Raw genomic sequence first — 57,351 nt, 5'->3', positions numbered from 1 at the left:
TCAGCTATGGTGTCACTCGCGCCATGGTGACACAGCCGAGGTGGACTCCGAATGGTGCCCCCTCCATCGACGATCCTATCGCCCGGCTAGGGACGCGGGTTGTCCTGGGAGCAGGAGGCGATTGCCCGTATCGACAAGGGTATCGCCCGAAACGCGGTAAATCCCCAAATTCCGATCGACGTAATTGCTGATATAGACGTACTTCCCAGAAGGGCTGAATGCGACGCCCTGCGTGACGGCACCCGCCTCGGCCCAGGACGTGATGCAGACACCCTGTGTAGAAAGGGTCAGCAACGCAACCGCACCATTCTGTGTATACCCTGGACTTCGGTGTGATGCGCTCGAACCCCGCACGACCGAGACGGCGGCGTGCCGGCCGTCTGGCCCGATCACCAAGGCTTCCGGCGTATCACCTATTCCAAGATGATCGATGACGACCGGACGTCGACCATCAGCGCGAATGACGCTGACGGTGTCCGCGTGCCCATCGCTCGGCTGCTGTCCGGTATTTCCGGTGAGCGCGAGCGTTCCGTCGGGCGTGACATCGAGTCCATAGATCCCGGCGCCGACCGGCATGTCCTGTCCCGGTTCATAGCTCACCGAAGTACCCTCGATTGCCAGCACCCCGACCCGCGCCGCCTTGTTTTTAGCAACGAAAGCGCGTCTGCCGTTGGGAGCGATGGCAATAGCCGCGGCCTCATCGCCGACATCAATCGTTGCGACCGGCCGAACCTTCAGTCCGGTGATCGACAGCACGGTGACGCTGCGTCCCTCGCGGTTGGCGACGAGAGCGAGGTCGCCTCTATTCGAGATGGCGATGCCGGATGGTTGCCGTCCAACCTCGATCGTCTCGATCAGGCGAGGCGGCGTCGCGGTCAGATCAATGACATGCAGGCGATTGTCCGCGTGAGCGTACCACGCCGTACCCTCCTGCTGTATCAGGACAGAACTTGCGACCAAGCCGAGCCGTCCATCCGGCGTTATCCGCAGGTTTGTCGGTGGCCCGTACACGGAGTTGTCGAGTGGAAGGGTATGCACCAGCTGAGGCTGCGCCTCATTGGTAACGTCGATGATTCCGACGGCATCCTTCCCATTCGGGCCGTTGCGGCCGCCCTCCGGCTCAAAAAAGGTTTTTCCATCGAGGCCGACGAGGAGGAAGGCGGGTAAGTCTCCTGACGCGGAGGCGCTTAGTGGTTTGAAGACAATCAGGAGGGCGATCCCGAGCGCACGAAAAGCAGTGAATTTCATGTCTCGCACATAGGGCAGCGTGCCCTGAAGTCCCGTTCAGCGAGCCATCCTGTGTTTTCGGCTAACCTGAAGCGCAGGTTGGTACCCTACCGGAACAGACGTAGTCCGGCCCCGAGAAGACCGAGGCCGGCGATCAACAAGGTCCCACCAGCCCACTCCAGGGCGCTCCGACGCTGCGGCGACGCTTGAGCGGCGGCTGCGAAAGCAACGCCTGCCAGCAGGAAACTGGCACTTACCGTAAACATCAAAGACCGCCTCTATTCAGGTTCCGAGCGATCGCGGTCCTCATTGACCGATTGCCAGACTCTCCCAACGCCGGAGTTTTCTCTTTGTCTCCGAAATGCATTCAGAATGGCATACCCCATTTGGGGGATCGAATTGGCTTTCGAACACAAAAAGCTCCTGTTGCGAACCATGCGCCGATACAAATTTCAATTGAACAGTAGATATAGGTACCATCTAGCACTGAAAGGATAAACGCGAAGCATTGATGTGTTTGGGCCCCTCCCACGAAAGCAATATTTCCTGCCAATGCGCCCCGTTTTAAGCATCAGGAATTGGTGTTTGATGTTCGGGATTTCAAGAAATTCTAACTCGTATTTATCTCTGCTAATGACGATCCGTATTGCAGAGCGCCCTCACAGCGTCGCTCTGAACGGTGAGCAAGCTTAATGAATTCGTATCGTCGCCGAGTGCAACGCTTCGGTGTCCTGTCTCGTCCGGGAAGAGCATTTCATGAGTGAGCGGCGCGGTTGCACGACGCCAACCGTCCCGAAGGCCATCACGATGGCCGCGCTCCGGCCCTATTCCGATGCCTCGCTCGGTGTTCAGGCTGACGCCAATCAAGCGAGACAGGGCCTGCCAGCGCGTGCGCTAGCGGCAATCGGGCGTCCTCGCTTCAGATCTCGGTCACACGACGCGAACCGAAACGATCGCGCCTATCAGAGGCGACAATGCCGCGCCTTCAGCGGATGCCGGGCACGACGCGTGTAGCCGAACCGCTGAATCGAGAGGCTGTCAGATCGTCTCCGGGGCTGCGGGCCGAGAAGCGGGTGGCGACGCCGGCTTGCGGCATGACGATCGCAGTCGGTGATCCGTCGAGCTTTGTTTTCGCGTTGGCAAGCCGTACCGGTGCAGCACGGCTGACGGGTTCAACATTTGCGGCAGCCGCAACGAAGAGAGCATGCAACTGCGTGCGCGGATCGGCATCAGCCGATACGAGCGCTGCACGGGATGGCGTTGACGGCGAAAGATTGGCCATGCCGGCATTTCCGAGGCCAGCAAGCTGTACGGTGGGCCGTGGGGGCGGAAGGGGCATTGTCAGGGCAGCGGTCACCGCCGCAAATTCCGCCGGACGTCGGGGGGGCAGTGGCAGGGCTATCAAAGCGACTGCCTCGGAGACTGGCGTTACAGCCGCCGGCGTCTCGCTCGTCAGGAGGCTCTGGGCGTCACGGCCGTCCCGACGCCGGAAATTGGTTGTGAGGGTCTCATCTGTGGCAGGTGCCGCATAGGCAAGTGCTGCGCGAGTGCCGACGGAGTCCTCAGGATCAGCACTGGCGACGACGACGGCTGCCGCCTTCGTGCGCGCCTTCTCATACGCTTTCGTGGCGACCTGAACCTGCGATGCGGGGTCCTGTGTGCGGCCGCCACCGAAGAGACTGGCGAAGAAGCCCTTGATGCTTGGCCCATCGTCCTCGTCCATCTGCGCCACTTCCGTCACCCCAAAGACGGTACCGCCGCGCGCAAGGATCTCGGCACGCGCCATTTCGTATCCGGGTAGGGGACGATTGTCGGAGGGCAGGTGGACGGTCTTTCCGTCTGGAAAGAGGCGGGCCAACTGATCGTGCGTCATGCGCGGCCAAGACCGGACCGAGCCCACATCAAGGTGTACGAACGGAGACCCTGAACGCGGATACCAACCAACGCCGCCTCTCTGCATCCGCATACCGATGGCCCGAATCTGGTCAATCGACACGTCCGGCAGGTAGAAATCCATTGCCTTGCCGAGCATGTGCTGACTGTACTCGGCGACCATCTTGGATCGCCGGCGCAGCATCGCGTTGGTACCGGGCGAACGATAGGCTGAGACGACGTTGATCGGTTCCTGAGAGCCCACCGACCGGTAGGCTTCCCAGACCGTGTCGAACAGGCGAGGGTCCATCTTAATCGGCTCGTCGACACGCCAATCGCGCAGGAGCCAATTTAGCTGCTCCAGCGCTGCCCTGTCGTAACGACCGTCTCGTTTGAAGGTAACCGTCAGGCTTTCCTTCGTATGGGTATGATAGATCGAGAGGGTCCGCGTATCGCCGTTGGCGATGGCGTCCTGGGTCCCGCGGGTTCCGCCTAGCAGCGCCAGACCGAAGCATGCACCGACGACGGTCAAACGTCCGGTGCATTTCCAGAAGACGCGGCGATGGGTGGTCCGGCCGTTGCGCAGAAGCTTACCCACCGTGGTTTCACCCTCAACCCAATCGCGCGCGGGGCACGGATCATGGTGAACGCAAGGTTGCCGAAAACCGTAAATGTCCGGTTTACCGGATCCTCATCGCTTCGCCTCTCGATGCCCAACGGCTAAGTCTGAACCGTGGCAAAATCGTGCCACACTGTGCGCGGATGCACAGCGCGGACCTTTTTCCTAGGTCTTTCGGAAGGCATAGCGGTACGTGCGAGGGAACGGCGAAACGCTCCTGCTACGCCGCCTCATGTCTCCAATTAGACGTACAGGCGCACCAAATCTCCCGACTGACCATCGCGCTCCCGAAACGTAGATCTATGAAATGCTCCAGCTGCATCGAAGTGCCGACACCCACGCGCGAAGTTCTGCGCGTCAAGTCTCCGCTCCGAAGAGCTGAAATCCCATCCATAGCCGCCGGGACGAATAAACTGACCTGCGCCTCGGTGGTAGAAGACCCGCCCCACAACGTTGCCGATCAATACCTCAATGTATCCGTCGACCCAACCGGGAGCGGATAACATGCAACTCTAGCAGTGTGGGCACAGGAACTGTATGGAGCGGGTACCGGGAATCGAACCCGGGTATTCAGCTTGGAAGGCTGCTGCTCTACCATTGAGCTACACCCGCATCGCCGACCTTTGTAGCAGGTCACCGAAAATCGAGACAGCCCGAAGAATTCGGGGATCTCGGTAAAGGTTTGGTGGGGGAAGTAGGACTCGAACCTACGAAGCTTACGCAGCGGATTTACAGTCCGCCCCCTTTGCCGCTCGGGACATTCCCCCAAACCGACCACCTTTCGGCGGCGCGCCGTCCTTATGATGACCGCCTGAGCGGGAGTCAACCGCATCGATCAATCGAAATACGCGAGATCGCAGATGCGCATCTGGGCGCGTTCGGCGCCGCGCCATGTATCAACGGACAGCGTGCCGGCTACGTGCACTTCTCTGCCGATTCCGGAAAGGAGAGCTTGTCCCAGCGGACCCTGTGCCGACCGGAAGGCGATTGCGCCGATGGTCTGTCCGTCCCGACTTCGCAGGCGGGAGCGAACGTGGCCCTGACCAACGACCGCGGCGTCCACGATGCGGTGGCGCGGCAGGACGAAAGTCGGCTCCGGAGCCGCGGACCCGAACGGGCCGGCCCGGTGGATCATGCGCACGAGTTCGGCGGTCACACCGCCTGCACTCATCGATCCATCCACGAGTAGCGCTTCGACAGCCCGTGCCTCGGCTACGGTTGTAGCTAAGACCGACGTCAAGTGGTCGCGAAAACCGCCGACGTCCGATCCAGGCAGCGTTACGCCCGCAGCCATGGCGTGGCCGCCGCCCTTTAAAGCGAGGCCCGCCTCGACTGCCGAGCGGACTGCGCTTCCCAGGTCGGCGCCTACGATCGACCGACCCGAACCTGTCGCGGTTCCATCTGGCCGGAAGGCGAAGGCAAAAGCAGGGCGCCCAAACCGTTCCTTCAGGCGGGCCGCGATGAGTCCGACGACGCCGGGATGCCAGTCGGCGGACGCGGCCACCAGCACCGGACTCTCCGGATCGAGAGTGAGTGCGTGGTCCATCTCCGCCTCAGCCGCAGCGACGGCATCCGCTTCGATGACCTGTCGTTCGCGGTTGAGCCGGTCGAGCTCCGCCGCGATCCGCGCCGCTTCCGCCGGGTCGGCGGTGGTAAGCAGGGTTGCTCCAAGCGCCGCATTCCCGATCCGCCCCCCGGCATTGATGCGGGGACCGACGAGATAGCCGAGGTGCCAAGCCTCCGGCGACTCTGCCAAGGACGCAGCATCCAGCAGCGCCGCAAGGCCGATGCGACCGCGGGCGCGCATCACCTTCAGACCTTGCACGACCAATGCGCGGTTCAGGCCGACCAGTGGAACGACATCCGCTACGGTGGCTAGGGCGACGAGGTCGAGTTCCTGGGCGAGATCCGGGAGCCGATCCGCCAATCCGGATTTGCCGCGAAGGCGCCGATTCAGGGCGACGAGCGTGAGGAAGACGACGCCTGCAGCGCAGAGGTGTCCCAGGCCGGAAAGATCGTCGAGACGGTTCGGATTCACGAGCGCGCAGGCTGTGGGCAGGTGCTCCGGCGCGCCATGGTGGTCGAGGACGACGACATCGAGGCCGAGCGCGGCTGCAGCGTCGAGAGGCGCGTGCCCACTGGTACCGCAATCGACGGTGACTAGCAGCGTAGCGCCGGCCTCCCACAAGGCTTCGACGGCGGCGACGTTCGGACCATAGCCTTCGGTGATCCTGTCGGGGATGTGGATCTGAACCGTCAGGCCGAGGCGGCGCAAATAACCGGCGAGGAGGGCGGCACTGGCCGCACCATCGACATCATAGTCGCCGAACACCGCCACGCGCTCACCGGCCAGAACGGCACGGGCAAGCCGGTCGGTGGCTGCTCCCATATCGACCAGGCAATCGGGGTCTGGCATCAGGTGGCGCAGGCGTGGTTGGAGATACGCTTCTGCCTCGGCGGGACGGATACCGCGCCCCGCCAGAACTCGGGCGAGCAGCTCGGGAAGGGCGTGCGCCTGGACCATCGTCGCCGCGTAGGCCTGCAGGGCCGGATCGGCGCAGCGGTCGCGCCAGGGTCGGCCGAGGACAGAGTGGGAGACATCGAGGAACGCGCGTGGCGCGTCGAGGGCAATGGCAGCTGACACAGGACGATCATAGCGTCATGTGCGGCGCAGGACTGCATCCCAAACGACAAAGGGGCCGACGAATAAGCGCCGGCCCCCTCGAGTTAACGAATGGCGGGCCGTCGCCCGCGGACGCGTCAGAGGTTCTTGAGGATGCTGTCGACCACCTTCTTGGCGTCGCCGAACAACATCATCGTGTTGTCGCGGAAGAACACTTCGTTTTCGACGCCCGCGTAACCGGAGCCCATGCCGCGCTTGATGAACAGAACGGTCTTGGCTTTCTCCACGTCGAGGATTGGCATGCCGTAGATCGGCGAGGCCTTGTCCGTCTTCGCGGCGGGGTTGGTGACGTCGTTGGCGCCAATCACGAACGCCACGTCTGCCTGCGGGAACTCGCCGTTGATGTCCTCGAGTTCAAAGACCTCATCGTAGGGCACGTTCGCCTCGGCGAGCAGCACGTTCATGTGGCCGGGCATACGGCCGGCGACGGGGTGGATCGCGTACTTCACGTCCACACCCTCCTTCTTGAGCATGTCGACCATCTCGCGAAGGCTGTGCTGGGCCTGGGCGACCGCCATGCCGTAGCCCGGCACGATGATCACGCGCTCGGCGTTCTTCATGATGTAGGCGGCGTCGTCGGCCGAGCCCTGCTTGACCGGACGGGTCTCCACCGCGCCCCCGGCTGCCGCAGCGGTATCCCCGCCGAAGCCGCCGAGGATGACCGAGAAGAATGACCGGTTCATCGCCTTACACATGATGTAGGACAGAATGGCGCCCGAGGAGCCGACTAGGGCGCCCGTGATGATAAGCGCGAGGTTGCCCAGGGTGAAGCCGATGCCGGCCGCCGCCCAGCCCGAATAGGAGTTCAGCATCGAGACGACGACAGGCATGTCTGCGCCGCCGATCGGGATGATGAGCAGGCCGCCGAGCACGAAGGACAGCACGACGATGAGCCAGAAGATCGCCTTGCTCTCGCTGCCGATGAAGATGGCGATGAGCACCACCAGGGCGATGCCGAGGCCGATATTGATGAGGTGGCGCTGGGGCAGCATGATCGGCTTGCCGGACATGCGCCCGTCGAGCTTGGCGAATGCGATGACTGAACCTGTGAAGGTGATGGCGCCGATGGCGACCCCGAGTGCCATCTCGAACAGCGACTCCTTGTGGATGTGGCCGTTCTCGAGGATGCCCACTGCCTGCGGGGCATAGAGAGTCGCAGCCGCACCCATCACGGCGGCTAGGCCGACGAGGGAGTGGAAGGCGGCTACGAGTTGCGGCATCGCCGTCATCGGCACGCGCTTGGCGATGACGGCGCCGGCACCGCCGCCGATGGCGAGGCCCAGGATCACGATGATCCAGGCGCCGAGACCGGCCGGCGGATGGCCGACCAGGGTGGTCAGCATGGCGAGGCCCATGCCGATCATGCCGTACAGGTTGCCCTGCCGCGACGTGGTCGGGTGCGACAGCCCCCGCAGCGCCATGATGAACAAGACGCCGGAGACGATGTAGAGAAGGGATGAGACGTTCTGGGACATGTCTCAGGCCTTCTTCTTGTACATGCCGAGCATGCGCTGGGTGACGAGGAACCCGCCGAAGATGTTCACGCTGGCGAGGATGATACCGACGAACCCAAAGAAGCGAGCCCAGCCGGTTCCGTGCTCGACGTAAGGTACGCCGGCGGCAAGAAGGGCGCCGACGATGATAACGGACGAGATCGCATTCGTAACGGACATCAGGGGAGTGTGCAGGGCCGGTGTCACGGACCAGACCACGTAGTAACCGACGAAGATCGCCAGCACGAAGATCGCGAGCTGGAAGACCGTCGGGTCGACGGCGCCGTGCGTCACGGCGCTGAGGCCGTGGCCGAGACCGTCTGCATATTTCTGCGCCTGAAGCGCGTGCTGCTGCGCAATATCGGCAGCGGTTCGGGCCGCGGCAGCGGCGGCGCGCGCCTGCTCGGCGGCCTGATCGGGGGGAAGCGTAGCCATCGTGTCCTCCGGCGGGATCAGGATTTGGTCTGGAACGAGGGATGCGACACCTGACCGTCGCGGGTCAGGTTGGTCGCCTTAACAAGCTCATCGTCCCACTTGACCGCCAGGGTCTTCGCCTCCTTGTCGATCAGCGTCTCGACGAAAGCGTAGAGGTTGCGAGCGTAGAGGCTTGAGGCCGTAGCCGCGAGGCGGCCCGGCACGTTAAGGTGGCCGACGATCTTCACGCCCTTCTCGGTCGTGACGACCTCTCCAGCCTTGGCCCCTTCGACATTCCCACCACGCTCGACGGCCAAGTCAACGAGAACCGAGCCCGGCTTCATTGAAGCGACCATCGCCTCGGACACGAGTTGCGGGGCGGGCCGCCCTGGGATCAGTGCCGTCGTGATGACGATGTCCTGCTTGGCGATGTGGGTGGTAACGAGGTCGGCCTGCTTTTTCTTGTACTCCGCTGACATCTCCTTGGCGTAGCCACCGGAGGTTTCGGCCTGCTTGAACTCCTCGTCCTCGACAGCGACGAACTTCGCACCGAGCGATTCGACTTGCTCCTTGGTAGCGGGACGCACGTCGGTGGCGGTAACGACCGCGCCCATGCGGCGTGCCGTGGCGATGGCCTGGAGGCCGGCGACGCCGACGCCCATGACGAAGACGCGGGCGGCCGGAACGGTACCTGCGGCGGTCATCATCATCGGCATTGCACGGCCATACTCGGCCGCGCCGTCGACGACGGCGCGGTAGCCAGCGAGATTCGCCTGCGACGACAGCACATCCATGACCTGCGCGCGGGTGATGCGGGGCATCAACTCCATTGCAAAGGTGTCGAGTCCGGCTTCCGCCATCGCACCGAGCTCGGCCTCGTGCCCATAGGGATCCATGATCGCGATGACGCTGGCGCCGCGCTTGAAGAGGCCGATCTCGTCCGAGGACGGGCGCCGCACCTTCAGGATAAGATCGGCCGAGCCGGCCGCATCTGCAGCCGAACCGGCGATCGAAGCACCGGCGGCTTCATACTCGGAGTCCGGAACGCCGGCCTTAAGGCCTGCTCCGGATTCCACGGTCACATCGGCCCCGAGTCCGATGAATTTCTTGACCGTTTCTGGCACCGCCGCGACCCGCGGCTCCGCGGGATCAGTTTCCGATAATACAGCGATGCGCATGCAGGAATGCTCCTTAAAGGACGGCCCGAAGGCGACCCGCAAATCAGTCAAATTGTGGTTCTAGAGAAATCAGGCGAAGGCGAGATACAACGCCAACAGGATGCCGACGGCCAGGGGGGCCTTCCAGCCGATCGCAGGCGCGAGAGCTCCGACGGCACCGGCGATACCGGACAGGATCACGCCGAAGATCGCGGTCAGCCACGCCTCGCGGATACCGCCGACTGCCAGGGCCAGAACCCAGCACAGCACGACTCCGGTGCCGATTTCTACGAATCGAACGAAGCCGCGATAGGTCTGCTCGTGGGTCTTCTCATCCATTGCCGGGCTGTAATGCGCGCCGGACACGGTCTTGGTATCGGCCATCTTGTGGGCGTCCCCTTGGGCATCATCTTGATTTGTTCCAAGGGGATTTAGCGCAAGCCATGGTCGCTCGCAATCGACATGCACGCCGCGTATTCGCCTCGAACGGCTTTTTATGGCCACGCTTTCAAGCCGGCAACGCCAGTCCGACCGTCGTGAGTGCCGCGCCCTGCCGCGCTTCAAGATCGGAGAGGGAGAAGCGGTCGATCTCGGCCTCGAACAACCTATGATAGTTCAGCTCTGACCGGAGGTGCAGGAACACGGCACCGAGGCCCACGGCTGCCCGGTCCATGAACACGAATTCCTGCGGGATCGTGACAGGACCTCGTGCCTTGAGAGCCTGATGGACCTCGAAGGCTTGCCGCCGCCCATACTCACCCGGTTTGACCCCGTCGGCTACGGTTCGCGTACGGTCCTCTAGAATCGGCCCATAAATAAAGCGCGCCCAGATGTTCAGGATCTCGACGAGCTCCTTGTTCAGGTTCTTGAACCCCCAGGTTTCGTAGGCGTGGACGATGCGGGCATTGTCGTTGGTGAGTAGCCCCCGATAGAGGTCGACGACGCCACCGACGAAGCGCGGGTGAAAGATGCGGACGCAGCCGTAGTCGAGCAGGTTAATGCCCTGGGCTTCGCCTTCTTCCGAAAAGACCGTGTAGTTGCCGAGGTGCGGATCGCCGTGAATGACCGCGGCACGGCTGAAGGGATGCCACCAGGCCTTGAACATCGATTGGGCCAGCCGGTTTCGGATCTCGACCGGAGCCTCGGCGAAATCGAGGATCCGTTCGCCGTCGAGCCAGCCGAGGGTTAGAAGCCGCTTGGTCGAAAGATCCTTGTGGATGGTCGGGACCCGTACCGCGTCGACGTCGCGCAGGACGTTGCCGTAAAGCACGGCATGCTTGGCCTCGCGCTCGTAATCGAGTTCCTCCCGTACCCGGGCGCCGATCTCCTTGGCAATCTCGCGGGTGTCGAGCCATGACGACATTCGGCGATGCAGCGCGAAGGCGACCTCAAGCTGCTTGAGGTCCGCCTCTACCGCCGACTGCATGTCCGGGTACTGGAGCTTGCAGGCGAGGTATGTACCGTCCAGGGAGGTCGCGCGGTGAACCTGCCCAAGGGAGGCGGCCGCGGCTGGTTTCAAGTCAAAACTTTGGAAACAACGCTGCCAATCGGTCCCGAGCTCGGCCATCATGCGACGCTTCACGAAAGCAGCCCCCATCGGAGGCGCATCGGCCTGGAGCTTCTGAAGCTCGGTGGCGTATTCCGGCGGCAGCAGATCCGGAACCGTGGCGAGCAGCTGCGCCACCTTCATGATCGGCCCCTTAAGCCCGCCCAGTGCTTGCGCCAAGGCTGCAGCGTTGGTCGGCGCCTCCTTTCCGCCGAACAATTTCGCGCCGGCCATGCGTGCCGCCACCCCGCCGACATTCGCGCCAACGCGGGCGTAGCGGCTGGCGCGGGCGGAGAAGCGGTTGGCTTCACGATCGGTGTCGGCCATCGGGATCAATCAACTCGTCGAGGAAAGCTATCTCGGAAATAAGTGGAACGGGCCGCCCTGCCAGGGCAGCGGGCTCATGGGTCGCGGTTCGACAATCCCGCGTCCGTCCAATCGTCGCGGCAGCAGCGCGTCGGTCAGCCTTCACTGAACGGACCGGCGCCGAGGTCGCGGATCACCCCCACAGCTTCGGACGCCGCTTCTTCGAGTCTTGTGCGCGACGCCAAAGGGCGGATTTGCTAGACCAAGCCGCTGGGTGTGCGCGATTGATAAAGATTTGCCTTCCGTTGTCTGGAATTCACAACGGAAGGAATCTCTACTAGATCGCTCACATCACCGGGTGTTCACGCAGTCTCCATCGATTCCAGTTCGGCGATCATGCCCTCGATCATTGAGAGACCGATTTGCCAGAAGCTCGGGTCGCGAGCGTCGAGGCCGAACGGTGCGAGAAGTTCGCCGTAGGGCTTGGCACCACCAGCCGACAGGAGGGCGAAATAACGCTCGACGAACCCGTCTTCGGCCTTGGCGTAGACACCGTAGAGCGAGTTTACCAAACAGTCGCCGAACGCATAAGCGTAGACGTAGAACGGTGAATGGATGAAGTGCGGGATATAGGCCCAGAACGGCTCATAGCCCGCGTCGAGTGCGATCGCTGGACCGAGGCTTTCCGCTTGGACTGACATCCAGAGGCTATTGATCTGCTCTGCAGTCAGCTCACCCTGCGCCCGGGCGAGGTGGACCTTGCGCTCGAAGGCGTAGAACGCGATCTGGCGCACGACCGTGTTGATCATGTCCTCAACTTTCGCAGCCAGCATGGCGCGGCGCTGACTCGAGTTCGCGGTAGCGGCCAGGAGGCGGCGAAATGTCAGCATCTCGCCGAAGACGCTGGCGGTCTCGGCAAGCGTCAGCGGTGTCGGCGCCATCAGGGCCCCGTTCGGCCCGGCGAGGACCTGATGCACGCCGTGCCCAAGCTCGTGCGCGAGCGTCATCACGTCCCGGGGCTTGCCCTGGTAGTTGACCAGGACATAGGGGTGGACGGAGGGTACGGTCGGATGCGCAAAGGCGCCGGGCGCCTTACCCGGTCGGGTCGGGGCATCGATCCAGTTGCGGTCGAAGAACGTCCGGGCGATGTCCGCCATCCGGGGGGAGAACGCCTGGTAGGCATCCAGAACGGTATCGCGCGCTTCGCTCCAAGGGATGGTACGCTGATCGACCTTGGGGAGCGGAGCGTTTCGATCCCAGTAAGGAAGCCTCTCGACACCGAACCACTTAGCCTTCAGGCGGTAATAGCGGTGCGACAGCCGCGGATAGGCGGCCTGGACAGCTTCCACCATCGCGGCGACCACCTCGGGCTCGACGCGGTTCGACAAATGACGCGCATCCGCGACATCCTTGAAGCCGCGCCAGCGGTCAGAAATCTCCTTGTCCTTGGCAAGCGTGTTGGTGATTAGTGTGAAGGTGCGCAGATTCGCACGGAAGACTTCGCTGAGAGCTCCAGCAGCTTCCTTCCGAACGGCGCCATCCGGATCCTGCAGTTTGTTCAGAGTCGGCTCCAAGGTGAGTTGCTCGCCCTGCACAGGGAACCGAAGTGCTGCGATCGTTCCATCGAAGAGGCGATTCCAGGCCGCACGCCCAGTAACGGACTTCTCCAAGAATAACTTCTCGGCGCGGTCGTCGAGCTGAAACGGCTTCTCGCGCCGTAGATCTTCCAGCCAAGGCGCATAGTGGAGGAGCGGCCCATCCGCCATGGTCCGGTCCATCGCCACGTCCGGGATACGATTCAGTTCGAGGGCGAAGAACAGCAGGTGGCTGGAAGCGGTAGTCAAACGCTCCTGCGTGTCGCCATAAAATTTTTCCCTCAGTTCGTCTGTGGTGTCGCCGGAATAGACCAAGCCCGCGAACGACATCAGGCGGCCGAGCAGATCCTCGATACCTTCGTATGCCGCGATCGCCTCGGCCAGTTGAACCGAAGCATTCGGTGTAGTCGCCACCTCCGCGAGGTGACCGGCGTAGCGCTCGGAAAACCGGGCACAATCCATCTCGGCGCGGACTAGATCAGCCGAGAAGTCGGGAGAATCGATCCCGGCATACAGATCCGTGAGGTCCCATTCCGGCAGCGCCCCCAGATCGGCCGCGTGCGCGGCAGCTCTGGCCGCGCTGGCCCCTTCCGCATTCGCGACGATGCCCGAACGACTGGCAGTGGCGACGGATCGGCTCGGCATGATGGTCAGGTTCCCTATCGGCCCGGTGAGTGCCGTGCGCGGTGATATCGAGTGCAGACGCCCTTCGATCAATCCGACTTCATGAGAATCTTGAAGACCGAGACGGTTTGTCAGCGCGTGTGCGAAACGGGATGTCAGTTCCGGGATCCCTCGCTTTGGAAAAGTCGGATCGTCGTTAAGCGCGGCTTTACGCTCTTGGGGCACCCTACGGTTCGAAACGAAACACGCCGGCGACGATGGCGCCCGGACGACCCTCGCGTCGCCGGCTGCCGGTCGCTTGCGAACAGCGAGGCTGCTCCATGTCGACAACGGTCCTCATCGTCGACGATGATCCCGTGCAGCGCCGCCTCGCCGAAACCATGGTCCGGCGCCTGGGCTTCGAGGCGCGGGTGGCCGAAAACGGCGAGCAGGGCCTCGAAGCGTTGCGTGCCGGCGATGCGATCGACGTGGTACTCCTCGACCTCGTCATGCCCGGCGGCTTGGATGGACTCGGGGTCATGTCCGAGATGCGCAGGACCGGGCTGGATGTGCCGGTGATCGTGCAGACCTCCAACGGCTCGATCGACGCCGTCGTCACGGCGATGCGTGCCGGCGCTACGGATTTCGTGGTCAAGCCAGCCGGGGCCGAGCGTCTGCAGGTCTCGATTAAGAACGCCCTGAAGGTCGATCAGCTCGAGGAAGAGGTCCGCCGTATGCGCCGGCGCGCCTCGGGCGCGTTGACTTTCAAGGATCTGACATCACGCAGCCCAGATATGGAGCGGGTAATCCGCCTCGCCGAGCGCTCGGCCAGATCGAACATCCCGGTGCTTATCGAAGGGGAGTCCGGCGTCGGCAAGGAGGTGCTGGCCCGGGCGATTCAGGGGTCCGGAGATCGCCGCGGCAAGGCCTTCGTGACGGTCAATTGCGGCGCAATCCCCGACAATCTCGTCGAGTCCACTCTGTTCGGCCACGAGAAGGGCGCCTTTACGGGTGCCACGGAGCGACACGTCGGCAAGTTCGTTGAAGCCTCGGGGGGAACGCTCTTCCTCGACGAGATCGGCGAACTGCCCCTCGACGCACAGGTGAAGCTCCTGCGCGCCCTGCAGGAAGGCGAAGTCGATCCGGTCGGCGGTAAGCGCAGCGTGCGGGTGGACATCCGTCTGATCTCTGCGACCAATCGGTCGCTCCTCGACCTCGTGAAGCAGGGCCGCTTCCGCGAGGACCTGTATTATCGGCTTAACGTTTTTCCCATGACGCTACCGCCGCTGCGCGCTCGCCGGGAGGACGTTCCTGATCTGGTCCGCTCCTTCTGCGCGCGGTTTGCGGCCGAGGAAGGCAAGAAAGTCAGGGCCATCACCCCAGAGGCGATGGCGCTCCTGACACGGTATGGCTGGCCGGGTAATGTACGCCAGCTGGAAAATGCCCTGTTCCGCGCGGTGGTGCTCGCGGACGGTGACGAACTCACCGTCTCCGAGTTTCCGCAGATCGCTGCGCAGGTCGAAGGCTTCGACGTCCGCATTCCCGCCGCCCCGATCCAGCCGATGGTGCTGGGCGGTGCGCCGGAGCCCGTGCGGGAAATCGTGCGGGTGGAAGTGCGCGACCCGCATGCCATGAGCCTTGTCGCGGAAGAGACGGGCGAGATGAAGACGATGGATGCTTTGGAGGCAGAGATCATTCGCTTTGCCCTTCAGTTTTATCGGGGTCGAATGTCGGAGGTTTCACGCCGCCTCGGAATTGGTCGATCTACCCTCTACCGTAAGCTCAAGGATCTTGGTCTCGCAGAAGAGGACAAGGTCGACGAAGCTGCCGCCTGAGGCCTGGCATCGGCGACCGTGCGATTGCGCACGCGCCTGGCTGATCCGATTATCCTACTGCCAACGACCAGTATGGTCGGCCCCGAGGAGTTGCCATCATGGGCGTTTCGCACTCCGCCTCCGTCGCGCTGTCCGCTCTGCTGGTGGGCTGTGTGGGTTATGGGGCCCAGGCCCAGGTCACCGACGAACGGAAGCAAGAGGTCCGGGCATCCGACGCTCAGAGCCCTCAACTTCAGACGCCACACGCGCAGGGACCGGAGGCATCCTCCGCTGCCCCAGTGACGCGGAACGCTTCGGTCGATCCGCATTCACCCGAGGCGGCCAAGGCCGATCTGTCCGCTACCGGCACGAGTCCAATCGCGGCGGCCCCGGCCGCTGGATCGGACGCGAGCGTAGCCTCTCCGGGAACGCCTTCCGCAAACGAAGTCGCAGCACCGTCACCCCTGCCAACAGATCCACAGGCCGCCGCGATCGCCGCTCGGCTCTCCGATTCCAGGCCACTTCTGGCTCGGCTCTCGACGAAGGATCGCGAGGCTATCCAGGCGTTCTACGCCATAGGCGCCTTCAAACCGGTCTGGATCATCGATGGAGCGCTGACGCCTGCGGCGAAAGCTGCTGCTGCCCGCTTGACGTCCGCCGCCGAAGACGGTCTCGCGGCATCGGCCTATCCCGTACCGGTTCTTGGAACTCAGGCTGTCACCGAAGCGCAAGTCGCAGACGCGGAGCTGAAGCTCTCCGCGGCCATCGTGCTGTATGCACGGGATGCACGGGGTGGGCGCGTCAATCTTGCAAGCCTGTCGCGCCTGATCACTCCGGTTCTCGACCTGCCGGCACCGGAGGCCGTCCTCGCCCGCATTGCCTCCGGCGGCACGGCGGCCGGATCGTTGTTGCAGGGCTATAATCCGGCACAGCCGGGTTATGTAGCCCTGAAGGCTCGCCTAGCGATGCTGCGCGGACACGGTCAGATTTCATCTGTGGCGAGCTTGCAGTTAGCGCCGGGGCCAGTGCTCAAGCTCGGTATGACAGATCCGCGCGTTCCAGCCCTGCGCGGACATTTCAGCCTCGAAAGTCGGACGGCCGGAACCCTCGATGCCGGACCGGGCAATCCGGAATCCTACGATTCCGGCGTGGTGGCGGCCGTGACGGCCTTCCAGCGAGCGCGAGGTCTGCCTCCGAATGGCATTTTGACCCCGCAAACTGTGTCTGCTCTGGCCCGATCCGACGCCACAGCCCGCACCGACGACGCAGAAGCTGCGCTCATCGTGAACATGGAGCGCTGGCGCTGGCTCCCGTCCGATCTCGGACGGGACTATGTCATGGTCAACATCCCGGAGTTCCGCCTGCGGGTGGTACGGGACGGGCGCCAACGCGATGAGGCACGCGTGATCGTCGGAAAAACGGAATCACCGACACCGATCTTCTCGGGAATGATGGAATACGCGGTCGTCAATCCGTCCTGGAACGTCCCACCTTCGATCCTGAAAAACGAGTTCCTGCCGGGACTCGCTCGAGATCCCAACTACGCGGCCCGCCGGGGCTACGAAGTGGTCTATCGCAACGGCAACGTATCGGTGCGTCAGCCTCCGGGGGAGCGCAACGCCCTCGGGTTCATCAAGTTCATGTTCCCGAACAATCATGCAGTCTACCTGCACGATACGCCGAATCGGACGCTTTTCTCATCGGCTCACCGTGCTTTGAGCCATGGCTGTGTGCGCGTCGAAGATCCCTTCCGGTTCGCCGACGCCGTCTTGCCGGAAGCCTGGTCAAGCGAGCGCCTGAAGAAGTTGATCGGGAAGGGCGAGCGTCAGATCCGCTTGAGTGAAAAGCTTCCGGTACATCTCACCTACTTCACCACGTCAGTGGACGAGGTCGGCGCAGTACGGACCCTCCCCGATTTGTACGGGTACGACTCACGCATGAAGATCGCCCTGGGATTGAGCCCCGGGAGCCCCTTGGTCGCGCGCGGAACGGACGGTAAATCTCAAGAGGCTCGGCGCTCTGCGCAGAAAAAGCCCGCGGTCACGGCGCGAACTGGCCCAGCCTTGACAGCGGCTTCCAAACCTATGGCCGAAGCGCGGCGTACGCGGATCCGGGAAGTGAATTCCGAAGGTCCGGCCGTGCGTGCAACGGCTGAACGCCCGCCCGCCGGTTTCGGCGACTCCGACCTATGGACTCCGCGACCGGGCCGGCCCCTGAACGGTTGGTGGTAGTGTCAGACTCTCGAGAAACCTTGCACCCAACCTGCGCCGATCAACGCGTAGGCTTCTTTCTGCTGAGTTCGATTGAGACAGAACTCACTCATTTGAACGCGAAAGAGTTTTCAGTTCATTTTCCACGAGTGTTGAAGGCTTTCTCTGTGACCAGAATTGTCGGTGTCGCAGGCTTAAGCCTGGCAATTTTATGCAAATGCGTTTCGTGGGGCAGAGTTGGACGCGCCCGAAATTGCGCAAGGCTCCAATAGTGCAGTTGTCGATAATTCGATGCTGCGTGGACGTGCCGAATTTCAGATAAGTCGGACATGCCGTAGCCGCGCGGCCAGGACATCGGAGCCGTCATTCCGCTTCCGTAAACGCCCGTGAGCCGAGTCGAGGCGGGTTGAATTTTCCTGCGCGCCGATCTTAGACAAGCGTCGCCATCTCAAGCTTGGCCGCATGAGGTTTCTAGTAAAGTGAAGGCCAAGAAAAGGGTTCTGATCTCAGATCGGTAGAGACGCGCCGACTTGGCTACGACAGCTGCCCTTCGAAAGTGCATTCTCCCGAGCATGAAGACCGGCAATCCGGCGCACTTTCGAATCTTAGATCTCAGCGTATACTGCCTGCCTACCTATATGGGCTTTCACGGGTTTGATTCGCATTTCTGCCAACTTTCCCGAGTATAAGGCCGTAAAGATCGAAATATGTTTCAATTTGCCCGCCAAGAAGCTGATAATTTTGTGTTTTACTGCATGTCTTTGCCTTCTGTTTGTCGTAATGATTAGATATGGTTTACAGGAACTTTGGTTCAGTTCGTGCGCCTGATCCGTTCTGAAATCGTACCTATCTCCCGAATCGGATGGACGTGTCTCGTTTCGCTTCAGCGCCGCGGGCTGATCGGAATCGATGTCTGCTTATCCTGAGGGCACTGTCACGATGGACACCACTTCTGCTCGGAAGGGCCTTGCCGTCGGCGCCACCTCGACCGCGCTGACCCCATCCCGTCCCGGCCTGACCCGCCTGAGCCTGACGGCCCTGCGCCCCGCCCTGGACCAGACCCTGGCCGCCCTGGCCCTGTTCCTGGTCGCCCCCCTCCTGGTCCTGGTCGCCCTCCTGGTACGCCTCGACAGCAAGGGCCCCGTGCTCTTCCGCCAGACCCGCACCGGCAAGGACGGGCATCCGTTCCAGATCTACAAGTTCCGCACCATGCGCGTGCTGGACGACGGGGCGGTGGTGCACCAGGCCACCCGTGGCGATGCCCGCGTGACCCGCGTCGGCGCCCTGCTGCGCCGGACCAGCATCGACGAGCTGCCCCAGCTCCTCAACGTGCTGCAGGGCGACATGGCCCTGGTCGGGCCGCGCCCCCACGCCCTGGCCCATGACCTCTACTACGGCGCCGAGATCCCGACCTACCGCCACCGCTTCGCCGTCCGGCCCGGCATCACCGGCTGGGCCCAGATCAACGGCTCGCGCGGTCCCACCCCCACCCTGGCCGACATGCAGCGCCGTGCCGCCCTCGACCTCTGGTACATCGAGAACCAGAGCCTGCGCCTCGACCTCCAGATCCTCGTGCGCACCGTCCTGGCCGAAATCACCCGCCGCACCAACGCATTCTGAGTTCTTCTCCCCCTCGCAATGATAGAGCGCGATGGTACGCCGCACTCACCTGATAGTCGGAGTTTCGCGTCGTTCGACATGCGTGCCAGCCCTCGCGGAAGATGGGGCAGGGCGCGAGGGATTTGATCCGTTCAGCTACGAAGTGAGCGGATTGAAGTGATGGAAGATGCGATGTCGATCCATCTCCAAAATTCCGTGATCCCGCCGTATCGACCAGACAATCCGACCTTTTTCCAGAAAATCACGCGCGACCTCCATGGCCTCCTCTTTGCCTCGTAGCGCTAAGTAAACGTGCGGGCTGATATCCTCCTCAGATAACCCCGGTTCGACCGCTTCGCTCCAGTGAACGGTCCATGACATTGATAGCTCCTATTACAGTCCGTCTTCCAGCGAATCGTTTAAGCAAGCTGTTCTATCTTATATCGGTTATGCAACGCTGCAGTGCATTCTTGATATTCCGCAGAATCGATCGTAGCGCACTCGAACAACGTGTTCAGCGTGGATGGTCCCGCACGGTGGTCAACTGCTGTAAACCGACCTGTCCCCATAGCCAATGAACGATACGCCTATGACGGACCGTTCGCCTTATCCACATGCCGGTCCTCTCCTCTTTTCCATTCCAATAAAACGTCTGAATGAGTCGCACTGGCGATGCGCAGCAATGGGAACGGATTCACTTCGAAGGACTTGTTGGCTGGATGCGCATCGGGCGCGTTGACGGAAGATGGAACTCATGACGAAACTTGCGATCGCTCTGGCCGCCAGCACTCTGCTCGGCGCCATCGGACTGACGTCTGCGTCGGCCGCTCCCGTAATGCCGGCGCCTGCCGTCGCCGTCGCTGGCGAGCAGACCGTGGATCAGGCAGCTTATCGCCGTCACCACCGCGGAATGCGCCATCATCGACACCATCGCCGCATGCACCGCATGCCGCGCTCGCGGATGATGAGCGATCCGAACTCCCGTAATCCGTCGCAGCCCGGTTACCAGCAGCAGAAGGGCAATACCACGGGCGGCCCGCGCTACTGATCGTCAACCTCGGCCGCCAGAGTCCGATCGGTCCAAGGGTCGACGTGCCAGGCACGTCGGCCCTTTCCTCATTCCCAACCCATGCGTTTGCCGGCTTCTCCCCAGGCGAGACGCATCCCCACTCTGATTCTCCGACAGCCGCTCTGCTATGCTGAGCTTATGTCACAGCGTATCGCCCGCTCCGTCGCCAAGACGGGTTCCGCTCCCTCAGATTACACGACCAGTGCGACAGTCCTCGAGACGGCTGGCGCCACGCCGATGATGGCGCAGTATATCGAGATCAAGGCAGCCAACACCGATTGCCTTCTCTTTTATCGGATGGGTGATTTCTACGAGCTGTTCTTCGAGGATGCCGAGATCGCATCCCGCGCCTTAGGGATCGTGCTCACCAAGCGCGGAAAGCACGGGGGAGCGGACATCCCGATGTGCGGCGTTCCGGTGGATCGCGCCGACGATTACCTCAGCCGTCTCATAGCACTCGGCCATCGTGTTGCGGTCTGCGCGCAAACGGAAGATCCCGCCGAAGCGAAAAAGCGTGGTCCAAAATCCGTCGTTCGACGTGAGGTGGTCCGGCTGGTTACGCCCGGCACGATTACCGAGGATCGCCTCCTCGACCCGACCCGTGCCAACATCCTGCTGGCGATCGCCCGTCGCAAGGCAGGGGATGCGGCCTTCGTCTACGGACTTGCCTCTGTCGACATCTCGACGGGACGCTTCTCTCTGAGCGAGGTACTGTCACCCGAGCTTGGCTCTGCAATCGCCCGGTATGAGCCGCGCGAGATCGTGGTGTCGGAAACCCTTCACGCCGATCCGGCACTCGCCCGGTTGTGGCGCGACTGTTCGGCCCCCATCACGCCGTTGGCCCAAGCGGAACTCGAACGATCCGCGGCCGAGCGCCGGATCAAGGCGCAGTTCGGCGTCTCGACCCTGGATGGTTTTGGTCAATTCGGTCGGGCCGAGATCGCCGCCGCAGGGGCGGCGCTGCTGTACATTGAACGCACGCAGATCGGCGCGCGGCCGACCCTTTCGCCGCCGACCCGAGAGAGTACTTCCGCGACTCTCGCCATCGACGCCTCCACCCGCGCCAATCTCGAACTGACCCGAACCCTATCCGGCGAGCGCAAGGGAAGCCTGCTGGATGCTATCGACCGGACCGTCTCCGCGGGCGGAGCCCGCCTTCTCGCTGAGCACCTCGCTGGCCCCCTGACTGACCTCGACGCCATTCGCCACCGCCAGGCGGCGGTAGAGTTTCTGGTCGATGATACCCCCACCCGCGCCGCCTTCCGCGACAGCCTCGCGCGAGCACCGGACCTCGCGCGGGCCCTCTCACGCCTTGCTCTCGGACGGGGCGGCCCACGAGATCTCGCGGCTCTACGCGACGGTCTCGACGCGGCGCAGGTTCTCGCCGATCGTTGCGGAAGCCTGGCGCGCCTACCGCAGGATCTCGTGTCCGTCGCGACATACCTAGGCGCCGTCGATTGCACGCTGGTATCCGAACTTCGCGCCGCTCTGGCCGAGGACTTACCCCTGAAGCGACAGGACGGGGGCTTCGTACGCGCTGGCTATGAGCCTGAGATCGATGAGAGCCGATTGCTCGGTCAGGACTCACGGAAGGTCATCGCCGCGTTGCAGGCGCGTTACGCCGAGGAGACTGGCTGCCGCACCCTTCGGATCAAGCACAACAATATGCTCGGCTACTACATCGAGGTGCCACAGGGGGTAGGGGAGGCCTGCCTTAAGGGTGTGATGCGCGAGACCTTCATTCATCGCCAGACCATGGTTGATGCGATGCGCTTCACCAGTGTCGAACTCGGCCAGCTCGAAAGCCGGATCTCGGGCGCGTCCGACCGGGCTCTTGCCCTTGAGAGCGGCGTGTTCAATGCCCTCGTCGAGCTCGTCATGGCGCAGGCAAACGCGATTGCGGGGGTGGCCGAAGCTCTCGCGCGGCTCGATGTGGCCACTTCGCACGCCGAACTCGCGGTGGAGCGCGACTGGCGTCGTCCTCTGGTCGATGACAGCTACGCCTTCTTGGTGGAAGGAGGTCGCCATCCCGTCGTGGAGGCGGCACTCCTTCACTTCGGGGCTCCGTTCATCGCGAACGATTGCGACCTGTCGGGGGAGGGGCGCGGGCGCATTCGCCTCGTCACGGGTCCGAACATGGGCGGCAAGTCAACCTTTTTGCGTCAGAACGCGCTGATCGCCGTGCTGGCGCAGATCGGCGCCTTCGTACCAGCCGCGCGTGTTCGCCTTGGCCTCGTGGATCGTTTGTTCTCACGGGTCGGAGCGGCCGATGACCTTGCCCGTGGTCAGTCAACCTTCATGGTCGAAATGGTCGAAACTGCCGCGATCCTGAACCAGGCGACCCGTCGCTCACTCGTGATCCTCGATGAGATCGGCCGTGGCACCGCCACCTTCGACGGCCTGTCGATAGCTTGGGCCTGCCTGGAGCACCTGCACGAGCAGAACGGCTGTCGCGCCCTATTCGCGACCCATTTCCACGAGCTCACGGCCCTCGGACAGCGCTTGTCCCACCTCGACAATGCGACGCTCCGGGTGGCCGAGCACAAGGGTGAGGTCGTCTTCCTGCACGAAGTGGTTCCGGGTGTGGCCGAGCGCTCCTACGGACTTCAGGTGGCCCGACTCGCGGGGCTGCCGGCCGGCGTCATCGCGCGGGCAGGATCAATCCTGAAGCACTTGGAGAAGGCTGAGCGTGATCGCCCGTCCCGCCCGCGCATCGATGATCTCCCGCTTTTCGCCAACCTCGCCCCGCCCCCGATGCCGGAGCCGGCCCCCGAAGCCCCCGATGATACCCTGCGCCTCGCCCTTGATGCCATCGATCCCGACGCGCTTACGCCTCGCGAGGCCTTGGAGGCTCTCTACCAGCTGAAGGCCGTCGGCAGACAGGGCAATTGACGGCACTTCTGATCTGTCATTGCGTGGTGTCCCGAACGCGGCTACCGCGGAGGGCTCTACCGCTCACTCCCAGGCCTGATCGCGCAGCGTTACGGCGTCATCCGCGCAGAGAGAGACGGCCGCCATTCATGCTGAATTCGTTAAGGCGTTTCAGGAACGACATGCCGAGAAGGCTGGTGGACAGGCGCCCCCGCGGCATCACCATACTGTCGACACCCTGGACGCTAATTGTGCCGATCCGCATCTCGGGAATGCGGATCGGCGCTGCCATGACGATGCCGTTAGCGGTCTGAACCGGGACGCGGAAGTCGCGCTCGTTCACCCGCAGCCCGGCGCGCTCCGCATCCTCATAGGTAAAGGCGCAGGTCGTCGCGCCGGTATCGACCAGCATGCGCAGGCGCTGCACCCCAATCACGACGTCGGTTGAGAAGTGGCCCTGCGTATCGGCGAAGAGCGTCATAGTGCTTGGACCACTGCGGATTGCCGCTGCGGTTGAACGCTCTGTCGGCGCCGTCGCGACCGCGGCATTCTGAGGAGCGGTCCGCTGGAACCGGTCGGCGATACCGACAGCCCAGATCGCTGCCGCCGCTGTCACTCCAAGCGCCCAAACGATCGGTCTTGTCATTGCATCCCGTCTCTCCCAGCCCGCACGCTAGGTTGGGAGGGTGAACGAGCCGTCGGCACCGGGGCCAGCTAAAGGTCTGGCAGGCAACGACTGCGCCTTATGGTTTCGAAGTGGCTGATGGCCTGGACCAGGCGGTTGTTCGGACCACGTTTGCCGTCTTCCTTACCGCCGCTTTCCTCTCTGCCCCCAAGGCCGCCAAACTGCACTCCTACGGAGTTTGAAGCGATCCCGTCGAGGCGGCGAACCAGGGTTCAGCCAGCACAACTTTCGTGATTGGCATCATCAGCGCCAGCATCACGGCAGCCCGGATCGCTTCAAACGGTTCCTGCACGGTGGGTGGTGACATCGCCAGGCGTAAGCCCGCTGTCCTGCGGACCGACTGGGCTCACGATGCCGAGGCGCTCAACTTCCCCGTGTCAAGCGACGGCACACCACGCTCCTTCTTTGTCATTGATTTCATCGATATCTGCTATTGAAAACATCTGTTTGAATAATGGTGCGGTGCAAATACATTCCGATCACCGGACGGGGCACGCCCTCCGGGAACAGCCAAGGATCTTTATGATGACCGTTCGTACCTTCATCCTCGCCACCCTCGCTACGGCCGGCCTTGCGAACTCCGCGACCGCCGGAGACCGTACCTTCTTCACCCCTCCGCTGTACCGTGAACAGGCTCGCGCCACGGCTACGGTGCGTCCGGCATCCGAACTGACGACGACGCCCTCCGTGACGCCGCGCACGCCCTCCACCCGGCGAAGCGTTGCCGAGACTGCCGATGCGTCCGTCCGGTAGGACGACCGCTTCGTGCAATTCAGCCGCATCAATCCGATCTGCGCTCCAATGGGACGACTCCCTTTGGAGCGCTTTCGTTTCTGCCATGTGCCGGCGTTCTGAAAGACAAGGCGAGTCATCACAACCGTCGAACGCTCGGAGAGTATGGCGTGCTTGGTGATTGAGCCGGTCCCCCAACCGGCATACCGCGCAGCCCTTGAGCCGATGCTGATCCAGACGCCGCTCCGCCTCGTCAGATGGCTGACGGGCATTTCTCGGGCTTGGCACGACGTCGTCTCAAAGACGTCTCGGTTGCGCCGCGCGATGCTTGCTAGTATAGGCCGCGCCAGCGCCCGCCAGACACCCTTGGAGGCACGGGCGCTTCGGGGATCGGGGCATGGCCGTCCGTTTCGGGCGGCCTTTCGCGTTTCCCCGAGGTTTTCATTCTCAAAAGGATCACGCCATGAGCGCAGTCAAGACGCTTGAGGCCGTGGCACGCGACCGGGTCGGCAAGGGGGCCGCCCGGGCCGTTCGTCGCCAGGGTCAAGTTCCCGCCGTCATCTACGGAGGCGGTCAGGCCCCGCAATCCATCGCCGTGGACCTCGTCCGCGTCCGCACGCTGATCTACGCCGGTGGCTTCAAGACCACCCTGTTCGAGATCAACGCCGGCGGCAAGAAGACCCGCGCGATCCCGCGCGACTTCCACCTCGATCCCGTGTCCGGCGTGCCGATCCACGTCGACTTCCTGCGCGTCGTCGCCGGCCAGTCGATCACGGTCGAGGTCCCGGTGCACTTCCTGAACGAGGATGCTGCCCCCGGCATCAAGCAGAAGGGTGGCACGCTCAACGTTGTGCTTCACACGCTGCCCCTCGAGGTTGCCCCGGACGCGATCCCGGACGCCATCGAAATCGACCTTTCCGGTCGCGAGATCGGCGATGCCATCCACATCACCGACGTGAAGCTGCCCGCCGGCGCCACCTTCACGGGTGAGCCTGACGCCACCGTGGCCAACATCGTGCCGCCGACCGTTCTCGGCGCCGAGGTCGAGGCCGAGGAGGCCGCGATCGCCGAGGCACAGTCCGCCGAGGCTGCCGAGGAGAAGGCCGAGGAAGAGGCGTCCGAGGACGCCGCCGAAGACGAGAAGAAGGAGGATTGAGGCGGGGGCGCAAGCCCTGTCTCACCCCATCCCTGCGGGTGCCCCGGCCATTAGGCTGGGGCATCTCCGTTTCCGGGGCCGCGCTCGGCGGCTCTCGAAGAGAATCTGTCTGGATCGATTCGCGCCATGCGCCTGATCGTTGGCCTCGGCAATCCCGGCTCCCGCTACGCCAAGAACCGCCACAACATCGGCTTCCTCGCGGTGGACGAGATCGCGCGCGTGCACCGCGCGGGGCCGTGGCGACGCAAGTTCCAGGGTGAGATCGCCGAGCTGGCCCTCGGTTCCGAGCGGGCGATCCTGTTGAAGCCGCAGACCTTCATGAACGAGTCCGGGCGCGCGGTGCAGGAAGCGCAGCGCTTCTACAAGATCGCCCTCTCCGACGTGATCGTGCTGCACGACGAACTCGACCTCGCCCCGGCTAAGCTGCGGGTGAAGATAGGGGGTGGCAATGCCGGTCATAACGGACTGCGCTCGATCACGGCGCAATGCGGCAACGACTATCGCCGGGTTCGCCTCGGCATCGGGCATCCGGGCGACAAGACCCTGGTGCACGGCTACGTGCTGAATGATTTCGGCAAAGGGGAGGGGGCCTGGGTCGATGACCTCTGCCGGGCCGTTGCTGATTACGCGCCCCTGTTGGCGGGCGGCGAGGATGCGAGCTTCCAGAACAAGGTCCACCTCGTCATGGCGGGGCGCGGCTGGGACGACGTCAAGCAGGTCAACGCGCGCGATTGACCGCGACGGCCACATCGGATTTCACGCGGGCAGGCTTTCAGCGGACCCGCGAACGGACAGGTGACCCATGGGCTTCAAATGCGGCATCGTCGGCCTGCCGAACGTCGGCAAGTCGACCCTCTTCAACGCGCTGACGCAGACCGCGGCGGCGCAGGCGGCGAACTATCCATTCTGCACTATCGAGCCGAATGTCGGCGAGGTGGCGGTGCCGGATCCGCGCCTCGACGATCTCGCCAGGATCGCGGCCTCGAAAGAGATTATTCCGACCCGCCTGACCTTCGTCGATATTGCCGGTCTCGTGCGCGGCGCTTCGAAGGGGGAGGGCCTGGGAAACCAGTTCCTGGCCAACATCCGCGAGGTCGACGCGATCGCGCACGTGGTCCGCTGCTTCACCGACGGTGACGTGACCCATGTCGAGGGCAAGGTCGACCCGGCCGCCGATATCGAGACCATCGAGACCGAGCTGATGCTCGCCGACCTCGACAGCCTCGAGAAGCGCCTCATCGCTCTGGAGAAGAAGGCCAAGGGTGCGGACAAAGAGGCCAAGGAGACCCTCGATCTGGTGCAGCGCGCGCTGCCCCTGCTACGCGAGGGTAAGCCCGCCCGCCTCGTCCAGCGCAAGCCCGAGGAGGAGCGTCTGTTTCAGAGCCTCGGCCTGATGACGGCGAAACCCGTCCTTTACGTCTGCAACGTTGACGAGGGCGATGCCGACAAGGGCAACGCCTACTCGGACGCGGTGATGGCTCGCGCCAAGTCGGAAGGGGCCAAGGCCGTGGTGGTCTCGGCCAAGATCGAGAGCGAGATCGCCGTGATGCCCCTCGCCGACCAGGGCGACTTCCTGGAGGCGGTCGGCCTAGCCGAGCCGGGCCTGAATCGCGTCATCCGAGCCGGATACGAACTCCTCGGCCTCATCACCTATTTCACCGTCGGCCCCAAGGAGGCCCGGGCCTGGACCATCGAGAAGGGTACCCGCGCTCCCGCCGCCGCCGGCGTGATCCATACGGATTTCGAGAAAGGCTTCATTCGCGCCGAGACCATCGCCTTCCACGACTACACGAGCCTGAAGGGCGAGGCCGGCGCCAAGGAGGCCGGCAAGTTCCGCCTGGAGGGCAAGGAGTACGTCGTGCAGGACGGCGACGTGCTGCATTTCCGCTTCGCCAACTGACCCCATGCGGGCGGGGGCGGTCGCACGCCCGCGGCACTGGGGTGCACGCCTGCCAGTTACTTCGCAGCGTTTGAGAGGGCCCGCATGACCGGCATCACCTTCGAGGATTTCACGCCCGGTACGGTGATCGAGGGTGGTCCGGTGACGGTGACGGAGGCCGAGATCATCGCGTTCGCGCAGGAGTTCGATCCGCAGGCGTTCCACCTCGACGCGGAGGCCGCTAAGGCGACCTTCGTCGGTCAGCTGATCGGTTCCGGCTGGCAGACCGCCGGGTTCGGGATGCGCCTCCTGCAGGAGCACGTTTTCCGCGGTGCGACCTCAATGGGCTCGCCCGGAATCAACGAGCTTCGCTGGCTCCGGCCGGTGCTGCCGGGCGACCGCCTCAGCGTCTCGGTTCGGGTCGATACCTGCCGGGCCTCGAACACCAAGCCGGATCGCGGCTTTGTCGGCTTCGCCATGACCGTCCTGAACGGCGACGGTGAGCCGGTGATGACCCAGATCTTTACGGTGATGTTTCCCCGGCGCGGCGCGGCACCCCTGCCACCGCGGACCGTGTCCGTGACGGACACCGGACCGTGCACGGAGTCCGAAGACGTCGACCAGCTCTGCTTTCTCGAAGCAGCCCCCATCGGTGCGGTTCGGGACCTGGGTGGCCACCACTTCGCCCCGGAGGCCGTCATGGCTTTCGCCCGGGCTTACGACCCTCAGGACTTCCACCTCGATCCCGAGGCCGCGCGGCACACCCATTTCGGAGCGCTCTGTGCCTCGGGTTGGCACACCGCCGCCGCCTGGATGAAGCGGCTCCACATCACCCGCGGCCGTGACATCGCCTATACGGCGAAGACCGGCCCGGTCCCGCAGCTCGGCCCCTCGCCGGGCTTTCGCGACATGCGCTGGCTCGCGCCGGTCTATGCCGGCGACACCATCCGTTACAGCTGCACCCTGATCGACAAGCGCGAGACGGCGTCCCGTCCCGGCTGGGGCCTCGCGACCCACCAGAACACCGGGACGAACCAGCGCGGCGAAAAGGTCTTCGCCTTCACCGGTTCGGTGTTCTGGCAGTGGTCCCCCGACGTCTGAGGCGTCACGCGGCCTTGCGCCGCTCCGGATAGAGGCCGAGCAGCCCCTCGGCGTCGGCCGAAGCGACCCCGCGCTCGGTGATGATACCGGTGACGAGGCGCGCCGGCGTGACGTCGAAAGCGGGGTTCGCGACGGGGCTCCCCGGCGAGACCACCTCCACGGTGGCGAAGCCGCCATCCGCCAAGCGCCCGGTGAGATGCGTGACCTCCCGTCCATCGCGCTCCTCGATCGGGATCTCCCGCACGCCGTCGTCCAGGGTCCAGTCGATCGTCGAGAAGGGCAGGGCGGCGTAGAACGGCACCCGGTTGTCGCTGGCGGCCAGCGCCTTCAGATAGGTGCCGATCTTGTTGCAGACGTCGCCCGATGCCGTGGTCCGGTCCGAGCCGACGATGCAGACGTCGATGCTGCCGTGCTGCATCAGATGCCCGCCGGCATTGTCGGCGATGACGGTGTGTGGAACCCCGTGGGCGTTGAGCTCGAAGGCCGTGAGGGCCGCGCCCTGGTTGCGCGGGCGGGTCTCGTCGACAAAGACGTGGACCGGTACGCCGGCATCATGCGCCACGTAGATCGGCGCGAGGGCCGTTCCCCAATCCACCGTGGCGAGCCAGCCGGCGTTACAATGGGTCAACACGTTGATGGTTCGGCCTTTCTGGTGGTGCAGATCGCCGAGGACCTGCGCGCCATGGACACCGATGGCGTGGCAGCTCTCCACGTCCTCTTCGGCGATGTGGCCGGCTTCCGCGTAGGCGAAGGCAGCCCGTTCGCCCTCAGGGACCGTACGGAGTTTGGCGGCGACACGGTCGAGGGCCCAGCGCAGGTTGATCGCGGTCGGCCGCGTCGCGGCGAGCGTCGCGACGGCATGATCGAGCCCGGTCTCCGAGGCATCCGCGCGCAGGCCGAGGGCGAGCCCGTAGGCGGCGGTGACGCCGATGAGCGGGGCTCCGCGTACCACCATGGTGCGGATCGCGACGGCGGCGTCGTCCAAGGTCGCGAGCGTCTTGAGTTCGAAAGCGAAGGGCAGGCGGGTCTGATCGATCACCGCCACGGAGGCGCCGTCCGCGGCAGGGAAGATGGTGCGATAGGGCTTGCCGTCGATCTTCATGGAGCGGGTCCGGATGCTGGCGGGTCCGAGGCGTAGGGCCTCTTCGTCGGACCGCCTTTACGTCACAATGACGTCGCTAGGCCAGCTTGCAGCCCGACCTGGTGAGACCGCACAGTCTCAGAAGCGCAGAGGGCGCACGCGCTTCACCTGCGGGATCGCGGCGATGCTGGTGAGAACATCCTCCGGGACCGGTGCATCGACGGCGCAGAAACAGATCGCGTTGCCGCCCTGTCCGTCGCGCCCGAGGGCGAAGGTCGCCACGTTCACGCCGGCCGAACCGAGCACGCTGCCGAAGCGCCCGATGAAGCCCGGCTGATCGTGGTTCCGCACGTAGAGCATGTGCTCGGCGAAGGCGGCGTCGATCGGGATCGACCGGATCTCGATCATGCGCGGCTTGCCGTCTTGGAAGACCGTGCCGGCGGCGTCGCGCGGCATGTCTTCCGCCTCGACGGAGATGTGGATCACCGACCCGAAATCGGGCGCAGCGCCGGCGCGGGTGACCTCCTCGACCAGGATGCCGCGTTCGCGGGCGACGGCCGGGGCGGAGACCATGTTGATGCCGGACAGGACGGGGCGGAGCACCCCGGTGACGGCGGCCGCCGTCAGAGCGCGGATGTTCATCTCCGCCACGGCGCCCTCGTACGTCACCCGGATGCCGCGGATCGGCGCATCGGTGAGCTGGCCCAGGAACGAGCCGAGATTCTCGGCCAGCTGCACGAAGGGTCTCAGGCGCGGTGCCTCGTCGGCCGAGATCGACGGCATGTTGATGGCGTTCACGACGGCCCCGCTCAGCAGGTAGTCGGCCATCTGATCGGCGATCTGCAGGGCGACGTTCTCCTGCGCCTCATTCGTCGAGGCGCCGAGATGCGGGGTGCAGACCACGTTCGGATGCCCGAAGAGCGGGTTTTCGTAGGCTGGCTCGGTCGCGAACACGTCGAAGGCGGCACCGCCGACATGACCGGATTCGAGGGCGGCACGCAGGGCGATCTCGTCCACGAGGCCACCGCGGGCGCAGTTGACGATGCGGACGCCCGGCTTCGCCAGCGCCAGGGCGTCGGCCGAGAGGATGTTGCGGGTGCGCTCGGTGAGGGGGACGTGCAGGCTGATGAGGTCGGCCCGGGCGAGAAGCGCGTCGAGTTCGAGTTTCTCGACGCCGATTTCGGCGGCGCGCTCCGGCGTCAGGTAGGGGTCGTAGGCGATCACCTTCAGCTTCAGGCCGATGGCCCGGTCAGCGACGACGGCGCCGATGTTGCCGCAGCCGATGATTCCCAGGGTCTTGCCCGTCAGCTCCGTGCCCATGAAGGCGGACTTCTCCCAGCGGCCGGCCTGGGTCGAGGCGTCGGCCCGGGGGATCTGCCGCGCGAGGGCGAACATCAACGCGATGGCGTGCTCGGCGGTGGTGATCGCGTTGCCGAAGGGTGTGTTCATCACGATGACGCCGCGGGCGGTGGCCGCCGCCACGTCGACGTTGTCGACCCCGATGCCGGCGCGACCGACGACCTTCAGGCGGGAGGCCCGCGCCAGGAGCTTGGCCGTGACCTTGGTGGTGGAGCGGATCACCAGGCCGTCATAGTCGCCGATCAGGGCGGCCAACGCATTGCGATCCCGACCGAATTCGGGCCGGAGATCGACGTCGAGGCCGCGCGCGCGCAGGCGCTGCACGGCCGAGGCGGACAGGGCGTCGGAGATGAGCACCTTGGGCGCGGGCATGGCGGCGTCCGGCTCGGGCGAGGGAGGAGCGACGCGCGACGGAGCCGAAAACGGGCTCCATCGCGCGCACGGTATACGACGCGGGTGACGGCGAGGTCGCGCGGGTCTCAGGCGGCGCGGGCGAGTTTCGCCTTCTCGGCCGCGAAGGCCCAGTCGAGCCACGGAGTCAGGGCCTCGAGGTCGGCCGATTCGACGGTGCCGCCGCACCAGATCCTGAGGCCGGCCGGGGCGTCCCGGTAGGCCCCGATGTCGAAGGCGATGCCCTCGCGGTCCAGGGTGTCAGCGATGCCCTTGGCGACGGCACCGACGACGGCGTCGCCCATGGCGAGGATGTCCGGGTCGGTGATGACGAGGCAGACGCCGGTGTTGCTGTAGGTGCCGGCATCGGCGGCGAGGTGGCCGATCCAGGGAGTGCGCGCCACCCAGTCGTGGATGACCTTCGCGTTGGCGTCGGCCCGGGCGTGCAGCGCCGGCAGGCCGCCGATACGGGCGGCCCATTTCAGGGTGTCGAGGTAATCCTCGACCGCCAGCATCGAGGGCGTGTTGATGGTGTCGCCCTTGAAGATGCCCTCGATCAGCTTGCCGTCCTTGGCCAGGCGGAAGACCTTCGGGACGGGCCAGGCCGGGACGTTCGATTCGATGCGGGCCACGGCGCGGGGCGAGAGCACGATCATGCCGTGCGCGGCCTCGCCGCCCATGACCTTCTGCCAGGAGAAGGTGACGACATCGAGCTTGGCCCAGTCGAGGGGCATCGCGAAGGCGGCCGAGGTGGCGTCGCAGATGGTGATGCCTTCGCGGTCGGCGGCGATCCAGTCGCCGTCGGGCACGCGGACGCCGGCGGCGGTGCCGTTCCAGGTGAAGATGACGTCGTTGTGCCGGGTGTCGACCGCCGAGAGGTCGGGCAGGATGCCGTAATCGCCGACATGCACGCGCGGCGCGATCTTGAGTTCCTTGAGGGCGTCGGTGACCCATTCGAGGCCGAACGCCTCCCAGGCCACGACCTCGACGGTCTTCGGGCCGAGCATCGACCACATCGCCATCTCGACGGCGCCGGTGTCGGAGGCCGGCACGATGCCGATCCGGTAATCGGCCGGCACCTGCAGGACGCTGCGGGTGAGGTCGATGGCCTCCTTCAGCTTGGCCTTGCCGATGGCCGAGCGGTGCGAGCGGCCGAGCGGCGCGTCGGCCAGGGCCGCGAGGCTCCAGCCCGGACGCTTGGTGCAGGGGCCGGAGGAGAAATTCGGCACGCGGGGGCGCGTGGCGGGTCGGTTGGTCACGTGCGTCATCCTTCCAGATGAGAGCTCCTCGTTGGGGAGGAGTGGCCCGGAGACGCCAATGGACCCGCGCCGCACGGGACGCAAGCGGTCGCGGTGCCGCCGGGGATCGGAGCGCACCCGTGCGGGGCGAAACCGGTCTCCCGATCGGGGCGGGGTCAGGCGTCGCGCAGATACGCCCAGAGCTCGTCGGCGGCGTGGTTGCGGCACTCCGGCGACCGGAACAGACGGATCTCGATCGGCACGTCGCAGGCGTCGGGCCCGGCTCGGACGAGCTGGCTGCGGGCCTGGTCCTCGGCCGCCACGGTCTGCGGGAGCCAGGCGACGCCGTGGCCCTCGCGCGCCATGGTCGTCAGCGTGGCGGCGAGATGCGAGGTGAAGCGGGTCGCGAGGTGGTGGGCTTCGCTCTTGCGGCAGCTGGCGAGGATGCGCCCGAGGCCCGAGGGCTGGGAGTAGGCGAGGTAGGGGATGGGGTCGGCGGGTGTGCCGGGCAGCGCCCAGAGGCCCCTGCCGTCCGGAGCGGGTGCGCAGAGCGGGACCAGCCGGTCGTGCCCGACCCGCACGCTCTCGAAGCGATCGGACTCGAAGCGCGTCGGCGCATCCGCGTGGAAGTGGCAGAGCAGGAAGTGCACCTCGCCCGACAGCATGATCTGCTCGCAGGCTTCCATGCTGTCGGAAACAAGGTTGAGGGTCCCGAGCATCCGGGACTGCATGACCTGGCGGACCCAGCCCGGGAAGAACGTGAAGGACAGGGCGTGGGTCGCCGCGATCGAGAGCGTGGCGGTGTCCCGGGCGCCGACCCCCTGCGCCTCGCGCCGCGCCCGCTCGAGGCTCCGCAGCAGGTCCTGCGCCGCCGGCTGGAACGCGAGGCCGGCCGGCGTCAGCGCGGCGCCCTGCGCGCCGCGGAGGAAGAGGGGCGTCCCGATCCAGTCCTCGAGGGCCCGGATGCGGCGGCTGAAGGCCGGCTGCGTCACGCTCCGCGCCTCGGCCGCGCGCGAGAACGTCTTCTGCTCGGCCAGCGCCAGGAAGTCCTTCAGCCAGTCCAGGTCCATCGCCCGCCCGATGCCGTGCGCGCATAGCGCGAACCGAACATGGCATTGGCCGAGCGCGGCTGTCCAGGCGTAAGTCCAACGCCAAGCCCCACAAGAGGGATCAACGATGAAACTGCCTGAGACAAGGCAGATGGGAGGAAACAGAGCATGAAGTCATGGCTCGGCCGACTCTATGTTCAGGTCTTCATCGCGATCATCTTGGGTGGTCTTGTGGGCGTCCTGGCGCCCGAGGTAGCTGTGACGCTGCAGCCCCTGGCGGACGGGTTCATCAAGCTGATCAAGATGCTGCTCGCGCCGGTCATCTTCGGCACCATCGTCGTCGGCATCGCCAAGATGGGCAACATGAAGGAGGTCGGCCGCATCGGCGTGCGGGCGCTCCTCTACTTCGAGGTGGTCTCGACGCTCGCCCTCGTCATCGGCCTCGTCGTGGTCAACCTGATGCAGCCGGGCGTGGGGATGAACATCGACGCCACGCACATCGACGGCAGCGCCATCGCCGCCTACGCCAAGCGCGCCGAGGCGCAGCCGGGCCTCGTCGGCTTCCTGATGGACATCATCCCCACCACCATCGTGGACGCCTTCGCCAAGGGCGCCATGCTGCAGATCATCCTGATCTCGCTGCTGCTCGGCCTCGCCCTGGTCCAGGCCGGCGAGCGCGGCAAGCCGGTGGTCGCCGTCATCGACAGCCTGCTCGACGCGCTGTTCCGCGTCGTCGCCATGGTGATGCGCCTCGCCCCCATCGGGGCCGGGGCGGGCGTGGCCTTCACCATCGGCAAGTACGGGTTCGGCACCGTCTGGTCGCTCGCCTACCTGATGCTCGGCGTCTACGCCACGTCGATCCTGTTCGTCGGGCTGGTGCTCGGCTCCGTCTGCGCCTGGACGGGATTCTCGCTGGCCAAGGTGCTGAGCTACTTCAAGGACGAGATCCTCATCACCTTCGGGACCTGCTCCACCGAGGCCGTGATGCCGCGGATGATGGCCAAGCTGGAACGGCTCGGCTGCGAGAAGTCGGTGGTCGGCCTCGTGCTGCCCACGGGCTACACCTTCAACGCGGACGGCACCTGCATCTACCTGACCATGGCGGCGATCTTCGTCGCGCAGGCCACCAACACGCCCCTGGGCCTCGGCGACCAGCTCGTCGTCCTCGGCGTGCTGCTCCTGACTTCGAAGGGCTCCGCCGGCGTCGCCGGGGCCGGCTTCGTCACCCTGGCCGCCACCCTGTCGAGCATCCACACCGTGCCGGTCGCCGGCCTCGTCCTCCTGCTCGGGGTGGATCGCTTCATGAACGAGGCGCGGGCGGTGACCAACCTCATCGGCAACGCGGTCGCCACCATCGCCATCGCCAAGTGGGAGGGCGCCTTCGACCGCGACAGGGCCGAGACCGCCTATCGCGACCGCGCCGCCATCGCCGCGGCGGACGTCCTCCCAGCCGAGACGCCGCCGGCCGAGACGCCGCCGGGTCGCGACCGGCCGCTGCCCGCCGCGCTGGCCTCCTGAGGCCGCGCCTTCGTCCCCAAGCCCATCCCCTTCCGCGAATCCCGGAGAGCCACCATGCGCATCGTCGACGTCTGCGAGGTCACCAAGCCGATCGCCTCACCCATCCGCAACGCCTACATCGACTTCTCGAAGATGACCGCCAGCCTCGTCGCCGTGGTCACCGACGTGGAGCGCGACGGGCGCCGGGTGGTGGGCTACGGCTTCAACTCGAACGGCCGCTACGGCCAGGGCGGCCTCATCCGCGAGCGCTTCCGCACCCGCCTCCTGGAGGCCGATCCGAAGAGCATGCTCAACGCGGCCGGCGACAACCTCGACCCGCACAAGCTCTGGGCGGCGATGATGACCAACGAGAAGCCCGGCGGCCACGGCGAGCGCTCGGTGGCGGTGGGCACCCTCGACATGGCGATCTGGGACGCGACGGCCAAGATCGCCGGCAAGCCGCTGTTCCGCATGCTCGCCGAGCAGAAGGGCATCGAGGCCGACCCGCGCGTCTTCGTCTACGCGGCGGGCGGCTACTACTATCCGGGCAAGGACGACACCCAGCTGCGCGCCGAGATGCGCAGCTACCTCGACCGCGGCTACACCGTGGTGAAGATGAAGATCGGCGGCGTCCCGATCGCGGAGGACCAGCGCCGGATCGAGGCGGTGCTCGCCGAGATCGGCTCGGCGGCGCAGCTCGCCGTCGACGTGAACGGGCGCTTCGACCTCGAGACCGCCATCGCCTACGCCAAGATGCTGCGGCAGTACCCGCTGTTCTGGTACGAGGAGATCGGCGACCCCCTCGACTACGCCCTGCAGGCGGCGATGTCGGAGTTCTATCCGGGCCCGATGGCCACGGGCGAGAACCTGTTCTCGCACCAGGACGCCCGCAATCTCCTGCGCTACGGCGGCATGCGGCCCGACCGCGACTGGCTGCAGTTCGACTGCGCCCTGTCCTACGGGCTGGTGGAGTACCTGCGCACCCTCGACGTCCTGGAGCAGTTCGGCTGGTCGCCCCGCCGCTGCATCCCCCATGGCGGGCACCAGATGTCGCTGAACATCGCGGCGGGCCTCGGCCTCGGCGGCAACGAGAGCTACCCCGACCTGTTCCAGCCCTATGGCGGCTTCCCGGACGGGGTGCGGGTCGAGGCCGGGCACATCGTCATGCCCGAGCTTCCCGGGATCGGCTTCGAGGGCAAGTCCGACCTGATCCGGGTGATGCGCGACCTCGCCGCCTGAGGCCCGTCCGCCTGTCTCAGGGGGCGCCCGGCAGGGTCTTGCGGAACAGGGCGCGCAGGGCGTCCCAACCCTGCGCGGCGGCCTCCGGGTCGTGGACGGGGAAGTCCGGCATCATCCAGCCATGGGCGGCCGGGTAGGTCCGGGCCGTGTACCGGACGCCGGCCCCGGTGAGAGCACGCTCCAGGCGCTCGGCCATCGCCGGCGGGTAGCTGCCGTCGTTCTCGGCCGCCGCGATGTAGACCTCCGCCTTCAGCGTCGGGACCGCCCGATGCGGGCTCGTCGGCGCGTCGGTCGCGAGGTTGCCCCCGTGGAAACTCGCCACCGCCGCGAAGCGATCCGGATTCCGCCCCGCCGCGGCCAGCGCCATGCCGCCGCCCATGCAGAAGCCCACCGCGCCGACGGCCAGGCCCGAGACGTCGGCGCGCGAATCGAGATAGGCCAGGATCGCGTCCGTATCCGCCGCCGCCTTAAGGGGATCGGTCGTGGCCATCAGCGGGCCGAGGATTGCGCGGAAGTCGCCGGCGAAGACCTCCCGCGGCACGAAGGGGCCGTAGGGCCCGTAGCGGTAGAAGAGATCCGGCAGGGCGACGACGTAGCCCGCCTCGGACAGGTCCCGGGCCATGTCGCGCATCGCCGGGCGGATTCCGCCGGCATCCATGTAGAGGATCACCGCCGGCCACGGCCCGTGGCCGGGGGGCACCAGGACGTCCATCGGGCAATCCCCGTCGGGCGTCCGGATCGTCACGTGCTCGTTCGGCATCGGCCTCTCCCGGTTCGGATCCCGGCGACTATGCCCGGTGCGGGTGGCGGGGCAACCCGGCCGGAGGCCCGGCGGACGCGACGCGTCAGTCCTCGCGGGCGCGCAGCAGGTCGGGCCGGCGCTCGCGGGTGAGGCGCAGGGCCTCGGCCCGGCGCCATTGCGCGATGGCGCCGTGGTTGCCGCCGGTGAGCACGTCCGGGATCGCGCGGCCCTCCCAGTCCCGGGGGCGGGTGTAGTGCGGGTATTCGAGATGGCCGGTCTCGAAGCTCTCCTCGACGCCCGAGGCGAGTTTGCCCATCACGCCGGGCAGGAGGCGCACGCAGGCGTCGAGCACCACCAGGGCGGCGATCTCGCCGCCGGAGAGGATGTAGTCGCCGATCGAGACCTCCTCGAGGCCGCGCCCGGCGATCACCCGCTCGTCGACGCCCTCGAAGCGGCCACAGACGATGAGCACGCCGGCCCCCTCGCTGAGGGACCGGACCCGCGCCTGCGTCAGCGGCCGGCCGCGCGGGCTCATGAGGAGGCGGGGCCGGGCGTCGTCCTGCCCGGCTGCGGCGTCGATGGCGGCGGCGAGGACGTCGCAGCGCAGCACCATGCCGGCGCCGCCCCCGGCGGGGGTGTCGTCCACCGCGCGGTGCCGGCCGAGGCCGTGCTCGCGGATGTCGCGGGCCTCCAGGCTCCAGGTGCCCCGGGCCAGCGCATCGCCCGACAGGGAGACCCCGAGCGGCCCCGGGAACATCTCCGGATAGAGGGTGAGGACGGTGGCGTTCCAGGGGCTGGCGGTCATGCTGCTTACTGGCGCGCGGAGGCGCGCCGGGTCAACGTGGCACCGATCCGGCGGCGGCGGGTTAACCCGGCATGGCTGCATCCCGCTCGCTCCGCCCCCGGATCCTGGTGTCCCTCGTCCGGACCGCCACGCTGGCCCTGGCCCTGACGGGGTTCGTCCTGCTGCGGCCCGTCCGGGCGGCCGAGCCGCTGGCCCCGGCGGGCACGCCGGCCGCTGCCTTCCCGAAGCCCGACCGGCCGGTGGCCGAGATCATCGCGCCGCTCTGGGCCTCCGAGGCGCAGCGCGATTCGGTCGACGAGGTCGGGCAGGTGATGCGGCTCATGGGCATCGCGGCCGGCCAGAGCGTCGCCGATATCGGCGCGGGCAGCGGCTACTACACGGTGCGGATGGCCGAGCGCGTCGGACCGCAGGGGCACGTCTATGCCGAGGACGTGACGCCGCGCTACCTGGCGGGGCTGGAGGGGCGGATCGCCAAGAGCGCGCTCACCAACGTCACGGTGGTGCGCGGCGAGCCGCACGATCCGCGCCTTCCGCCGGCCTCCCTCGACGCCGCCGTGCTGGTCCACATGTACCACGAGATCGCCCAGCCCTTCGGCCTGCTCCACAACCTCGCGCCGATGATGAAGCCGGGCGGCAAGGTCGGGATCGTGGATGCCGACGACGTGCCCTCGCGGCACGGCACGCCGCCGGCGCTGCTGGCCTGCGAGCTGACGGCGGCCGGTTATCGCCAGACCGGATTCTCGGTGCTGGAGGGCGGCGTCGGCTACCTCGCGATCTACGAGGCGCCCGCTGCCGCGGACCGGCCGAACCCGGGCGCCATCCGCCCCTGCCGGGACGAGACCACCCGGGGCGCCAGGGACGGGGCGGCCAGGCGCGCGCGGTGAGCCGTCGGCGACGGGCTCGGGGCGGCTTCGTCCTCAGGCGCTGGTGTCGAGGACCAGCGCCGAGGCCGACGTGCCGTTGCGGTTCGTCCCGTTGGCGCCGTATGCGGACCCGCTCGCCTGCACGCTCTGCAACTGCTTGATGAAGCTGCTCAGCAGGTCGCTGACCGAGGCGCCGGTGGCGGAGGTCTGCGTCGTGCCGTCGTCCGCGTCGGAATCCGCGCCGTCCGGTGGCGGACCGGGGGGCGGGCCGGAGGGCGGGCCGCCGGCCTCGGCCGTACCGCCGGTGCGCGACGCGCTCGTGCTCCGGCCGCCGCTGGCGAAGAGGGATTTCAGCTCGCCCGCCTGATCGTCGGTGAGGGTGCCGGCGCTGACCTGATCCGCGATCAGGCCGTCGATCCGGTCCTTCATGGAGGCCGGATCGCGCCTGGCCGCCGATCCGCTGGCGGCGGTCGTTCCGGTGGATTCGGCGGACAGGCCGCTGTCGATCGCCGTGAGGGCCGAGGTGAGGGCCGTGGCGTCCGTGCTGCTCAGGGAGCTGGCGGACACTTCGCTGGAGATGGTCGAGGCCATCTGGTCCTTCATCGCGCCATGCGCGCGCGGCGGGGGCCGCTGCGCGAAGGCCGGTGAAGCCGTGGAGGCGATGGTGCTCATGGGGCGCACGGGGGTTCGGGGCACCGGGATCGCCCGGCCGTCGAGACGTGGGAAGTTTACCCACGTAACTCTTAACGGCGGGTTATCCGCGTGTCGAACCCACCGCGATCGTCGCCTGTCCCCTCAGGTGGCAGCCTTCACCCGCGGCATCACCTCCGTCCCCAGCAGGGCGATCGAGCGCTGCATCGCCTCGGGCTCCTGCATCGCGGAGCTCATCTGGAAGGTGAGGCGGGACAGGCCGCCGAGGGCGGCGCCGGCCGCCCGCACCTTCGCGGCGACCGTCTCCGGCGCGCCGATGAGGTAGGACCCGCCGGGCGCGCACATCGCGGCGAACTGCTCCTCCAGGCCGGAACTCGGCCAGCCGCGCTCCGCCCCGATCTTGCCGAACATCTCGGCCCAGCCGGGATAGAACGCCGCGCGGGCCGCGCGGTCGGTGTCGGCGACGAAGCCGATGGCGTGGACGCCGACCTTCAGCGTCTCGGAGGCGTGCCCGGCCCGGCGGCCGGCCTCGCGGTAGAGCTCCACCAGGGGGCGGAAGCGCTCGAAGCTGCCGCCGATGATCGCCACCATCAGGGGCAGGCCGAGGGTGCCGGCGCGGACGAAGGAGGCGGGGGTTCCGCCCACGCCGACCCAGATCGGGAGCTGCTCCTGGACGGGGCGCGGATAGACGCCCTGGCCGGTGAGCGGCGGGCGGAACCGGCCCCGCCAGGTGACGTGGGTCTGCGCCCGCAGGGCGAGCAGCAGCTCGAGCTTCTCCGTGAAGAGGGCGTCGTAATCCTCCGCCGCGAAGCCGAAGAGCGGGTAGGCCTCGCCGAAGGAACCGCGTCCGACCACGATCTCGGCCCGGCCCTGGGCGATCAGGTCGAGGGTGGCGAAGTCCTGGAAGACCCGCACCGGATCGGCTGCGCTCAGCACGGTCACGGCACTGGTCAGGCGGATGCGCCGGGTGCGGGCCGCCGCCGCCGCTAGGATGATGGCGGGCGCCGCGTCGAGGAACTCCGCCCGGTGATGCTCGCCGATGCCGAACACGTCGAGGCCGGAGCGGTCGGCGACCTCGACCTCGTCGAGCAGGCGCGCCATGCGCTCGGCCGGTGGGAGGGTCCGGCCCGTCTTCGGGTCGGGAAGGGTGACGGCGAAGCTGTCGATACCGATTTCCATGACGCGGTCTTTCGGGGACGTGGGCCAGCAGGGCTATCGGCTGGCAGGGACGAGGATGTGCGACGGGGAGCGGGGTGGCGCCGTCCGGCCCCGCAGGACCGGCCCGGGCCACCCGGTTCGCTTCGATGGGGCCGATCAGCGACGCAGGCCGAGGACCGAGAGGGTCTGGTCCCGGCGCAGCCAGGCCAGCGCCGCGGTCAGGACGAGAAGCACCACGGCCGGCACGGCGGGCGTCGGCAGGACGACGAGGTGCGCGATCACCGCGCCCACCATGGTGCCGGCGAGCCAGAGGGCGGCGAGGCCCGCATAGCCGGGGATCAGCAGGGCGACCGCGCCGCCGACCTCCACCAAGCCGGTGACGATGCGGAACCACTGGCCGACGCCGATGAGGTCGTAGACCTGCACCATCATCGGCACCCCGGCGAGCTTGGCGCCGCCGGCCGCCAGGAAGACGAGGGCGAGGAGAGCCTGCAGCGACCAGGCCGTGACGGTGCGGGCGCGGGAGGGCGCGGGAGCGGCGGTGAGGGTGAGGGACATGGGAGGGATCCGGGTCTGCTTTCGCCAGGGCCGGAGCGCCCTGGCTGTGGGCAAAGATCTAGGAGCCTTCCCTCTCTCAGCGAAGCCACTATCTTTTGATGCGTCCCATCACCCGGACAGATGGATGCTCGACCAGCTCACCCTCGATCAGCTCCGTACCTTCGTAGCCGCCGTGGACACGGGCAGCTTCTCGGCCGCCGGGCGCAAGCTCGGCCGTGCACAGTCCCTGGTGAGCCAGTCCCTGGCCAATCTCGAGGCGCAGTCGGGGGTGAAGCTGTTCGACCGCTCCAGCCGCTACCCGGTGCTGACGGAGCCCGGCCGCGTGCTCCTGGCCCACGCGCGCGCCACGGTGGCCGCCGCCGAGACCTTCAAGGCCCAGGCCCGGGACCTCGCCGGCGGACTCGAGCCGGAGGTGAGCATCGTCCTGGACGTACTGTTCCCGATCCAGGTGGTGACGCAGGCGGTGGCGGCCTTCCAGCCGGCCTTCCCGGCCACGCCCCTGCGGATCCAGGTCGAGACCCTGGGGGCGGTGATCGCGCCGGTCCTCGACGGACGCTGCGCCTTCGCGGTGGCGGGGGCGACGCCCCTCCTGCCTCCCGAACTCGCCCGCGAACCCCTGCGGCAGATCGAGCTCGTGATGGTCGCGGCGCCCACGTACCCGCTCGCCCGGTGCACCGGCCCGATCGCCACCGCCGACCTCGCCGAACAGGTCCAGCTCGTGCTGACCGACCGCAGCGAACTGACCAAGGGACGGGAATTCGGCGTGTTCTCGCCGCGCACCTGGCGTCTCGCCGACCTCGGATCGAAGCACGCGTTCCTGCGCTCCGGCCTGGGCTGGGGCGGCATGCCCCTGGACGTGGTCGCCGAGGATCTGGCGAACGGCCAGCTCGTGCGTCTCGACCTCGCGGCCCTGCCGAAGAATGGCCTGTTCCTGCCGATGTGGGCCGTCTACCCGGTGGAGCGCCCGCCGGGGCCCGCCGGCCGCTGGCTGATCGGCCAGCTCCGCGACGCGGCCCCGCGCACCTGACCCGCGGGAATCGGACTTCGGCCCCATGCGCACCCGACCGGCTTGCGGGTCAATCGGGGCTTTGAACGGTCCTGGTTCGCCTCTCGCCGCGAGGGCCAACGGAATGACTGATTTTGGTTCAGCTCGAAGACTGAATTTCCGACAATCGCTAGAAAACTTTAACGGGAATGCTTGATCTTGAGCGACCATTCCGGGGCGCTCCGATGCTGATTTTCTCAAAAGTCAAGATTCTGCCGAAGCTGAGTGCGGTTGTTGCACTCATCGCCCTGATCGTCGGCGTCTGTGTCTGGTTCGCGCAGGGGCGTATGACCGAGATCGACGATGCGTATAGTTTGTTCATCTCGCGTGAAGCCAAGGGTGCTGCGACCGCGCGCCGGGTGAACCGGCTGGTCTTCGAGATGAACTACTGGGTCTACCGCGTCATCGCCGAAACCGAAGACGCTCAGATGAAGTCGGCCAATGACGGGTTCGAGGCCGCGCTCGCGCCCATGCGCCAGGCTCTCGCCGATCTGCGGATGCAGGCCCCGACCTTCGGTACCCGCGTCGACGCGCAGACCGCGCGCATCGAGCGGTTCGTGCAGGACGTGTCCGAGGTCCGCCGCCTCGGCTCGGCGAATCAGAACGCGGAGGCCGTCGCCCTCGTGCACCGTGCCATCGACCCGACCTTCGCCCTCATGGTCCAGGAGGGCAACAAGCTCGGCGAGGACATCACGGCGTTGATGGACAAGGACTCGGACGACCTGACCGCCCAGACCAACGCCACCCGCCACAGCCTGATCCTGTTCAGCACCCTCGGCATGCTCGCCGGCCTGCTGGCCGCCGCGTTCGTGGGCATCCTGGGGATCACCCGGCCGCTGGCCAGCCTGGTCGGTGTCCTCGAACGCATGGCGCAGGGCTCCATCGAGGCCACGATCCCGGAGGCCCGCCGCGGTGACGAGATCGGCGCCGTCGGGCGCGCTGTCGAGGGCATCAAGACCATGGTGGCGCAGAAAGCGGCCGAGCAGTCCGAGATCCGCCGTATCGCCGACGCGGCGGCGGTCTCGGAACGCAAGCGCACGATGATCGAGCTCGCGGACGGCTTCGAGCGCGCCGTGGGCGGCATCGTCAGCCTTGTCTCGTCCTCCGCGACGGAGTTGCAGGCCACGGCCCAGCAGATGACCGCCACCGCCCAGGAGACGGCGGCCCAGTCCACCCAGGTCGCGGCGGCGGCCGAGGAGGCCGCGTCGAATGTCGGCACCGTGGCGGCCGCCGCCGAGGAGCTCGGCTCCTCGGTTCAGGAGATCGGCCGACAGGTTCAGGGCTCGGCGGGACTCGCCCAGGCGGCCGTGGGCGAGGCAGACCAGACGGGCCAGCTCGTCCAGGCCCTGCGGACCACCTCGGCCCGGATCGGCGACATGGTCGGGCTGATCTCGAACATCGCCGGGCAGACCAACCTGCTGGCCTTGAACGCCACCATCGAGGCGGCCCGGGCCGGCGAGGCGGGCCGCGGCTTCGCCGTGGTGGCCACCGAGGTCAAGGAACTGGCCGGGCAGACCGCCCGGGCCACCGAGGAGATCGCGCGCCAGATCAGCGAGATCCAGGGCGTCACCGACCAGGCGGTCACCGCCATCGGGGGCATCACCGGCCGGATCCGCGAGATCGACGGGATGGCGACGGGCATCGCCGCCGCGGTCGAGCAGCAGGGGGCCGCCACCCAGGAGATCGTGCGCAACGTCGCCCAGGCCGCCCAGGGCACGAGCGAGGTGACCAGCAACATCTCGGGCGTGGCCAGGGCGTCGGAGGAGACCGGGGCGGCCGCCAGCCAGGTCCTGGGTGCCGCCTCCGAGCTCTCGCGCCAGTCCGAGCATCTCAGCGCCGAGGTGGGCAGGTTCCTGTCGAGCGTCCGCGCCGCCTGAGGCTGGCGCATGCGGCGCGACCCGGCAGGCGCCTCGTGCGCCGCCGGGTCGCGACGACCGCCCACGTGAGCCGAAGAGGTCCACCTGTCCAAGCCGGATGGCCCCATCTCCCGGCCCGTTTCCTGAAACAATCTGGCTCCGCCGTCACGTCACCGGGTTCGGCGCCTGACCCAGTCAAGCTTCGCTTAAGCGTCCCCGTGTCATCAGCCTTCCGAGCGGACAACCGGAGGTTACGAAGTCGACGATGCGGAGGATGCCGGATCTGACGAGCCACCTGCGCTCGGCGCGAACCTGGATCGGACTCGGCGTCCTGGCGCCCCTCGGCCTCCTCGTGGTGTCCGCCGTGATGCTGGTGGACCTCCGCAACGACGCCTGGGACAAGGCCGCCCAGACCTCGCGCAACCTGCTCCAGGTCATCGAGCGCGACATCGCGCGCAACGTTGAGATCGTCGACCTGTCCCTGCGCGGCGCCGTCGACAACCTGGCGGCGCCGGGCTTCTCGGAGGTGAGCCCGGCCCTGCGGCAGCTCATCCTCTTCGACCGGGCGGTGACGGCCCGGGACATGGGCGTCTTCCTCGTGATCGACGAGAACGGCGACACCCTCTACGACGCCCACGCGGTACCGGCCCGGCCCCTGAACAATGCCGACCGGAGCTATTTCCGCGCCCATCGCGACCGGCCCGATCTGGGCCTGTTCATCAGCGAGCCCGTCACCTCGCGGATGCTCGGCGTCCCCGTGATCGTGCTCAGCCGGCGGATCAACAAGCCGGACGGCAGCTTCGGCGGCGTGGTCCAGGCCTCCCTGAAGCTCACCTATTTCAGCCGCTTGTTCGCCAACATCGCCCTCGGCGCCAAGGGCGCGATCAATCTCTATTCCCGGGACGGGCAGCGCATCATGCGGCACCCCGTCATCGACGGTGCCATCGGGGACAACGTCGGGGCCGCTTCCTCCTTCCAGCGCTTCGTGCGGGAGGGCAGGGGCAGCTTCCTCGGCAGCGCCGTCCGCAGCGACGAGCCGCGCCACCACACCTTCACCCGGATCGGCGACCTGCCGCTGATCCTCGCCGTGACCCTGGCGCCCGACGAGATCGACGCCGAGTGGCGCGTCAAGGCGCTGGTCATCGGCAGCATCGTGCTGATCCTGTGCGGCCTCTGCGCCGGCCTCTCGCTGCTCTTCGGGCGCGAACTCCGGCACAGGGGCCGCATGCAGGTGGAATTGGCGCGGCTCTCCCTCACCGATCCGCTGACCGGCCTGCCGAACCGGCGCCGCTTCGAGGAGGCCCTGGCGGATCTGGCGGGGTCGGGCGTCGCCCGGGACGCACCCCTGTCCCTGCTGGTCATCGACGCCGACCACTTCAAGGCGGTGAACGACCGCCACGGACACGCCGTCGGGGACGAGGTCCTGAAGGGCCTGGCGCGCTGCCTCCTGGCGAGTGCGCGCCACCCGGGCGATCTCGTCTGCCGCGTGGGCGGCGAGGAATTCGTCATGCTGCTGACGGGCGCCGACGGGGCCTGCGCGCACCGGGTCGCGGACACCGTGCATGAGCAGGTCCGGCGCCTCGGGCTTCCGGCCGCCGGCATCCCGGCGGGCGCCCTGACGGTGAGCATCGGCTTGGCGAGCACCGGGTTGGCGAGCACTGCGTCCACACGGGCGGGGGTGCGGAACGCCGCCGACCTGTACCGCGTCGCCGACGCGGCGCTCTACGCGGCGAAGGCGAGCGGTCGCAACCGGACCTGCATTCGGCCGTCGCGGACCGAAGCCACATCGGGCGCGGATGCGGAGGCGGCCTGAGGGCCGGCCGGCGACGGGGCCGGGATCGACTCTAAGGGTCCGGGAGTGAGCGTCCCGCCTCAGGCGGGCTCGTCCGGAGGACGGGGTTGGGCCGGCGCGAACAGGTCGTCCGGTGGATCGACGACGACGCGGCCGCCCGCGATGTCGAGCTCGGGCACGAAGGCCTTGGTGAAGGGCAGGAGCGCGGTGGCGCCGCCCAGCGCCGGCTTGATCTCGAGGAGATCGCCGCCGCCGTAATTCGGCACGTCCGCGACGGTGCCGAGGACGGCCCCCTGGGTATCGACCACCGAGAGGCCGACGAGGTCGGCGGTGAAGAACTCGTCCGCGTCCGACACGGTGCCGAGGCGATCGCGCGGGAGGAACAGGGCGAGGCGGTTCAGGCCCTCCGCGCCGGTGCGGTCGCCGACGCCCTTCACCCGCACGACCAGCAGGTCGGGGGAGGCGCCGCCGGCCTGGCGGACATCGGTCAATTCGATGCGGCGGCCATCGGCGCCGATCAGCGGCCCGTATGCGGCGATCGCCTGCGGGTCGCCGGTGTAGGATTTCAGCCGGACCTCGCCGTTGAGCCCGTGCGCCCGCCCGAACTCGCCCATCTGGACGAGGCTCGGGTCGGTGGGCGGCAGGGGCGCGTCGGCGTCAGGCCGCGGCCGGTGGGCCGAGGTGGCCGCATCGCTGCCGATGCGGCCGGGCCGCGCACGGCGGCCGCCGTCACCGTGGGTTGATGTGCCTCCGGGACGGCGGGCCATGCGCGGACGCGCCTCAGGCCGCGGCGTCTTCGGCCGGGGCGGCGGCCTTCTCGGCGCGCTTGGCGGCGCGCTCCTTGGCCTTCTCGCCCGGCTCGGCCTTCTGCGGGTTGTTGCGCGCGGGGCGCTTGGCGAGGCCGGCGGCGTCGAGGAAGCGCAGGACGCGGTCGGTGGGCTGGGCGCCCTTGGCGAGCCAGGCCTGGATCTTGTCGGCCTCGAGCACGATGCGGGCCGGATCGTCCTTGGGCTTCATCGGGTCGTAGACGCCGACCTTGTCGATGAAGCGGCCGTCGCGGGGGGCGCGGGCGTCGGCGACGACGATGCGGTAGTACGGGCGCTTCTTGGCGCCGCCACGGGTGAGACGGATCTTGAGGGACATGGTTCTACTCCAAAGGTCAACGTGTCGTGTGAGGGCGAGGAGCGCGTAGCGAATGGCGAGTCCGTGGGGGCAAACCCGACTCGCTATGCGCTACGCCCCCCGTCGCTACTTCTTCTTCCCGAAGGGGAATCCGCCGAGACCCGGCAGGCCGCCGGGGCCCTTGGGACCCCCGAGCCCGGGCAGGCCCGGCATCTTGCCCCCGAGGCCCGGAGGCATCGGGGGGAGCTTGCCGCCGAGCTGCTTCTGCATGTCGGCGATCATTTCCGGCGTCGGCTCCGGCATGCCGGGGGGCAGGCCGGGCATCCCGCCCATTCCGCCGCCGCCGCCCATGCCAAACATCGAGCCGAGGGCCTGGCCGATGCCGCGCTTGCCCGAGCCCATCGCCTTCATCATGTCGGCCATGGTCCGGTGCATCTTGAGGAGCTTGTTCAGCTCCTCCACCTTCGTCCCCGAGCCCGCCGCGATGCGCTTCTTGCGGGAATTCTTGAGGATGTCGGGATTCTTCCGCTCCTGTGCGGTCATCGACGAGATGATGGCCCGCTGGCGCTTGAACATGTTCTCGTCGAGGTTGGCGTTCTCGACCTGCTTCTTCATCTGGCCCATGCCCGGGAGCATGCCCATCAGGCCGCCGATGCCGCCCATCTTCTCCATCTGGCCGAGCTGCATCGACAGGTCGTCGAGGTCGAACTTGCCCTTGCGCATCTTCTCCGCGGTGCGGAGCGCCTGCTCGTGGTCGATGGTCTCGGCCGCCTTCTCGACCAGGCTGACGATGTCGCCCATGCCGAGGATGCGGTTGGCGACGCGGGAGGGGTGGAACTCCTCCAGGGCGTCGACCTTCTCGCCGGTGCCGACGAGCTTGATCGGCTTGCCGGTGACGGCGCGCATCGACAGGGCCGCACCGCCGCGGGAATCGCCGTCCATGCGGGTCAGCACGATGCCGGTGACGCCGAGGCGCTCGTCGAAGGCGCGGGCGGTGTTGACCGCGTCCTGGCCGGTCAGCGCGTCGGCGACGAGGAGCACCTCGTGCGGGTTGGTGGCGGCCTTGACCTCGGCCGCCTCGGCCATCAGCGCCTCGTCGAGGGTGATGCGGCCGGCGGTGTCGAGCATGACCACGTCGAAGCCGCCGAGGCGGGCCGCGTCCATGGCCCGCCGGGCGATCTGTACCGCCGACTGGCCCGCGACGATCGGCAGGCTCTCGACCTCGACCTGCTTGGCCAGGATCGCCAGCTGCTCCATGGCGGCCGGGCGGCGGGTATCGAGGGAGGCCAGCAGCACCCGGCGCTTGTCGCGGGACACCAGCCGGCGGGCGATCTTGGCGGTTGTGGTGGTCTTGCCCGAGCCCTGGAGGCCGACCATCAGGATGGCGACGGGGGCGGGGGCGTTGAGGTCGATGATGCTCGCATCCGAGCCGAGCATCGCCACGAGCTCGTCGTTGACGATCTTTACGACCATCTGGCCGGGGGTGACCGACTTCAGGACGACGGCGCCGACGGCCTTTTCGCGCACCTTCTCGGTGAAGCCGCGCACGACCTCGAGAGCGACGTCCGCCTCCAGCAGGGCGCGCCGGACCTCGCGCAGGGCGGCGGTGACGTCGGCCTCCGTGAGGGCGCCGCGGCGCGTGAGTCCGGAGAGGATTCCGGACAGGCGATCGGACAGGCCTTCGAACATGCGTCAGGCTCCCTGGACCGGCATCGGCGTCGGACCGGTCACTGGTTCACGCCCGCGCTCTCGGCCCGGCGCGCCTGAAGCGCGTCCTCGAAGCCGCGGATCGCCTTGGCGAACTTGTCCCGGCACTCCGGGTTGCAGAACCCCACCACCGCGCCGTTGTAGAGGGTGAGCGAGTCGGCCGCGATCGGCTTGCCCGACCACGGGCAGGTGTCGTTCACCGCATCCTCGAGGCGCAGGGTCGTGTTCGCGGCAGCGTTGGGCATCGGGACTCGCGACGACGGTGTGACCGGGGCCGACGCCCTGTCCCCAACGCGAAACCCGCCCGAGGGCGCATCGCGCTGTCGGGCGTTGACCTCCGGCCTCATGGGGCCGGTCGGCGTTCGTGATGACGATCAGACCGTCGAATGAATAGGGAGGCGGTTAGTCCGACGGCGGGCCCAAGTCAAGTTTTGCGGTTGATGGGCACGGCTTGCACGTGCATCCTGCCGATCCGACACGCAACGCGAGTTCGTCGGCGTCGCGTTTTCCGCCATCGAGGCGGCGGCCATGGATCCCCAGACCCTGACCCTGCTGCTGTTCCCGCTCGGCGCCCTGGCGCTGAGCCTCGGGACGCTGTGGCTGACCCGGCGAGACCGCTGAACCGTCCGGGTTTCAGCGCCCCGCCGGCGGAAGCCCCGGCAGCGCTGGCAGCGCCGCGTCCGAGAACGCCATCGCCTTGAACAGGCTGCCCATGCCGCGCCGGGACGGATCGGTCAGGCGTGTCGCCGCCGCCGTGATCGCGTCGCGCTGCACCGGGGTCGCGTTCCGTCCCAGGCGCTCGGCGCGCTCGCGCAGGCCGAGGGCAAGGAGGAAGTCGCGCTGGTCGACGGGGCCGTGCAGGATCGCCCCTTCGCCGGCGGCGGCACGACCGAGGGCGGTGAAATCCACGTGGGTGGTGAGGTCGGCCTCGCCGGGGGTGGCCAGGGGCGGGACGAAGGTGTGGCCGCGCACCGCCTGGAGCGAATCGCCGAAGCCCGGCCGGATGTGGCCGTAATCGATGGCCAGCACCGCGCCCCGGTCGGCGACGACGCGGCGGGCGAGGCCGCGCACGGCGTCGAGGGCGGCGCCCGGCAGGGTCATGAGGACGCCGGTGGGGCCGCTGGCGGTGATGCGCGTGTCGGGCTCCGCCGCGAGGCCGAAGGCGAGGGCGCTGCCGTCCGGCGCGAGCCCGACGAGGCGCTCGAACCAGCCGCGCTCGGCCCGCTGGAACTGGCGGACCGGCAGGGCGTCGAAGAATTCGTTGGCCACCACCAGCGTCGGGCCGTGAGGCAGCGTCTCGAAGGTGTCGTGCCAGGTCGGGTCGGCGCCCGAGAGACGGGCTTCCTGCTCCTTCCGCAGCACCGGGCTCGTCTCCACGAGGTGCAGGGCCGGGCGCAGGTCTGGCGCGGCGCGCGCCAGCGCCCGCAGCGCGTCCTGCATCAGGGTGCCGCGGCCGGGTCCGAGCTCCACCAGGGCGAGGTCGGCCGGCGCGCCCATTGCGGCCCAGGACGCCGCGATCCAGATGCCGATCAGCTCCCCGAACATCTGGCTGATCTCGGGGGCGGTGACGAAGTCGCCCCGGGCGCCCAGGGGGTCGCGGGTGCGGTAGTAGCCGTGCACCGGATGGCCGAGGCAAAGGCCCATGTAGCGGTCGAGGCCGATCGGGCCCGAGGCCAGGATCTCGTCGCGGATCGCGGCGAAGAGCGGGCTCGTCACGCCGCGTCGACCTTGGCGGGGGATGCGGCGACGTCCTCGACCGCCACGCGCGGCCGGGTGGTGCCGCGCAGGGCCAGGACGATGGCGACGATCCCGACGAGCGCCATGGGCACGCAGAGCACCATGCCCATGGTGATGCCGCCGGTCGACCAGGTCTCCGTGCCGAACAGGTAGCCGAGCTGGCGGTCGGGCTCGCGGAAGAATTCGCAGAAGGTCCGGGCGATGGCGTAGCCGAGGACGAAGATGCCGCCCATCAGGCCGGGCTTGCGGAAGCCCCGGGCGCGCACCGCGATCATCATGACCACGAACAGCAGGGCGCCCTCGGTAGCCGCCTCGTAGAGCTGGCTCGGGTGCCGGGGCAGGGGGCCGCCGGTGGGAAACACGATGGCGTAGGGGAAGTCCGGGGCGATGCGCCCCCAGAGCTCGCCGTTCACGAAGTTGGCGATCCGGCCGAAGAACAGCCCGATCGGCACCACTACGGCGGCGAGGTCGAGGAGGGTGAGGGCCTGGAGCTTCCGGGAGCGGGCGAACAGGACCATGGCCAGCACGGCGCCGAGGAAGCCGCCGTGGAACGACATGCCGCCGTTGCGGATGGCCAGGATCTCGATGGGGTCGGCGAGGTAGAGCGGCAGGTTGTAGAACAGCACGTAGCCGATGCGGCCGCCGAGGACGACGCCCAAGGCCACCCAGACGATGAGGTCGTCGATGTCGTTCAGGCTCGGGCGCCGCACCACGCCCCAGTAGCGGTCCGCCGCCACCAGCCGGCGGGCATAGTACCACCCGCCCAGCAGGCCAACGATGTAGGCCAGCGCGTACCACTTGATGGTGATCGGCCCGATCGCCACCGCCACCGGATCGATGGCGGGGAAGGGCAGGGCGAAGAGCGGCGGCATCGGCGAGGCGTCCCGGTTGAGCCGGGGCATTGGAGCCAAGCCCGCCGGGGGGTCAACCCCGCTGCGGACATGGCCGGCCCCGCCGCCGGCCCTGCGGTCGCGCGGCCCCGATCACGTCCCGGCGGTCACGGCCCGGCCGCCGGGTCAGGCCGCCCGGACGGTGGCGAGGAAGCTCGCGACTTCCGTGCGCAGCTGCTCGGACTGCCGGGAAAGGTCCGCGGAGGCGCGCTGCACCTGGTCCGCCGTCGCGCCGGCCTCGGCGGCCGAGCGCGCGACCGCCTCGATGTCGTGGCTCATGGCGCCGGTGCCCGAGGAGGCCTGGCCCATGTTGCGCACGATCTCCTGGGTGGTCACGCCCTGCTCCTCCACCGCGGCGGCGATGCTGCTGGTGACGAAGCTCATGCCCTCGATCCGCGTGACGATGCTGCGGATCGCCCCGGTGGCGCCGGTGGTCGCCGAACGGATGGCGTCGACCTGCTCGGCGATCTCCGTGGTGGCCCGGCTGGTCTGCTCGGCGAGGTTCTTCACCTCCGCGGCGACGACCGCGAAGCCGCGCCCCGCCTCGCCGGCCCGCGCCGCCTCGATGGTGGCGTTCAGGGCCAGCAGGTTGGTCTGGCTGGCGATCTGCGAGACGAGGCCGACCACGTCGCCGATCCGCGTCGCGGCCTCGGAGAGGGTCTGCATGGTGGCGGCGGTGCGGCCGGCCTCGTCGACCGCCTGGGCCGACATGGTCGAGGCCTGTTCGACCTGGCGGCCGATCTCGCCGACCGTGGCGCCGAGCTCCTCGGCCGCCACCGCCACGGCGTTGACGTTGCCGGCGGTCTCTTGCGCGGTGGCCGCGACGGAGGTCGAGCGCCGGGCCGTGCCGGCCACCGCCTCGGTCATCCCGGTGGCGGCGCCCTGCAGGTCGCTGGAGGCCTGGGAAACCGTGCCGACGATGCCGCCGACGGAGCGCTCGAAGCGGTCCGCGAGGTCGCGGAGCAGGGTCCGCCGCTCGGTCTCCTCCCGCAGGCGGGCCGCCTCGGTGGTCGTCAGCTGCTGCGCGGCCTCCTCCAGGGAGATGTCGCGAATGGTGACGACGGCCCGAGCGATGTCGCCAATCTCGTCGGCGCGCCGGCTGCCCGGCACCTCGGCCAGGGATTCGCGGCGGGCCAGCGCCTGCAAGGCCCGGGTCAGCGCGCCGAGGGGTCCCACGATGGTGCGGGCGAAGAGGAGGCCGAGGATCGCCGTGACGGCGAGGACGGCGAGCGCGGTCACCGCCAGGGCGCGGGTGAGGGCGCCCACCGCCGCGAGGGTCTCCTCCTCGGCCTGCTCGGCCAGGATCGTCCAGGGGGCGCCGAGCACCGAGACCTTGGCGGTCGCCACCATCCGGGGGCCGGATCCGTTCGCGTAGGTGAAGGGGTGCTCGCTCGCGAGATCCGCCTTGTCCAGGCCGAGGGTGGTCGCGGGCTTGCCGGCCGTGACTGCGGGAGACAGGGGCGGGTTGGTGCGCAGGGCGCCGTCGGCACCCACCGCGAGGATCTGACCGGTCTCGCCGAGGCCGGCGCGGTCCGAGAGGGTGCGGTCGAACAGGGCCGGGGTCAGGCGCAGGAGGACGAAGCCGATGCGCGCGGCCTCCTGGCCGGTGCCCATGGCGACGTTGGCCCGGCGGGCGATGGCCCGGCCGATGAAGGCCGAGGGGACGGCATCCGCCGGATAGGCGGCGTAGTCCTCGTAGAGCGTCGCGTCGGCATCGGCACCCTTCAGGCGCGTCACCAGGCGGGCGAGGCCGGTGGAGGCCAGTTCGGGTTCGGACAGGGCGTGGCCGAAATCGGCGCCCTTGGTGGTGGTGTAGACGACGCGGCCGTCCTCCGACACGAAGACGAGGTCGGCGTAGCCCGGGCGCTCGAGGAGCTTGCGGGCGACTTCCTGCACCTTGGCGTGCCGGCGCCCGTACATCGTCCCCGACGCCTCGGCGCCGAGGCGCGCCTCGAGATTCGCGCCGCCCGTATAGGTCCGGACCAGCCCGGCGAAGTCGGCCTTGGCGGGGTCGAGGGCTTCGGCGAGATCGCCGAAATTGCCGCCGACCTGCGGATTGCCCGCGACCGTGACGAGGTCGCCGCCGATCCGCTCGGCGATCAGCTCGATCCCGGCCTTCCGGGCGGAGGCGGCGAATTGCAGGCGTTCCCGGGCCGCATCGACGAGGCCGGAGCGGGCGCTGTACCAGCTCAGCCCGCCCATCACGGTGGCGCTGACCAGGGCCAGGCCGACGGTGATTGCGGGCAGACGGAAGTTGAGGCTGGTCAAACGCGGCATGGGATACGCCCAAAGAGGAAGTGCGGACGTCGTTATTGCCGAGAAAGGTTGAATTAAAACTTTCGTTTGACGCAGTCTCGATTGGTATTTCGAATACGAGTCGGTAACGGCTCAGTCCGAGCCGCTTATCATTTGATGGATCTACCGTAGCTTCGCCGTCGAGATGACGCGAATACGCAACACGCAGATGCAATCACAGATTGTCGATCGATCGTCCGCGACGGGATCAGGCCGCTACACCCGTCATGGCCTGTCCGTCGTCGAGGAACATCCGGTAGGCCGGGTTGTCGGTTTCGTCGACGCAGGGGTAGTGCAGCGCCTCGATCGCCGCATCGAAGCACGCGCGGTCAGCCGGGGGCACATCGATGCCGGCGAGCACGCGACCGTAATCGGCGCCGTGGTTGCGGTAGTGGAACAGCGTGATGGCGAAGCCGTCGCCCAGCGCATCGAGGAACTTCATCAGCGCGCCCGGCCGCTCGGGGAACTGGAAGCGATACAGGCGCTCGTCGGCGAGGCCGGTGGCGCGCCCGCCCACCATGTAGCGGATGTGGACCTTGGCCATCTCGTTGTCGCTCATGTCGACGGTCCGGTAGCCGGCGGCCTTCAGCGAGTCGATCAGGGCGTGCTTCTCCCGCAGGCCGCCGGCGAGATTGATGCCGACGAAGATCTGCGCATCGGCACCGGCCGCGTAACGGTAGTTGAATTCGGTGATCGCCCGGGGGCCGAGGGTCTGGATGAAGGCGCGGTAGGCGCCCGGCCGCTCGGGAATAGTGACGCCGAGCAGGACTTCGCGCTGCTCACCGAGCTCGGCGCGCTCGGCGATGTGGCGCAGGCGGTCGAAGTTGAGGTTGGCCCCGCTCGAGATCGCCACCAGGGTGCCGGTGCCGCCCTCCTGTCGGGCGGCGTAGGCCTTGGCACCGGCCAGCGCCAGGGCGCCCGAGGGCTCCGAGATGGCGCGGGTGTCGTCGAAGATGTCCTTCACGGCCGCGCACATGGCATCGGTGTCGACGGTGATGACCTCGTCGAGGAACTCCCGGCAGAGGCGGAAGGTCTCGGCGCCGGCCTCGCGCACGGCGACGCCGTCGGCGAAGAGGCCCACGGTGGGCAGCACCACGCGCTCCCCGGCCGCCAGCGCCGCGGCCATGCAGGCGGCATCGTCCGGCTCGACGCCGATGACCTTGGTCTCGGGGCGCAGGTACTTCACGAAGGTGGCGATGCCGGCCGCGAGGCCACCGCCGCCGACGGGGACGAAGATCGCCTCGATTGGCCCGGAATGCTGGGTCAGGATCTCCATCCCGATGGTACCCTGGCCGGCGATCACGTCCGGATCGTCGAAGGGATGCAGGAAGGTCAGGCCGTCGCGGGCCTCCAGCTCCCGGGCATGGCCCAGGGCCTCGTCGAAGGCATCACCGAACAGGATGACCTCGGCCCCACGGGCGCGGCAGGCATCGACCTTGATCGCCGGGGTCGTGCGCGGCATCACGATCACGGCGCGGACGTTCAGGCGGGCGGCCGCCAGGGCGACGCCCTGCGCGTGGTTGCCGGCCGAGGCGCAGACGACGCCCTTGGCGAGCAGCTCGGGGGGCAGGCCCGACATCTTGTTGTAGGCGCCGCGCAGCTTGAACGAGAAGACCGGCTGCAGGTCCTCGCGCTTCAGGAGCACCGGACGGGCCAGGCGCGCCGACATGCGCGGCATCGGGTCCAGGGGGCTCTCGATGGCGACGTCGTAGACGCGGGCGGTGAGGATCTTGCGGATGTAGTCGGTCAAGGAGACACGGGCTCCGGCGGTGGTGCGGTGCGATGGACTCGCCCCGCACATAGGCGCTTGGCGCGCGAGAAGCGAGCGAGGCGCTGTCGCGGGCCGCCCTGGCCCGTTTTCCCCCGCGACGGCGGCGCGGCCGCCCTCCGTCGCGGGATTGCGGGTCCTACTTGTCGAACAGCGCCTGCAGGGCGGCGCGGTCCTTGGTCTTCGGCAGCGCGATCAGCGTCAGGATGCGCGCCTTGTCCGGCGTCAGGTCGTCGGCGAAGACGGCGCCGGCCTTCAGCAGCGTGTTGCCGCCGCCCTTGAAGCCGTACACCGGCAGGGCGCGGCCGTTATAGACCTTGGTGGCCACGACGACCGGCACGCCCTTGCCGATGACCTCCGCGATCGCGTCGTGCATCTCGGCGTTCATGTTGCCCCAGCCATAGGCCTCGACGACGATGGCCTCGGCGCCGGTCTCGGCCGCATGGCGTACCTGGCTCCCGTCGGCACCCGCATACATCGCCACCAGATCGACCCGCGGCATGCGGTCGGGCAGGGGCAGCGTCTGCCGGCGCAGGGACTTGCGGCTGAACACGACCCGGTCCTCGTCGACGTAGCCGAGGAAGCCCGCATCGCCGGAATTGAAGGTCTCGACGTTGCTCGTGTGCGTCTTGCGCACCTCGCGGGCCGCGTTGATGTGGTGGTTGAGCGTCACGGTCACGCCCATGCCGGTCGAACCGTTTGCGAGGATCTGCCGGGCCGCGTTGAGGAGGTTGCGCGAGCCGTCCGAATCCCAGTCGGAGGCGTTGCGCTGAGCGCCCACCAGCACGATCGGCTTGTCGCTCTTGACCGTGAGGTCGAGGAAGTAGGCGGTCTGGTCCAGGGTATCGGTGCCGTGCAGGACGATGGCGCCGCGGATCGCGGGATCGGCCAGGATCTCGTCGACCTTGCGCGACAGGCCGGGCCAGCGGTCCGGTCCCATGTAGTCGCTCGGCACGTTGCTGAACTCCGTCACGGCGATCGACGCGATGTCCTTGAGCTTCGGAACCGCCGCGACGAGATCCTCGCCGGAGAGCGCCGGCACCGGCGCGTGGGTGGTCGGGTCGAGCTTCATCGCGATCGTGCCGCCGGTCGCGATGACCGCAATCTTCGGTAGATCAGCCGCAGCCGCTGGATGCATGAGAAGAAGTAGACCGCTGAAGCCGAACAGTGTTCGTCTCAGGATTGTGGCGACTGCCATGAACGCACCTCGGTTGACTCGGGTCGTTCCAACAGGGTTCGACCGCGCGTCCAGCGTTGAAGGACCGTGCCGTTCCTGTCCAGGCCGGGTCGGCCAGCGCGGCTTTACGAAAGCGGGTGATCCTTTCAGATAAAATCGACGCTCAGGGGTGATCCGACAGGCGCTCGATCAGGGCCGCGATCCAGACCAGGGCGGCGATTCCCTGCGCCGAGAAGGTCCCGGCCGAAGCGAGGTCCTTGACGATCCCGATCTTCGGGTGCTGCGCCGGGTGGAGGTGGTCGCAGAGCTTCTCCACCGCGGTGTTCAGGAATTCGGCGGCGAGTATCAGGAGCAGGCTCGCCACCAGCGCGACTCGGACCCAGAGCCCGGACCCGAGGAGGAGGGCCAGGGGCAGCCCGAGGGCGAGGAGGACGAGTTCCAGGCGCACCGCCCGCTCGGTCCGCGCGCCGTGCACGAGGCCGCGCCAGGAATTCAGGAAGGCGAGGTAGAGGGCGTGCATGTCCGGCCGCAGTCTCAGGGCGCCGCCGGGGCGCCGCGGGCGATCCACTTCGCCACGATCGGCCCCGTCACCAGCACCACGAACAACCGCAGGGTCTGCACCGCCAGCACGAAGGACACGTCGACCTTCGAGCCGACCGCGATGATGGCCACCGAATCGAGCCCGCCCGGGCTGGTGGCGA

47 protein-coding genes and 2 tRNA genes (1 of these 49 running past the window's edge) are annotated in these 57,351 nt (G+C 67.4%); 16 read left to right on the top strand and 33 right to left on the bottom strand.

The window, feature by feature from the left end; all coding sequences use genetic code 11:
• Positions 1-75: 75 nt before the first annotated feature.
• The 11 genes from AC1MGR_RS20115 to AC1MGR_RS20065 form a co-directional block, all read right to left on the bottom strand.
• A complete protein-coding gene (locus tag AC1MGR_RS20115) occupies positions 76-1,248 on the bottom strand; it encodes a YncE family protein (RefSeq protein ID WP_480232703.1) in 1,173 nt (390 codons plus the stop codon).
• 964 nt (positions 1,249-2,212) lie between these two features.
• Positions 2,213-3,631: a peptidoglycan L,D-endopeptidase MepK gene (locus tag AC1MGR_RS20110; RefSeq protein ID WP_480234847.1), complete on the bottom strand. Its 1,419-nt coding sequence runs from the start codon at positions 3,629-3,631 to the stop codon at positions 2,213-2,215.
• Positions 3,632-4,256: 625 nt separating this feature from the next.
• Positions 4,257-4,330, bottom strand: a tRNA-Gly gene (locus AC1MGR_RS20105).
• Positions 4,331-4,401: 71 nt separating this feature from the next.
• Positions 4,402-4,485 (bottom strand) — tRNA-Tyr (locus AC1MGR_RS20100).
• 68 nt (positions 4,486-4,553) lie between these two features.
• On the bottom strand, positions 4,554-6,362 hold the full coding sequence (recJ, locus tag AC1MGR_RS20095) for a single-stranded-DNA-specific exonuclease RecJ (RefSeq protein WP_480232702.1): 1,809 nt from the start codon (positions 6,360-6,362) through the stop codon (positions 4,554-4,556).
• 116 nt (positions 6,363-6,478) lie between these two features.
• Positions 6,479-7,876, bottom strand: a complete 1,398-nt coding sequence (locus tag AC1MGR_RS20090; protein WP_108035049.1) for an NAD(P)(+) transhydrogenase (Re/Si-specific) subunit beta — start codon at positions 7,874-7,876, stop codon at positions 6,479-6,481.
• Positions 7,877-7,879: 3 nt separating this feature from the next.
• A complete protein-coding gene (locus AC1MGR_RS20085) occupies positions 7,880-8,329 on the bottom strand; it encodes a proton-translocating transhydrogenase family protein (RefSeq protein ID WP_108035050.1) in 450 nt (149 codons plus the stop codon).
• A gap of 17 nt (positions 8,330-8,346) precedes the next feature.
• The gene (locus AC1MGR_RS20080; protein WP_480232701.1) at positions 8,347-9,486 is read right to left on the bottom strand and encodes a Re/Si-specific NAD(P)(+) transhydrogenase subunit alpha; all 1,140 of its coding nucleotides are present in this window, start codon (positions 9,484-9,486) and stop codon (positions 8,347-8,349) included.
• Positions 9,487-9,555: 69 nt separating this feature from the next.
• Positions 9,556-9,849, bottom strand: coding sequence for an aa3-type cytochrome c oxidase subunit IV (locus AC1MGR_RS20075; protein ID WP_056219345.1), 294 nt, complete (start codon positions 9,847-9,849; stop codon positions 9,556-9,558).
• Between the two features lie 124 nt (positions 9,850-9,973).
• Positions 9,974-11,338 carry an ABC1 kinase family protein gene (locus AC1MGR_RS20070; RefSeq protein ID WP_480232700.1) on the bottom strand — a complete coding sequence of 455 codons (1,365 nt, stop codon included), beginning with the start codon at positions 11,336-11,338 and terminating at the stop codon, positions 9,974-9,976.
• 341 nt (positions 11,339-11,679) lie between these two features.
• A complete protein-coding gene (locus AC1MGR_RS20065) occupies positions 11,680-13,557 on the bottom strand; it encodes a M3 family oligoendopeptidase (protein ID WP_480232699.1) in 1,878 nt (625 codons plus the stop codon).
• Positions 13,558-13,856: 299 nt separating this feature from the next.
• Between AC1MGR_RS20065 and AC1MGR_RS20060 the strand changes: the two genes are divergently transcribed.
• The 3 genes from AC1MGR_RS20060 (at position 13,857) to AC1MGR_RS20050 (ending at position 19,159) form a co-directional block, all read left to right on the top strand.
• Positions 13,857-15,350 (top strand): sigma-54-dependent transcriptional regulator, encoded by a 1,494-nt coding sequence (locus AC1MGR_RS20060; protein WP_480232698.1) that lies wholly within the window; start codon positions 13,857-13,859, stop codon positions 15,348-15,350.
• Between the two features lie 98 nt (positions 15,351-15,448).
• The gene (locus AC1MGR_RS20055; protein ID WP_480232697.1) at positions 15,449-17,560 is read left to right on the top strand and encodes a L,D-transpeptidase family protein; all 2,112 of its coding nucleotides are present in this window, start codon (positions 15,449-15,451) and stop codon (positions 17,558-17,560) included.
• Between the two features lie 918 nt (positions 17,561-18,478).
• Positions 18,479-19,159, top strand: coding sequence for a sugar transferase (locus tag AC1MGR_RS20050; RefSeq protein ID WP_480232696.1), 681 nt, complete (start codon positions 18,479-18,481; stop codon positions 19,157-19,159).
• A 135-nt stretch (positions 19,160-19,294) separates the two neighbouring features.
• On the opposite strand, the gene AC1MGR_RS20045 is transcribed toward AC1MGR_RS20050, so the two are convergent.
• On the bottom strand, positions 19,295-19,519 hold the full coding sequence (locus tag AC1MGR_RS20045) for a hypothetical protein (protein ID WP_146180425.1): 225 nt from the start codon (positions 19,517-19,519) through the stop codon (positions 19,295-19,297).
• 373 nt (positions 19,520-19,892) lie between these two features.
• Between AC1MGR_RS20045 and AC1MGR_RS20040 the strand changes: the two genes are divergently transcribed.
• Both AC1MGR_RS20040 and mutS read left to right on the top strand, forming a co-directional pair.
• Positions 19,893-20,186: a hypothetical protein gene (locus AC1MGR_RS20040; RefSeq protein WP_108034436.1), complete on the top strand. Its 294-nt coding sequence runs from the start codon at positions 19,893-19,895 to the stop codon at positions 20,184-20,186.
• 258 nt (positions 20,187-20,444) lie between these two features.
• Positions 20,445-23,099 (top strand): DNA mismatch repair protein MutS, encoded by a 2,655-nt coding sequence (gene mutS, locus AC1MGR_RS20035; RefSeq protein ID WP_480232695.1) that lies wholly within the window; start codon positions 20,445-20,447, stop codon positions 23,097-23,099.
• 97 nt (positions 23,100-23,196) lie between these two features.
• On the opposite strand, the gene AC1MGR_RS20030 is transcribed toward mutS, so the two are convergent.
• Entirely contained in the window at positions 23,197-23,559 is a 363-nt protein-coding gene (locus tag AC1MGR_RS20030; RefSeq protein WP_480232694.1) for a retropepsin-like aspartic protease family protein, read from the bottom strand.
• Between the two features lie 434 nt (positions 23,560-23,993).
• Between AC1MGR_RS20030 and AC1MGR_RS20025 the strand changes: the two genes are divergently transcribed.
• The 5 genes from AC1MGR_RS20025 to AC1MGR_RS20005 all read left to right on the top strand — a co-directional run bounded on the left by AC1MGR_RS20025 (position 23,994) and on the right by AC1MGR_RS20005 (position 28,631).
• Positions 23,994-24,200 (top strand): hypothetical protein, encoded by a 207-nt coding sequence (locus AC1MGR_RS20025; protein ID WP_480232693.1) that lies wholly within the window; start codon positions 23,994-23,996, stop codon positions 24,198-24,200.
• Positions 24,201-24,958: 758 nt separating this feature from the next.
• Positions 24,959-25,651 (top strand): 50S ribosomal protein L25/general stress protein Ctc, encoded by a 693-nt coding sequence (locus tag AC1MGR_RS20020; RefSeq protein ID WP_108034142.1) that lies wholly within the window; start codon positions 24,959-24,961, stop codon positions 25,649-25,651.
• A 126-nt stretch (positions 25,652-25,777) separates the two neighbouring features.
• Positions 25,778-26,386, top strand: coding sequence for an aminoacyl-tRNA hydrolase (pth, locus tag AC1MGR_RS20015; RefSeq protein WP_480232692.1), 609 nt, complete (start codon positions 25,778-25,780; stop codon positions 26,384-26,386).
• A gap of 67 nt (positions 26,387-26,453) precedes the next feature.
• Positions 26,454-27,551 (top strand): redox-regulated ATPase YchF, encoded by a 1,098-nt coding sequence (gene ychF / locus AC1MGR_RS20010; protein ID WP_480232691.1) that lies wholly within the window; start codon positions 26,454-26,456, stop codon positions 27,549-27,551.
• A gap of 84 nt (positions 27,552-27,635) precedes the next feature.
• Entirely contained in the window at positions 27,636-28,631 is a 996-nt protein-coding gene (locus AC1MGR_RS20005; RefSeq protein ID WP_480232690.1) for a MaoC family dehydratase, read from the top strand.
• A 4-nt stretch (positions 28,632-28,635) separates the two neighbouring features.
• Here AC1MGR_RS20005 and mtnA read toward each other — a convergent pair whose 3' ends face one another.
• The 4 genes from mtnA to AC1MGR_RS19985 form a co-directional block, all read right to left on the bottom strand.
• Positions 28,636-29,733 carry an S-methyl-5-thioribose-1-phosphate isomerase gene (gene mtnA / locus AC1MGR_RS20000; protein WP_480232689.1) on the bottom strand — a complete coding sequence of 366 codons (1,098 nt, stop codon included), beginning with the start codon at positions 29,731-29,733 and terminating at the stop codon, positions 28,636-28,638.
• A gap of 117 nt (positions 29,734-29,850) precedes the next feature.
• Positions 29,851-31,443, bottom strand: a complete 1,593-nt coding sequence (gene serA / locus AC1MGR_RS19995; RefSeq protein WP_480232688.1) for a phosphoglycerate dehydrogenase — start codon at positions 31,441-31,443, stop codon at positions 29,851-29,853.
• 107 nt (positions 31,444-31,550) lie between these two features.
• Positions 31,551-32,729, bottom strand: coding sequence for a phosphoserine transaminase (locus AC1MGR_RS19990; protein WP_480232687.1), 1,179 nt, complete (start codon positions 32,727-32,729; stop codon positions 31,551-31,553).
• Between the two features lie 146 nt (positions 32,730-32,875).
• On the bottom strand, positions 32,876-33,769 hold the full coding sequence (locus AC1MGR_RS19985; RefSeq protein ID WP_480232686.1) for a LysR family transcriptional regulator: 894 nt from the start codon (positions 33,767-33,769) through the stop codon (positions 32,876-32,878).
• A gap of 147 nt (positions 33,770-33,916) precedes the next feature.
• Between AC1MGR_RS19985 and dctA the strand changes: the two genes are divergently transcribed.
• Together dctA and AC1MGR_RS19975 are read left to right on the top strand one after the other, a co-directional pair.
• Positions 33,917-35,266: a C4-dicarboxylate transporter DctA gene (gene dctA / locus AC1MGR_RS19980; RefSeq protein WP_480232685.1), complete on the top strand. Its 1,350-nt coding sequence runs from the start codon at positions 33,917-33,919 to the stop codon at positions 35,264-35,266.
• A gap of 54 nt (positions 35,267-35,320) precedes the next feature.
• Complete coding sequence (locus AC1MGR_RS19975) at positions 35,321-36,484, top strand: mandelate racemase/muconate lactonizing enzyme family protein (protein WP_108034151.1); 1,164 nt, start codon at positions 35,321-35,323, stop codon at positions 36,482-36,484.
• Positions 36,485-36,500: 16 nt separating this feature from the next.
• On the opposite strand, the gene AC1MGR_RS19970 is transcribed toward AC1MGR_RS19975, so the two are convergent.
• Entirely contained in the window at positions 36,501-37,244 is a 744-nt protein-coding gene (locus tag AC1MGR_RS19970; protein ID WP_480232684.1) for a dienelactone hydrolase family protein, read from the bottom strand.
• An 85-nt stretch (positions 37,245-37,329) separates the two neighbouring features.
• Entirely contained in the window at positions 37,330-38,031 is a 702-nt protein-coding gene (gene trmD / locus AC1MGR_RS19965; protein ID WP_480232683.1) for a tRNA (guanosine(37)-N1)-methyltransferase TrmD, read from the bottom strand.
• A 71-nt stretch (positions 38,032-38,102) separates the two neighbouring features.
• Between trmD and AC1MGR_RS19960 the strand changes: the two genes are divergently transcribed.
• The gene (locus AC1MGR_RS19960; RefSeq protein ID WP_480232682.1) at positions 38,103-38,915 is read left to right on the top strand and encodes a methyltransferase domain-containing protein; all 813 of its coding nucleotides are present in this window, start codon (positions 38,103-38,105) and stop codon (positions 38,913-38,915) included.
• A 33-nt stretch (positions 38,916-38,948) separates the two neighbouring features.
• Here AC1MGR_RS19960 and AC1MGR_RS19955 read toward each other — a convergent pair whose 3' ends face one another.
• The 3 genes from AC1MGR_RS19955 to AC1MGR_RS19945 all read right to left on the bottom strand — a co-directional run bounded on the left by AC1MGR_RS19955 (position 38,949) and on the right by AC1MGR_RS19945 (position 41,261).
• Complete coding sequence (locus tag AC1MGR_RS19955) at positions 38,949-39,566, bottom strand: hypothetical protein (RefSeq protein ID WP_480232681.1); 618 nt, start codon at positions 39,564-39,566, stop codon at positions 38,949-38,951.
• Between the two features lie 123 nt (positions 39,567-39,689).
• The gene (locus AC1MGR_RS19950) at positions 39,690-40,724 is read right to left on the bottom strand and encodes an Atu2307/SP_0267 family LLM class monooxygenase (protein ID WP_480232680.1); all 1,035 of its coding nucleotides are present in this window, start codon (positions 40,722-40,724) and stop codon (positions 39,690-39,692) included.
• Between the two features lie 135 nt (positions 40,725-40,859).
• A complete protein-coding gene (locus AC1MGR_RS19945) occupies positions 40,860-41,261 on the bottom strand; it encodes a DoxX family protein (protein WP_108034157.1) in 402 nt (133 codons plus the stop codon).
• A gap of 124 nt (positions 41,262-41,385) precedes the next feature.
• Between AC1MGR_RS19945 and AC1MGR_RS19940 the strand changes: the two genes are divergently transcribed.
• The 3 genes from AC1MGR_RS19940 to AC1MGR_RS19930 all read left to right on the top strand — a co-directional run bounded on the left by AC1MGR_RS19940 (position 41,386) and on the right by AC1MGR_RS19930 (position 45,975).
• The gene (locus AC1MGR_RS19940) at positions 41,386-42,288 is read left to right on the top strand and encodes a LysR family transcriptional regulator (protein ID WP_480232679.1); all 903 of its coding nucleotides are present in this window, start codon (positions 41,386-41,388) and stop codon (positions 42,286-42,288) included.
• Positions 42,289-42,491: 203 nt separating this feature from the next.
• Positions 42,492-44,183: a methyl-accepting chemotaxis protein gene (locus AC1MGR_RS19935; protein ID WP_480232678.1), complete on the top strand. Its 1,692-nt coding sequence runs from the start codon at positions 42,492-42,494 to the stop codon at positions 44,181-44,183.
• A gap of 244 nt (positions 44,184-44,427) precedes the next feature.
• Positions 44,428-45,975 carry a sensor domain-containing diguanylate cyclase gene (locus AC1MGR_RS19930; RefSeq protein WP_480232677.1) on the top strand — a complete coding sequence of 516 codons (1,548 nt, stop codon included), beginning with the start codon at positions 44,428-44,430 and terminating at the stop codon, positions 45,973-45,975.
• A gap of 59 nt (positions 45,976-46,034) precedes the next feature.
• Here AC1MGR_RS19930 and rimM read toward each other — a convergent pair whose 3' ends face one another.
• From rimM to AC1MGR_RS19875, 11 genes are all read right to left on the bottom strand, one after another.
• Positions 46,035-46,721 carry a ribosome maturation factor RimM gene (rimM, locus tag AC1MGR_RS19925; protein WP_480232676.1) on the bottom strand — a complete coding sequence of 229 codons (687 nt, stop codon included), beginning with the start codon at positions 46,719-46,721 and terminating at the stop codon, positions 46,035-46,037.
• 13 nt (positions 46,722-46,734) lie between these two features.
• Positions 46,735-47,097, bottom strand: coding sequence for a 30S ribosomal protein S16 (rpsP, locus tag AC1MGR_RS19920; protein WP_108034162.1), 363 nt, complete (start codon positions 47,095-47,097; stop codon positions 46,735-46,737).
• A gap of 105 nt (positions 47,098-47,202) precedes the next feature.
• Positions 47,203-48,765 (bottom strand): signal recognition particle protein, encoded by a 1,563-nt coding sequence (ffh, locus tag AC1MGR_RS19915; protein WP_108034163.1) that lies wholly within the window; start codon positions 48,763-48,765, stop codon positions 47,203-47,205.
• 38 nt (positions 48,766-48,803) lie between these two features.
• Positions 48,804-49,028, bottom strand: a complete 225-nt coding sequence (locus AC1MGR_RS19910; protein ID WP_108034164.1) for a glutathione S-transferase — start codon at positions 49,026-49,028, stop codon at positions 48,804-48,806.
• A 388-nt stretch (positions 49,029-49,416) separates the two neighbouring features.
• Complete coding sequence (locus tag AC1MGR_RS19905) at positions 49,417-50,499, bottom strand: class I SAM-dependent methyltransferase (RefSeq protein WP_480232675.1); 1,083 nt, start codon at positions 50,497-50,499, stop codon at positions 49,417-49,419.
• Complete coding sequence (gene lgt / locus AC1MGR_RS19900) at positions 50,496-51,392, bottom strand: prolipoprotein diacylglyceryl transferase (protein WP_480232674.1); 897 nt, start codon at positions 51,390-51,392, stop codon at positions 50,496-50,498. The genes AC1MGR_RS19905 and lgt overlap by 4 nt, the downstream gene beginning before the upstream one ends.
• A 144-nt stretch (positions 51,393-51,536) precedes the next feature.
• A complete protein-coding gene (locus AC1MGR_RS19895; protein ID WP_480232673.1) occupies positions 51,537-53,687 on the bottom strand; it encodes a methyl-accepting chemotaxis protein in 2,151 nt (716 codons plus the stop codon).
• A 226-nt stretch (positions 53,688-53,913) separates the two neighbouring features.
• Entirely contained in the window at positions 53,914-55,506 is a 1,593-nt protein-coding gene (ilvA, locus tag AC1MGR_RS19890; protein ID WP_480232672.1) for a threonine ammonia-lyase, biosynthetic, read from the bottom strand.
• Between the two features lie 106 nt (positions 55,507-55,612).
• The gene (locus AC1MGR_RS19885; RefSeq protein ID WP_480232671.1) at positions 55,613-56,611 is read right to left on the bottom strand and encodes an asparaginase; all 999 of its coding nucleotides are present in this window, start codon (positions 56,609-56,611) and stop codon (positions 55,613-55,615) included.
• A 202-nt stretch (positions 56,612-56,813) separates the two neighbouring features.
• Positions 56,814-57,170, bottom strand: coding sequence for a diacylglycerol kinase (locus AC1MGR_RS19880; protein WP_480232670.1), 357 nt, complete (start codon positions 57,168-57,170; stop codon positions 56,814-56,816).
• A 14-nt stretch (positions 57,171-57,184) separates the two neighbouring features.
• A protein-coding gene (locus tag AC1MGR_RS19875) for an AbrB family transcriptional regulator (RefSeq protein WP_480232669.1) crosses the window boundary here: on the bottom strand, positions 57,185-57,351 show its final stretch. The gene runs 883 nt beyond the window's last position; the window shows 167 of its 1,050 coding nt (coding positions 884-1,050); its start codon lies beyond the right edge, outside the window — the gene reads right to left on this strand; its stop codon occupies positions 57,185-57,187.

It is taken from the genome of Methylobacterium sp. BI1, assembly GCF_056680125.1.
The sequence above is the reverse complement of the archived record's forward strand: the minus strand, read 5'-3'. Positions and strand labels throughout refer to the sequence as shown.

Coding starts and splice junctions, on each gene's coding strand:
- AC1MGR_RS20115 (WP_480232703.1), bottom strand. CDS start 1,248: ATGAAATTCACTGCTTTTCGTGCGCTCGGGATCGCCCTCCTGATTGTC.
- AC1MGR_RS20090 (WP_108035049.1), bottom strand. CDS start 7,876: ATGTCCCAGAACGTCTCATCCCTTCTCTACATCGTCTCCGGCGTCTTG.
- AC1MGR_RS20085 (WP_108035050.1), bottom strand. CDS start 8,329: ATGGCTACGCTTCCCCCCGATCAGGCCGCCGAGCAGGCGCGCGCCGCC.
- AC1MGR_RS20080 (WP_480232701.1), bottom strand. CDS start 9,486: ATGCGCATCGCTGTATTATCGGAAACTGATCCCGCGGAGCCGCGGGTC.
- AC1MGR_RS20075 (WP_056219345.1), bottom strand. CDS start 9,849: ATGGCCGATACCAAGACCGTGTCCGGCGCGCATTACAGCCCGGCAATG.
- AC1MGR_RS20070 (WP_480232700.1), bottom strand. CDS start 11,338: ATGGCCGACACCGATCGTGAAGCCAACCGCTTCTCCGCCCGCGCCAGC.
- AC1MGR_RS20065 (WP_480232699.1), bottom strand. CDS start 13,557: ATGCCGAGCCGATCCGTCGCCACTGCCAGTCGTTCGGGCATCGTCGCG.
- AC1MGR_RS20060 (WP_480232698.1), top strand. CDS start 13,857: ATGTCGACAACGGTCCTCATCGTCGACGATGATCCCGTGCAGCGCCGC.
- AC1MGR_RS20055 (WP_480232697.1), top strand. CDS start 15,449: ATGGGCGTTTCGCACTCCGCCTCCGTCGCGCTGTCCGCTCTGCTGGTG.
- AC1MGR_RS20050 (WP_480232696.1), top strand. CDS start 18,479: ATGGACACCACTTCTGCTCGGAAGGGCCTTGCCGTCGGCGCCACCTCG.
- AC1MGR_RS20045 (WP_146180425.1), bottom strand. CDS start 19,519: ATGTCATGGACCGTTCACTGGAGCGAAGCGGTCGAACCGGGGTTATCT.
- AC1MGR_RS20040 (WP_108034436.1), top strand. CDS start 19,893: ATGACGAAACTTGCGATCGCTCTGGCCGCCAGCACTCTGCTCGGCGCC.
- mutS (WP_480232695.1), top strand. CDS start 20,445: ATGATGGCGCAGTATATCGAGATCAAGGCAGCCAACACCGATTGCCTT.
- AC1MGR_RS20030 (WP_480232694.1), bottom strand. CDS start 23,559: ATGACGCTCTTCGCCGATACGCAGGGCCACTTCTCAACCGACGTCGTG.
- AC1MGR_RS20020 (WP_108034142.1), top strand. CDS start 24,959: ATGAGCGCAGTCAAGACGCTTGAGGCCGTGGCACGCGACCGGGTCGGC.
- pth (WP_480232692.1), top strand. CDS start 25,778: ATGCGCCTGATCGTTGGCCTCGGCAATCCCGGCTCCCGCTACGCCAAG.
- ychF (WP_480232691.1), top strand. CDS start 26,454: ATGGGCTTCAAATGCGGCATCGTCGGCCTGCCGAACGTCGGCAAGTCG.
- AC1MGR_RS20005 (WP_480232690.1), top strand. CDS start 27,636: ATGACCGGCATCACCTTCGAGGATTTCACGCCCGGTACGGTGATCGAG.
- mtnA (WP_480232689.1), bottom strand. CDS start 29,733: ATGAAGATCGACGGCAAGCCCTATCGCACCATCTTCCCTGCCGCGGAC.
- serA (WP_480232688.1), bottom strand. CDS start 31,443: ATGCCCGCGCCCAAGGTGCTCATCTCCGACGCCCTGTCCGCCTCGGCC.
- AC1MGR_RS19990 (WP_480232687.1), bottom strand. CDS start 32,729: ATGACGCACGTGACCAACCGACCCGCCACGCGCCCCCGCGTGCCGAAT.
- AC1MGR_RS19985 (WP_480232686.1), bottom strand. CDS start 33,769: ATGGACCTGGACTGGCTGAAGGACTTCCTGGCGCTGGCCGAGCAGAAG.
- dctA (WP_480232685.1), top strand. CDS start 33,917: ATGAAGTCATGGCTCGGCCGACTCTATGTTCAGGTCTTCATCGCGATC.
- AC1MGR_RS19975 (WP_108034151.1), top strand. CDS start 35,321: ATGCGCATCGTCGACGTCTGCGAGGTCACCAAGCCGATCGCCTCACCC.
- AC1MGR_RS19970 (WP_480232684.1), bottom strand. CDS start 37,244: ATGCCGAACGAGCACGTGACGATCCGGACGCCCGACGGGGATTGCCCG.
- trmD (WP_480232683.1), bottom strand. CDS start 38,031: ATGACCGCCAGCCCCTGGAACGCCACCGTCCTCACCCTCTATCCGGAG.
- AC1MGR_RS19960 (WP_480232682.1), top strand. CDS start 38,103: ATGGCTGCATCCCGCTCGCTCCGCCCCCGGATCCTGGTGTCCCTCGTC.
- AC1MGR_RS19955 (WP_480232681.1), bottom strand. CDS start 39,566: ATGAGCACCATCGCCTCCACGGCTTCACCGGCCTTCGCGCAGCGGCCC.
- AC1MGR_RS19950 (WP_480232680.1), bottom strand. CDS start 40,724: ATGGAAATCGGTATCGACAGCTTCGCCGTCACCCTTCCCGACCCGAAG.
- AC1MGR_RS19945 (WP_108034157.1), bottom strand. CDS start 41,261: ATGTCCCTCACCCTCACCGCCGCTCCCGCGCCCTCCCGCGCCCGCACC.
- AC1MGR_RS19940 (WP_480232679.1), top strand. CDS start 41,386: ATGCTCGACCAGCTCACCCTCGATCAGCTCCGTACCTTCGTAGCCGCC.
- AC1MGR_RS19935 (WP_480232678.1), top strand. CDS start 42,492: ATGCTGATTTTCTCAAAAGTCAAGATTCTGCCGAAGCTGAGTGCGGTT.
- AC1MGR_RS19930 (WP_480232677.1), top strand. CDS start 44,428: ATGCGGAGGATGCCGGATCTGACGAGCCACCTGCGCTCGGCGCGAACC.
- rimM (WP_480232676.1), bottom strand. CDS start 46,721: ATGGCCCGCCGTCCCGGAGGCACATCAACCCACGGTGACGGCGGCCGC.
- rpsP (WP_108034162.1), bottom strand. CDS start 47,097: ATGTCCCTCAAGATCCGTCTCACCCGTGGCGGCGCCAAGAAGCGCCCG.
- ffh (WP_108034163.1), bottom strand. CDS start 48,765: ATGTTCGAAGGCCTGTCCGATCGCCTGTCCGGAATCCTCTCCGGACTC.
- AC1MGR_RS19910 (WP_108034164.1), bottom strand. CDS start 49,028: ATGCCCAACGCTGCCGCGAACACGACCCTGCGCCTCGAGGATGCGGTG.
- lgt (WP_480232674.1), bottom strand. CDS start 51,392: ATGCCGCCGCTCTTCGCCCTGCCCTTCCCCGCCATCGATCCGGTGGCG.
- AC1MGR_RS19895 (WP_480232673.1), bottom strand. CDS start 53,687: ATGCCGCGTTTGACCAGCCTCAACTTCCGTCTGCCCGCAATCACCGTC.
- ilvA (WP_480232672.1), bottom strand. CDS start 55,506: ATGTGCGGGGCGAGTCCATCGCACCGCACCACCGCCGGAGCCCGTGTC.
- AC1MGR_RS19885 (WP_480232671.1), bottom strand. CDS start 56,611: ATGCATCCAGCGGCTGCGGCTGATCTACCGAAGATTGCGGTCATCGCG.
- AC1MGR_RS19880 (WP_480232670.1), bottom strand. CDS start 57,170: ATGCACGCCCTCTACCTCGCCTTCCTGAATTCCTGGCGCGGCCTCGTG.